The sequence below is a fragment of the Cedecea sp. P7760 genome, from assembly GCF_013386425.1.
GTDB classification, from domain to species: Bacteria; Pseudomonadota; Gammaproteobacteria; order Enterobacterales; family Enterobacteriaceae; genus Cedecea; species Cedecea selenatireducens.
In genome coordinates, this window is record NZ_JACARU010000046.1 from 37,644 (window position 1) to 84,785 (window position 47,142).

The window sequence follows — 47,142 nt, forward strand, 5'->3', positions numbered from 1 at the left end:
ATTCTCCCGAGACGTTCACCGGTGCGGGGGCTGCATATAAAACATGGCTGAAAGTGAACGGAAATTTAACCAGCCCTGCATAACCGAGGATATTTGTGACCAGCCCCCCGGAGAGAGGGACTGTAGCAGCACGATTACTCCGGCGTCCCGGCGTAAATATCAAACCGATGCCCTTTGGTCACCACCGCATTTTGCGTGGCGACTTCGGCCAACGGCGGAGCATAGTCCGGACGCTTCACCACCACCCTTTTCTTCGCCAGCGCTCTGGCCGGAGCCAGCAGCCCGTCCGCATCTTCATCCGGCCCCACCAGGGACTGGAAAACACGCATCTCTTTCTTCACCAGCGCGCTCTTTTGCTTATGCGGGAACATCGGGTCGAGGTAAACCACATCCGGACGCGGCGTGATATCGCTGAGCGCCGTCAGGCTCGAGGCGTGGATCAGCTGTAATCGCTCCTGCAGCCAGCCGCCGATTTCCGGGTCCTGATAGCCACGACGCAGGCCGTCATCAAGCAGCGCGGCAACAACCGGGTTGCGTTCCAGCATCCGCACGCGGCAGCCTACAGAGGCCAACACAAAAGCATCGCGCCCCAGCCCGGCTGTCGCATCTACAACGTCCGGCAGATAGCTGCCCTTCACGCCAACGGCCTTTGCCACCGCTTCGCCACGGCCGCCGCCAAACTTACGGCGATGCGCCATCGCGCCGGAGGCAAAATCAACGAAGATGCCGCCAAGCTTTGGTTCATCGCGCTTGCGCAGTTCAAGATGCTCAGGCGTGAGTACCAGCGCCATCAGGGCATCTTCATCATGCTCAAGCTGCCAGCGCTCGCTCAAAACAGATAAGGCGCCGGAGTCGGCGCCTGCTTCAGTCAGTAAACAGATTTTCACGTGGTGGATTAGCCCTGAATACCGTAGTGATCCAGCATCGCGTCCAGCTGCGGCTCGCGCCCGCGGAAGCGTTTGAACAGCTCCATCGGCTCTTCCGAACCGCCACGGGTCAGGATGTTGTCGAGGAACGACTGGCCGGTTTCACGGTTGAAAATACCTTCTTCTTCGAAGCGAGAGTAAGCGTCCGCCGCCAGCACGTCGGCCCACAGGTAGCTGTAATAGCCCGCCGCGTAGCCACCCGCGAAGATGTGGCTGAAGGCGTGCGGGAAGCGGCCCCAGCTCGGCCCCGGTACCACGGCAACCTGTTTCTTAATCTCGGCCAGCGTCTGCAGCACTTTCGCGCCCTGCTCCGGGTTGAATTCCGCATGCAGGCGGAAGTCGAACAGGCCGAACTCCAGCTGGCGCAGAATAAACAGCGCAGCCTGGTAGTTCTTCGCCGCCAGCATTTTTTCCAGCAGTTCCACAGGCAGAGATTCTCCCGTTTCATAGTGGCCGGAGATAAACGCCAGCGCTTCCGGCTCCCAGCACCAGTTTTCCATAAACTGGCTCGGCAGCTCGACCGCATCCCACGGCACGCCGTTGATGCCGGACACGCCCGCGGTTTCGATTTTGGTCAGCATATGGTGCAGGCCGTGGCCGAACTCATGGAACAGGGTGATCACTTCATCGTGAGTAAACAGCGCAGGTTTGCCGTTCACCGGGCGGTTGAAGTTACAGGTCAGGTAGGCCACCGGCTTTTGCAGCGAGCCGTCGGCACGGCGCATTTTGCCCACGCAGTCATCCATCCACGCCCCGCCACGTTTGTGCTCGCGAGCATAAAGATCGAGATAGAAGCTGCCGCGCAGTTCGCCCTGGTCGTCATACAGCTCGAAGAAGCGCACATCCGGGTGCCAGACGTCGATATCTTTACGCTCTTTGGCGGTAATGCCGTAGATGCGCTTCACAACCTCGAACAGGCCGTTTACCGCGCGCTCTTCCGGGAAGTACGGGCGCAGCTGCTCGTCGCTGATGCTGTAAAGGTGCTGTTTCTGTTTTTCGCTATACCAGGTGATGTCCCACGGCTCCAGCTCTTCCACGCCATAATGCTCTTTCGCATAGGCGCGCAGCTGAGCCAGCTCGGCTTCACCCTGTGGACGAGCGCGTTTTGCCAGGTCAGACAGGAACTCCAGCACCTGCTGCGGGTTTTCCGCCATTTTGGTGGCGAGGGATTTCTCCGCGTAGTTGCCAAAGCCCAACAGCTGAGCCAGTTCGTGGCGCAGCGCCAGAATCTCTTCCATCACCGGGGTGTTGTCCCACTTTCCGGCGTTCGGCCCCTGGTCAGAAGCACGCGTTGAATAGGCGCGATACATCTCTTCGCGCAGGGCGCGGTTGTCACAGTAGGTCAGCACCGGCAGATAGCTTGGAATATCCAGCGTCAGTAGCCAGCCGTCCTGCTCTTTGGCTTCTGCCTGAGCGCGGGCCGCAGCCAATGCGCTTTCCGGCATGCCTGCCAGCTCGGCTTCATCGGTAATCAGCTTGCTCCAGCCCATGGTGGCATCGAGCACGTTGTTGCTGTAGGTAGACCCCAGCTCGGACAGGCGAGCGGAGATCTCCCCGTAACGCTGCTGTTTGTCTTTTGGCAGGCCGATACCGGACAGCTCGAAGTCGCGCAGGGCGTTGTCCACCGCTTTCTTCTCGGCGACGCTCAGGCTGGCGTAGTTCGCGCCGTCACGCAGGTCGCGGTAAGCGTTGTACAGCCCTTCGTGCTGGCCAACCCAGGTGCTGTATTCGGACAGCAACGGCAATGTCTGCTCATAGGCTTCGCGCAGTTCCGGGCTGTTCTGCACCGAGTTCAGATGGCTGACCGGGGAGAACAGGCGGCCCAGACGATCGTCCACTTCCGCCAGCGGCTGAACCAGGTTCTGCCAGCTATAAGGCGCGCCCTGGGCGACCACGCTTTCCACCGCCGCACGGCAGTCGTCCAGCGCTTTGGTCACGGCCGGCACAACATGCTCAGGTTTGATGGCGGAAAACGGCGGCAGCTCAAAAGGAGTCAGTAATGGATTGGTCATAAGCGCGTTCCTGATTAAAAGGGAGAGAGAAGCGCTCAAGCGGCGCTTTGTGCATGAGATCTAGCATGGGGTTAAGTGTAGCGAATTTCAATCCCGGACGTTGCGCTTAGCTCGCCAGGAAAGGGGCAGCAGACGCCGCCCCGAAAGGTGAATCAGTGGGATTTCTGCGCCATGGCGTAGGCCGCAGGCAGGTTCAGGCGCTGCCAGAACTGCTGGTCCGCCGTCGTGCCGGACAGCGGGTAGCCCGCAGGTAACGCCGTTTTCACCATCAGATCGCGGCGCTGTGCGGCGGAAAGCTTAGGCAGCGCAGCTTCCAGCAGGACTTCCGCCCCTTGTGGCACCTTCAGAACCTGCTTCTCGCCCTTCTGCTGCGGCAGGTCGTAGGTCATGGTGAAGCGGTAAAGTTCTTTCATCGCTGGCGCACGATACGGATCGTCTTTCGCGGAAGATTTCGCACATTCAGCCAAAGTGGTGCCGCACTCTTTTTCCAGCGCGGTACGCAGCTGATCGCGAGCTTCGTTAAACAACGCGCGGTATTTCGGGTCGTTCAGGTAGTTAGCCACGTTACGCTGCGCCACCATGCGGGAACCCATCACGTCCAGCGGGTAATGCACGCCCAGCACAATGCGCGAGTAACCGTAGCGCGCGCCGCGTTCAACCAGGGCCTCAAAACGCTCCGGCACCATTTCGGCCATCAGCAACGCGTCGGTGTAACCCGTGTTGGTGTGGCCGCTCGGGAAGGAGCCGCCGTCTGCGGTGTACGGCTTGTTATCTTTCACCACCACATCGTCCGGCACGAGATGGATGGTGTTGCCCTGGATCAGGAACGGACGCGGGTTGTTGAAGTGCTTCTTCGCCGCGCTGGTGCTGACTTCAGAGGCTTTAATCAGCGCCGCGGCCTTGCTCAGCTCGCCTTTATCGTAGGCGGCCAGGAAGGCCTTGCCCAGGCGTGGCCCCATCGCGTCGCTCAGGAAATAGAGATAGTTAATGCCCTCTGCATCCGCCAGCGCCTGATGGCGGGAGGCCTGCACGGCGTTCAGGTTGATGCTGGTGACCGTTTCAAGGTTCGGCTTAATCACGGAGTCCGGCAGCTGGCTGAACGCGGAAAGCAGCTCGATGCCCGCTTTCTGGTTGGCTTTGGTCTGGAAGTCATAGCCGCTGGCCTTCAGCCACGCGGTATCCGCCAGCTTTTTGCTCTGTTTGGCTTTATCCAGCTGGTCGCGGGTCAGCTTATCCGCATCGCCTTTCAGGGCAGTGCGGAGCGCCGCCAGGGACTGCGTTTCAAGATCATCAAACGCCTGGCTGCTGTTCGCCGGAGTCACGGTATTGGCTATCGCCGCGGCCTGAGGGAGAGACACATCCTTCGCCAGCGCGGGCATAGCCACGGCCAGCGCTGCTGCCAGCATAGAAATACGGAGTTTCATTATTTTTCCTTTTATTCAAACGATTACCTTGCCTGGCTGCGACGCTATCCTGGGAATTTGACGCTTTTATGACACATTTATGTTTTGAAACGTTTTCGACCTGATTGAAACAGCCCCGCGCCCGGGCGGTAATCCGCCGCAATCTGCGGTAAACTGTGGGAAATTTGTTTTCTTATTTGCGGAACACCATCCCCCATGCTCAGCTATCGCCACAGCTTTCACGCCGGTAACCATGCCGACGTACTGAAACACACCGTTCAAAGCCTGATTATTGAATCGCTCAAAGAGAAGGAGAAACCGTTTCTCTATCTCGACACCCACGCAGGCGCCGGTCGTTACCAGCTAAGCAGCGAGCATGCGGAGCGTACAGGCGAGTATCTGGAAGGTATCGCCCGCATCTGGCAGCAGGACGATTTACCTGCCGAGCTGGAAGCCTACATTGGCGCGGTGAATCACCTGAACCGCAGCGGCAAACTGCGTTATTACCCAGGCTCTCCGCTGATTGCCCGCCACCTGCTGCGCGAGCAGGACAGCCTGCAGCTCACCGAACTGCATCCGTCTGATTTCCCGCTGCTGCGCTCTGAGTTCCAGAAAGACGATCGCGCCCGCGTTGAACGCGCCGACGGCTACCAGCAGCTGAAAGCGAAGCTGCCGCCGGTTTCCCGTCGCGGCCTGATCCTCATCGACCCACCGTATGAGATCAAAACCGACTATCAGGACGTGGTGAAAGGGATTGCTGAAGGCTACAAACGTTTTGCGACAGGCACCTATGCGCTGTGGTACCCGGTGGTGCTGCGCCAGCAAATCAAACGCATGGTCCGTGACCTGGAAGAGACCGGCATCCGCCGCATCCTGCAGATCGAGCTGGCGGTTCGTCCGGACAGCGACCAGCGCGGCATGACGGCGTCCGGCATGATTGTGATCAACCCGCCGTGGAAGCTGGAACAGCAGATGACCAACGTGCTGCCGTGGCTGCATAAAAAGCTGGTGCCAACGGGCACCGGCTCGACCACGTTGAGCTGGATTGTGCCTGAATAACGGCGGTTCCTTTTACAACAATCGGTAGAACCTTTACCCCGGCGCGCTACAATCGCGCCTTATTTTCGACTCAAAAGGGAAACATCATGACCAGACATTATGACTACCTCGCCATTGGCGGCGGCAGCGGCGGTATCGCCTCGATCAACCGTGCGGCAATGTATGGGCAGAAATGCGCACTGATTGAGGCGAAAGATCTGGGCGGCACCTGCGTCAATGTCGGCTGCGTGCCTAAAAAAGTGATGTGGCATGCGGCGCAAATCGCCGAAGCGATTCACAACTACGGCCCGGACTACGGCTTTGACACCACGCTGAACCATTTCGACTGGGACAAGCTGATCGCCAGCCGTACCGCCTATATCGACCGCATTCACAGCTCTTACGACAACGTATTGGGCAAGAATAAAGTCGACGTGATTCGCGGCTTTGCGAAGTTTGTGGATGCGCACACCGTGGAAGTTAACGGCGAAACCATCACCGCGGACCATATTCTGATCGCCACCGGCGGTCGTCCAAGCCACCCGAACATCCCCGGCGCAGAATACGGCATTGACTCCGACGGCTTCTTCGAGCTGCCGGGCCTGCCAAAACGCGTGGCGGTTGTCGGCGCGGGCTATATCGCGGTGGAAATCGCGGGCGTGATTAACGCGCTGGGCTCTGAAACGCACCTGTTCGTGCGCAAACACGCGCCGCTGCGCACCTTCGATCCGCTGATCGTTGAAACGCTGCTGGAAGTGATTGAAGCAGAAGGCCCAACCCTGCACACCAACGCGATTCCGAAAGCGGTAGTGAAAAACGCAGACGGTAGCCTGACGCTGGAGCTGGAAGATGGCCGCTCTGAAACCGTCGATACCCTGATTTGGGCAATTGGCCGTGAACCGGCTAACGACAACTTCAACCTGCAGGTAACCGGCGTCGAGCTGGACGAAAAAGGTTATATCAAGGTCGATAAGTTCCAGAACACCAACGTGGCTGGCATCTATGCGGTAGGTGATAACACCGGCGCGGTTGAGCTGACGCCTGTCGCGGTCGCCGCCGGCCGTCGCCTGTCCGAGCGCCTGTTTAACAACAAACCGGACGAGCACCTGGACTACAGCAACGTGCCAACCGTGGTGTTCAGCCACCCGCCAATCGGCACCGTGGGCCTGACCGAACCACAGGCGCGCGAGCAGTACGGCGATGACAACGTGAAGGTCTACAAATCCTCCTTCACCGCTATGTACACCGCCGTAACCTCTCACCGCCAGCCGTGCCGCATGAAGCTGGTCTGCGCGGGCCCGGACGAGAAAATTGTCGGGATTCACGGCATCGGCTTCGGCATGGACGAAATCCTGCAGGGCTTCGCCGTGGCGCTGAAAATGGGCGCGACAAAGAAAGACTTCGACAACACCGTGGCTATCCACCCGACCGCGGCGGAAGAGTTTGTCACCATGCGTTAATGCGGAAAAACTTCCGCTGCCCCATTTATTCGGGGCAATAACAATAAGGCCAGATTCTTTCTGGCCTTTTTTATATTCAAGATCAAGATATTAAATCCCAAATACTGCCAGCCTATTGCGCCCACCCGGAAGTTAAATTTCCTATTCGGAATATTCGCCCTGAAAATTCTCCCCTATTGTGAATGAAATAACTAATTATCAGTATTTCGCGATCCGGTTATGTAACTTAATTGATTATTTACTGATATAGCAAAGTATAAAATACCAAATCAATCAATCGCGACCACCCAAATCAATGGAATTTTATTCCAAAAAACAATCAAAACAAAAAATAAAATATCGATAAAGCGCAAGCAAAATCGCAAAACTTGAAGTTAGAAACTAAAAAACCGCAACATCAGACATTCCCCCTCAATAGACTACAAAAAATAATTACTATCAGTGCCGGGACGTAATTGGATATTGCGTCCTATAAAAATAAATAGGCACAAGGAGAATAGTAATGGCTTATAAAAAATTAATGGTTTCATCAATGGTTGGTCTTTTCATGGCATCGACTGGTGCAATGGCAGCCGATCAGGGACAGGGACAAATTCGTTTCATTGGTAGCATTATTGAGTCCCCATGCTCTATTGACCCGGATAAAACGACTCAGGAAGTTAACTTTGGCCAGGTTTCTGCATCTTATTTAAATAGCACAGATGCAAAATCGGGTCCTGAAGAAGTACTGATTGAGCTGAAAGACTGCACGCTTTCAGGAAATGGCGATGATGACTCTGTCAAAGTGACCTTTAGCGGCCAGCAGGTAACCGACGAAACCTACCTCAATGTTTCCGGCGTTGATGGCGTTGGCGTGACCATGGTTGACTGGCAGAACACTGATGTTAAATGGGGCGCTACACCGACTAACGCACATTCCATTACCCCAGGTAGCAATACGCTGAACTATAACGCATACCTGGCAAAACTGCCGGGTTCAGCAGCTGCAATCACGACTGGTGATTTTGTCGCTATTACCAACTTCACTTTAGCGTACGAGTAATAATAAGCATCCTCTGCAGATCTATATTGCAGGGGATGCTTTTTGAATAAATTCCTGATGAAAAATAATCATATCCTGGTCCTCTCTCTGGCACTTTTCTGCATTGATGCGCATGCCGTAGAGTTCAACACCGATCTGCTGAACGCCAACGATAAGAAAAACATTGATATTTCGATGTTTTCCAATGCTGGCTTTATTATGCCTGGCACTTATTCATTCGATATTTATTTAAATAAAACCATTCTTACCGAAAATGCAGTTATTAAATTTGTTGCTCTAAAAGATAATACCGAAGCCTGCCTTACCCGAGAACTTGTGGAAAAACTGGGGCTGCGAAAAGAATATAAAGATCGGGTCTTAAGCCATCAGTTTGACGGGTGTTACAACCTGGACGCGCTGGAAGGTGCCGTTGTTAAAGGCGATCTCTCTAAAGAATCACTCACCCTCGCCATCGCGCCTCAGATGCTTGAGTACCACGATGCAAACTGGCTGCCGCCTGCTTACTGGGACAATGGCCTGACCGGCATGATTCTGGATTACAACATGAATCTGAATACGGGGAAAAATCAGGGCAGGTCGCAATCTCAAACTGCCAGTACCAACGGTACTCTCGGCTTCAACGCCGGTGCCTGGCGCTTCAGGGGAGACTATCAGGGAAACTACAGCCATTTAACAGGCCATAAACGGAGCACCCGGCAGACTTTTGACTGGGATCGTTTTTATGCGTACCGGGCATTACCTGAGATTCAGTCAGCATTGATGCTGGGTGAAGATAATCTCACCTCAGATATTTTTGACTCCTGGCGCTACAGGGGCGTGTCGCTGGCCAGCGACCAGAAACAACTCCCGCCGGCTCTGCGTGGCTACGCGCCGGAGGTCAACGGCATCGCGCGCACCAATGCAACCGTAACCGTTAGCCAGCAAGGGCGCGTTATCTATGAAACGGTTGTCGCGGAAGGCCCTTTCACCATCCAGCAGCTTAGTACCTCCACGTCAGGCCTGCTGGATGTGGATATTAAAGAACAGGACGGTTCCACGCAGCATTACCAGGTCATGGCGTCGTCTCTGCCTTATCTGACCCGGCCCGGGCAGACGCAATACAAACTGGCATTAGGCAGGCCGGAAGACCGACATCGCCACACCAGCGGTGAGCTGTTTGTGACCTCAGAAATGTCTCGTGGCCTGTCGGGGGAGTGGTCCACCTACGCGGGAGCAATACTCTCAGGTGATTATAAAAGTGCGGCGCTGGGCGTAGCCCGAAGCTTAGGCATTGCAGGTGTTGTATCCGCTGATATCACGCACGCAGAGACAACCTTTAAAAATAGCAGTCACAAGGGTGAGTCATACCGACTTAAGTATTATAAAAACTTTGAACAGTTAAATAGCACGTTCACGGTTTCAGGGATCCAGTATTCGGACTCCGATTTCTTCAGCATGTCAGATTATATCAACAATAAAAATAACTGGGATGACAGCCGCCGGGATCGCAGCCAGTACAGCGTGAGCTTAACGAAAAACTTCAGCGAACAAAAAATGTCACTGAGCGCCAATTTCTTACACAAGACCTATTGGGCTGGAGGGAACAATGATAGCTACTCGTTAAACCTCAGCAAATATATTGATTTTCATGAATGGAAAAATATTACTTTCAGCCTGTCGGCCGTAAGAAACAATTATTACCGCAGCCAGGATGACATGGTGTACCTCAACCTGAGCATTCCTCTGGGTAATGGCACAGTCAGCTATAGCAACAGTATATCGAGAAACAATATTAACCAGCTCGCCGGGTGGTATCAGCAACTTCACAATGGCGATAGTTATCGCTTACAAACCGGTATCGACAAACCTAAGAATAACGGTGCCAAAGGCCTGGTAAATGGATTTTATTACCACAATGGCTCACTCGCGAATATGTCAGCCAACGTTAGCTGGAAAGAAGACAACTATACCTCCGCTGGCATGAATATTAACGGGGGAATCACCGCCACGACAAAAGGCGTCGCAATGCATCCCTCGGGTAACCGCGGCGCAACGCGTGTGATGATAGGCACCGATGGTATTGCCGATGTCCCGCTGGGGAGAAACCTGGTCACAAACGGCATGGGTATTGCCGTGCAGGCCGGTGTGAGCAGCTATTCACGGGTAAGAAGTGAGGTTGATGTCACCCGCTTGCCTGAGGATATAGAAGTCATTGGCTCTCCAGTGGCAGAGCAAGTTTTGACAAATGGCGCCATTGGCTTCAAGAGCATAAACGTGATTAAGGGGCTCAAGCTCGCCGCAACGCTGCGCCTGAGAGATGGCAGCCCCGTGCCCTTTGGCACCAGCGTGCTAAACAAAAACGGTGTCGAATTGGGCATTGTGGGTGACAACGGACTGACCTGGTTATCAGGCATCACTGCCAACCAGGCATTGACGGCCAAATGGAATGGCGCTACGCACTGCACCATTGTATTACCAGCCTATATCAATCCGCAAAATATGTTACTGCTTCCCTGCGAAGAATAAATAAGGCTAATGAATAGATAAATTTTATGATGAAAAAAATTAACCTGAACACATTTCTGTTGCTCTTTATTATTACCGTTATGAACTGCCCACAGGTCTATGCAGCAATTGCCGTTGATCGAAACAGGGTTATTTATCATGAAGGTGATAATAATATATCCATCCGCATCAGAAACGATAACCATACGCGCCCCTACCTGGCTAAAGCATGGGTAGCGGATAAACAAGATAACAACACTTCGGTGCCGCTTATTGCCACACCGATGCTACAGCGTGTTGAACCTGAAACGCACTCTTTTATTCGTATCAGCCCAACTGCGTTAGAAAAAACGCTGCCGAAAGACAGAGAAAGTTTGTACTACTTCAGCGTACTTGAAATCCCAACTGTCAGCTCGTCAGAAAATGTTATGCAACTGGCATTACAGACGAAAGTAAAGTTATTTTATCGTCCTACAGCGCTGGAGGATGATGAAATAAATTTTCATATGGATAAACTGAAAATACATAAAGTCGGCGTCAACCGCTACCAGTTGACGAATGCCTCTGCCTTTTATCTCAATATTATCAGTTTTAATGATAAGAACGGACAAAAAATAATTAAAGCGATAGCACTTCCCCCATTTAGCGAAGAGCTGGTTGATCTCAAAATAAACAATCCGGGAAAAATCACCATCGTTAATGATTTCGGTTCGAAGATGCCATTCAATTTACTATGCAACAGCAATGAATGCCAACCTGAGCTGAAAGAATAAGAGAGATACAAATGAAATTTGTATGCATATTTATTTTAATTATTTTAAATAGCGTTGTGTCTGATGCCGATGCGGCATTATCCCTTGATCGCACAAGGCTTATTATTAATGAAGAACAAAATGCGGTTTCGCTTCGCGTGACTAACAGAAGCGAATCAGACCCTTATCTTGCTCAGGGCTGGGTCGAGGACGCTGATGGCCAGCTGATTGACCAGTTTATGGTGGTGCCGCCGGTACAAAGAATCGATGCCGGTCAATACAGCATCTTCAGGCTCCAACAGTTGGCAAATGTGGTGAGGCTTCCCAATGACCGGGAAAGTGTTTTTTATTTCAACCTGCGGGAAATTCCGCAAAGAAGTCACAAAGAAAATGTGCTGACCCTGGCTATCCAGACAAGGATTAAGGTTTTTTGGCGCCCAAAATCGCTGAAAGTCACAAAAGCGGATGATACCGTGCCCGGCATGAAGGCGGTCACCCTGGTCAAGTCCGCCCGAGGTTATGAAATCAATAACCCCACGCCTTATTACCTGTCAATTACCGGGATGGCGCTGAAAGAGAAGGTAAAAATATCACCGTTCATGGTGCCACCTAAAGGAAGCTACACGTTAAAACACCAGGGTAGTGAGCCTGTGGAAAAAATATTACTAACCGCAATAAATGATTATGGCAGCCCAAGAACACTATCTTTTTCCTGCCGAAAAGATATATGCCAGATAGAAGATATCATTATACCAAAACGATAATCTGTATAAACGGAATTTATATGCGTAATAAATATTTGGCACTTATGGTGCTGCTTCCTTGCCTGCATGTTAGCTATGCCTTGTCCATTGATGCCGTTGAAGGAACGACAACAGAAGTTATTGTGACGGGTGAAATCCAGGAAGATCCACCTTGTGAAATAAACGGTGGTGATGAGAAAACCGTGTCATTTGGCAAAGTAAACCCCTCAAAAATCGAGGCTGGAGAATACCTGAAAAACGTTAATCTTGACGTTATTTGCGAACCGGATGTCATTTCCACCGGACGCACCTTCACGTTTACCCTGGGAGGAACCGTAGCAGATTTTGATACGGGAAATAAAACAATCATAAAGGTTAACAATGTTGATAATTTGGGTGTGAAATTATTTAAGGATGGAAATGAACTAGCTTTAGATCATGCAGAAAATTTCGATGCTACTTCTGGCGTTATTAATCTGGATGCGTTACTTGTAAAAAAGAAAGATGAAACAGTCAGCGCAGGTAATTTCTATGCAACGGCTGTAATCCAGATAGATATTCAATAAGGACTTCCATACTTACCCTGCCAATAGGAGGGCAGATCATGTCAATCATGATGGATGTTTTGACGACTAAAAATAACGACAGCATCTACAAAAAGATAATTGAATTCAGAATTCAACCGCTGGTTTCATTGCAAACAAACGAAATTGTCGCATGGGAAATCCTGAGCCGATTATCACCTGAACTTATTGATATAGAAAAATTTTTCAATGAAATAACACCCGCTCAAAGTCTCGCTATTTTCTTTAGTCAGTTTCATGCGGCCAAATCCAGATCGCTAAAAACCGGGCCTGCTCAATACTGGTTAAATTTACCGGTGGCGGTGATTGCTGACGAGTTTTCTATTGAGCAACTCAACACCTTAGCCCATGACGGGGGCTTTGTTATCGAGGTCCAGGATCCTGAAAATATTAAAAATCTGGATGTTTTATCCCGATTTAATTTTATCAAAGGGTTACGTCGCCTGAAAAAAACGGGATGGCCAGTTTACCTTGACGATGTTACGCCGGATTTAACCGCAGACATAGATTCTATTGGTTTGAAATTTAAGGGTATTAAAACATGTCGCACTGCTATGCCTGACACCAAAGCCGAGCTAAAGGCGTTTATAGGTTGGGTGTCTTCTTTGCGATCACATGGCTCAGTTATCGTTGCCGAAGGCATTGAAACCGAGGATATGCGCGAACTTGCTGTGCTTTCAGGCGCAGATTTAGGCCAGGGCTTTTTATGGCCAGAGAAAAGCATGGCCCTCAGTACAACGGGGATCCAACGCTATGCAGAACGTCTGGAGGAAGCAAGAAATCGACGAAAAGTTAACGGCATCAGAATTAGCATACCTGATAGAAATGAGGTTTGGGTACAGGGCATCCTGCTGCTGTTGACTGAAATTCTTCATAGCGAAGGCATGCTTCAAGACATTGTGCTGACCAATGAAGCGAATTCAGATCTCATATTCAGGGAGTCATGGTGCGGGTTGCCGCCGATAAACTGCGACCGCTATCGGCATGACCCCGTGTACCGACAGAAGGCGACGCAGCGCAGAATGATTTTGGTGTATCCCAATAAAAACCAGCTGGATAATCGCCTGCACTGCCCTGCTATTTCGGCCTATATCACGCTAGAAGATACGGTACAGGAGCTTTATGCCAGCCTGCGCCGGCTGGTCATTGGCGGCAAGAATGGACGCGCTAACAGAAACATCATGGACGGCTCAACGGGATGTTCAATAATATGTAAAAATCAGAAGCTTAATGATAAGGAGCTTTATGTCATCACCAAAGTCAGCGAAGGGATGAAGTACTCAGATATCGCCAAAATTTTGCAAATCGGCCCCAAAATGGTGAGCAGCTATAAGCGTTCAGCGATGTGCAAGCTGGGGTTACAGAATAATGTCGATTTGCTTTCCTATTTCAACTGGCGAGCGATGTGATCTCTGCCGGACCCCTCATGAAACTTCGTGAATCAACTGAATTGATATCAAAAAAACATTGTTAAACCTAAAAAAAATCGAAAATGGCAGTCATTTTCTCTGTTTTATTATTTTATTACGACTTTTAATGTCGCAAAAATATTCATTTTATTAATTCGCGAAATAACTGTGCGTACAATTATTTTCGCCCAGATTTCACTTTGTAAAACTTGCAGAGAAAATATTTCAGCAGTAACGTTATCCACATCGGATGACTTACATGACTGCCATTTAAATATAGCCTTCATGGAGAGAAAAATAGTCTATGTATAATTTATTCAGCCGAAACTTTTGCAGATTTTTTATTGGCATGGGTATGTCAGTTATTTTTTCCCTGGTACCAGACGTCAGTTACGCGTTCAAATGGCCAGTAGTACTGGATGTCAAAGTTGAACTTATCGGGCCAGAAGAAGCCGTTTATACGGGAAACTGGACAGTTATTGAGGTTGACGACAGCCTGGATACTGACACCAGACTAAAATATACAGGAATAATACATCGGCATAAATCGGATACCGGTGCTATTGAAGCTGGCACGATGGACTATCAGACCGAACTTAAAGTTAATAACGCTGATTGCCCAAACTCAATAGTTACGCTCAGCTGTATTGGCCAAAAATGGATTGAGAAAAACGGTGAGTCAGGGACTTATAAAGTCCACCATGACAGCGGCCCAAACGGTAATGAATGTGTCGCGATAGCCACCGTGAACCAGACTTTTGGTTCAGTATGGGACCAGAGGGTTTATCCATCAACCGGCGCCACTCAGTGTATTGGCACACCTCCGGTAAATAATTTTTGCGCACTGACACAAGATAAAATTGAATTTGCTTACGGCCCGCTGACGGTAAAAACGGCCGCAGGGAAAGAGTTAACAAAAAATATTAACGTCGAGTGTACCGATGACATCCCCTATGTTTTAAGGCTAAGGGGTAATGACAAAATACCGCTTGATAATGGAATGCACGCCGAATTGACGACGAATAATGGAGAACCTCTGGGTGAAACGTTATCGGGACAGCAGGGTGTCAATATTATTGAATTAACCAGTGAACTAAAGGGAACGCCCAATAGAACCGGTAGTTTTTATGGCTCGGGAGTCCTTTTTGTTACTTATCCCTAGGTAAGGAAAAAAGAAATGCCATATTTAGTTGGTCTCACAACAGAAAGTAAGTCCTGGTGTAATACCTGGTCAAATATTCCTTTCAACGTTTCTGCTCGGGTTGTCGATCAAGACACTTTAGCCCCAGCCCGCGAAGTGATAGTCCGTCTTGAGTCCACGGATAGTACCAGCACCTGGGTGGGTGGTACCTCGAACATCATTGAGCTTGAGACAAATTATGACGGCGAAATCTTTGCCGAACTGAAGTTTGGCAAGGCCCCTCCGCAGGGCGTCACCATTACTGCTACAAAAATTGAGACCGATCCTGCTGACCAAAAACCTGCTGTCCGTGAGATCCTGATGGTCGCTCCAACTTTACATAGCCATAGCTTCCCGATTGCCAGCGGTGCTAATAATACCATCACAGAAGCAGATGTCGCCGCAGGCGTTTACGCAGTACTCCCGCTGGATACTCCCGTTGCCGGAGACGTGGTTTCATTCCATTTCAGCGATAATCCTGTTATCAAGCATTCAGAGCACAACGAAGGTGACAAAAACCTGGCTGTATCGGTTCCCGATGATTTTATGACTACCGGCGCACATGACACAGGTTACTATATTACTGAATCATCGAATAATTCGACCTTCTCCCCGGTTATAACCGTCAATGTTAAACGCGACAGCGCTTCTTCGACGATCGTTGACCTACCGCCGGTCACGGTTCCCCGAGCGGACGCCAATGAAGGCATGATTAACATCGCGGTAGCGACTTTTGGCGTCGAAGTCTGCCTCAGTGGGACCTACAAGAATCTGGCTGTCCATAAAGCAGGTGTGACTAACTCCATCTGCAATATTTACTGGAAGTCCTACGTCGGGAAAAAAGAGATCCCGGAAGCCAGCAGCGTATTTTCCTTCCCAGTTAATGCGGAGGCAGATGAGAAGGACATCATTGTGCTGGATGATAGCTATGAAGGTGGCACCGACGCGCTGCGCAAACTCCTGTATGTGCTGGGTGAAGGTACAGTTAAGATCTCTTATGAAATGCTGATCGCCGATGGTGGCAAACTTCACGCCTCCGCCGAGCAAACCTACTACGTTGACGTTGTCGCTCCAGGCCGCAAATAAGTTTTAGCGCTCTGGGACCGGCAGGCAACCACTGCTGCCGGTCATCGGATTATCCGGGAGGAAAAAATGCGGATCAGCAGAGACTTGCGTGCACCCCTGGTGCCGCAAATGAACGACAACGGTATTATCGACAATAACGACCTGGGCAGCGGCAATATTTATGTGTTTATCCCGCCCTACAACAACATGGCCATTGGCGATCTTATTATTCTGGACTTTGGGAAACTGGTTTCTCTCACTGAAGTGGTCAGTGATGTAAATGTAGGCCAGAACATAGAATTTCATATCCCGGAAGCCAGCGTTCCTGATGGTATTTATACCGTAAGTTATACGGCAATCGACTTATCAAATAATCCAACCTCTTCGGCCAAAACGCTGGCCATTGTGAGCCGGGACGGCGCCAGAACGCTGGATAAACCGGTGTTTATTGACGCGGTTAACGACACTGTTTCTCTGGACAGCGTAAAGCTAAACCAGGGCACACGGATTCAGGTACCGCCTTATCAGGGCATTGAGGCGGGAGACCGGGTAGAGCTGAATTACCTGGTTTACGATACCGGAGATGAAATTATTCCGGAGGCTAGCGTCAGCGAAACTCATACTGTTGTCTCTGCTGACCTGACTACCGGCTTCCAAACGCTAATTCCTGAATCAAAGATTTTTTTGCCAGGCAGCACCAAAGCCATCGCCTTCTACAGAATCACCAGAAACTCCGACGGCACAAACGCCCTCTCTTTCGATGCAGAAGTCACGCTGAACGGCGTTGTAGAATTCCTGGAAAATCCACATTTCACTGACGCCCTTAACGGCTGGCTGACCCAATATGATGTCGCGGACGGTATTCGTATTTACATTAATGCCTATAGCAATATGGCCGCTGGCGATCTCATTACGTTAATATGGCGCGGATTTAATACCGAAAATGAAGCAGTCCCCGATGTGGATGGCCGCGTTGAATATCGGGTATCCTCTGCCGACATCACCCATGGCATCATCCATCTTACGCTTTCATCCTATGTTGCTGAGGCCATTAACTCAGGCAAAATCGAGATCTATTACCGGGTAAAAAGCACGAGCACCCCTTATCGGGTTTCACATGCCAAAATAGCGTTCATTAATATGTCCGCGGAGCGCACGCTGCCGGCCCCTACGTTCCCTCAGGCCAGTAATGGCACAATTAAGCTGGGTGACATTCATTCCGATAGCGGTATCGTCATCGAGATCGCTTATCCCTCGATAGCCATTGGTGACCGCGTTATCGTCGTTATGCGGGGTGAAGATAAACAAGGTGCGGAAGTCCCGGATAGCAACTCGCCTTATGAGCTTATTGTTGATAATACCGGAGCCCAAAATATCACCGTTTCTGCCGCCTATGCCGATGCCGTAGGGGCTGAAGGCACGCTGTATGCCACCTACATGGTAACAACCACGGCAGGATCCCAGTATTTATCCACTGCCGGAAGCGCGCTGCTGGCCGAAGGCATTACCACGGATTTCAAATTTAAGGGTACCCATGGCTCACCGGTTTATGATTACAACGCCATCAACGTGGCACCTTGCAACTACGGCTTTATTCAGGCCCCCGCGGGAGATGTAATTAACGTTAGCTGCCAGACCGGAGCCACCATTGTAGAAACCGGCAACGCTAATTATACATTTACTATGGATGCTGCCGGCATACATAGCTTCAGGGTCAGATCTGTTGTGCTTGGCGACGTCGCCGTCTCCATCAGCAACGAGAATGCGCCCGATGACGTCATTAACGGCAATTTAAATTACGAAAACTATCAACTCGGTAATGGCATTGTGAATGCTATTGCTAATACCACTGGCGCATTGCCAGACGGTATATCACCCTGCAGCATTTATATTTTTATTGAAGATAAAGCAGCACGAGCTATTTCTACGTTAAGGATAGCTGTTCCAGCCCCACTAAAGGTAAGCGGACATAATATTGGTGAAACAGTTGATATCTCCCTACACGCCGACGGCTCTGCCCAAATAGATATTCTTAGCAATACGGCAGTTTCAGCCGCGGGGGTCATTATTACCTCGCCACAAAGCACGGAGGTTAACCAGACGGTCAGTCTTTCATTTAGTAATTTTTAATTTAAATTATTCATGAATACGTTTATTCAGAGATAAGCGTGTACTGAATACGATCACCTATTGATATTAATCAGGAGCCAACGCATGGCCAATGATAAATTTGCCGTGGTGAATTTCACCTTAACCTCCACAACAGGTGCGGCTGCCAATGACATTGACACCAATGATATTACGGCAACGCTAATTGCTGATGGAGACCATCAATATGGTATTAGTATTTTATTTAGCGTAACAGAGCCGGGAGCATTATTTAGCAACAATGCTAAGGCCATAACGGCCACAACGGATGCCCTGGGAAAATGCACGGTGCAACTGCACAGCCAGGTTGCAGGCAAAATTAAAGTTTCGGGAACTTGTTCCGTAGAAGAGGAAATTCAAATGGCAGAAGTAGAAAGTGAATTTGGTACCCAGGTGGATACCATGGTACTCACCGCAACGGTTCAGTCTAATAACGCTCTGGCTGACGGTAAAACAGCAAACCGCATTGTTTATCATCTGGTGCAGGGCTCAGCACCTGTTCCCAATCAATTCCTTACTTTCTCGGTCATCAGTACTTCCGGTAATGCAAAATTATCCACTGCCTTTGGTGAAACAGACAGCAACGGCGGCTTTATTCTGGATGTGACGGATACGACTCCGGAATCGGCGCTGGTGACCGCGAAATCTGCAACCGACAGTTTTCCTTCCGTCGCTTCACAAGTCACTTTCGTTGAAGTTGACACGACATACGTGCTTGATTCGATGATCATGGTCAATGGTTCCCAGGCCGACGGTGTGAGCGAGAATAAAATTTTATTCATGCTCAAAGATTCGCTTGGAAGCCCGGTACCACAGAAGCTGCTGCAGTTTATCCCAAGCACCAACTTATCCCTGCGTGATTCCATCATTGAAACCGATGCTAACGGCAGCGTGACGCTCAGCTGCACCAGCCTGATCGAAGGCGTCTACAGCTTAACCGCTGTAGTTTACGATGAACACGTTGAGCACCGTGTGGCCAACATCACCTTTGTTAAGGCCGATCAACTGGATGCGTTAACCAGCGTAATACTGAAAAATAATGCCACCGCCGATGGGGAAGACGCCTGCGAGATTCAGTATCGCCTGACCAAAAAAACACAGGATGTTGTCGCCAATCAGGAAATTGATATCGAGCTCAATAGCGTGACCGCTTACGCCTCTGCCCGCACCTTAACCACGGATTACGCCGGTATTGCCACCGTGAAGATTTTTAATACCAAAGCAGAAGAAGTCGTGGTCAGCGCTTATACCAAAGATCAGAATATTAATACCCGAACTTCGGTGACCTTTGGCCCTGACGAGCCAGGTCAACCAAATAGCGTCACCTTCAGCGGTTACCACGGCAGCAGTAGTTACGGTATTCATGAACTGATACCTGCCGACAGCTACTACTTCACTCCTGGACGGATGTATCAGTTTATCCTTGTAACAACCGCGTCTCAGAACAGCTGTAGCAATCAATATATATTCAATGGCAGTAGCTGTATTTATTATTCAAATACCCAACCTACAATGGGGGCTGGGTTCTCTTCACCACACTATTTCAGCGGTGACAATACTTTCTATTGTGTTCGTGGAGGTACTACGGCTTACTTCCGAAATTATAATAATTATTCCGGCGGTCATAACTACAGCCTAACCATCAACGAGTGGGAAATTTAACCACGCTATCCACATGCCGGCTAGTCCGGCATGTATCTTGATTTTATTATTTGGAGATCGGGTAATGAGCGAAATTAACGTTCGTGCTACTAATTTTTATATTCATTCAAATGATGTCGCAACGGCTAATAATGTCGACACCAATACAATTACCGCCACGCTGCGCGATGACGCAACGCCAGTCCCTGGTATTTCTGTAAACTTTATTGTTACCGCTGAAGGCGCGACATTTTCAAACGGCAGACAAGATATTTCAGCCATCACGAATGAGGCCGGAATTTGTAACGTCGAGTTAAAAAGTGAAGTCGCGGGCCATATTCTGGTTAAAGCCGTTTGCTACCACGGTGATTTTATTTCCACCCAAATCGAAAGCGTGTTTGAAGAGGCTGTGGAAGGGCAGGAAACATTAACGGCAACCGTGCTGGGTGATAACACGGCCGCTGCTGATGGGCTGGATAAAATCGTCGTTGTCTATTCTCTGAAAAATGGCACCGCCCCGGTTGCCGGACAGTACATTTTTGTTAACGTCTCGGGCAGTGCAACGGCGGATCCAACCACCATCATGACCGATGACTTCGGCACTGCATCTATCAATATTACCAACGCATTTGCAGAGACGGTGATCGTTGAAGCAGAGGCGGTATTAATTGGCGTAAAAGCCAAACCGGTTGAACTCATCTTCGAAGCCGTTGTTTCTCCTTATACTATCATCGGCTCTATTGTGTCGAATAACGCCTCCGCCGATGGTACCAGCACCAATGCCGTGCTGTTTAAGGTCACGGACACCAAAACGGGCGCACCGGCAATGCATAAGGTACTAAACTGCATTGCAAGCCATAATCTTTCTCTGCCTGACGGCCAGTACCATGAGACAGATTTAAACGGTGAAGTCACCGTCTCCTGTACCGCCCTCGTGCCGGCGGGCGATTACAGTATCGAAGCACTGCTCTACCCAAACAGTGATACCAACTGTATTGTTGAAGGAATCTCTTTTGCAAAACCGGAATATATTAAGGATTTAATCGGTATTGTCGTCAGAGATAATGCCGAGGCCACTGAGGGGAAAGGTGATTATTGCCAGATTCAGTACAGCCTGACCAAAGCCAACTCTCTGGATGCCGCTGAAGGGCATAATATTTATATTAAAGTGAACAGCGGCAATGTCACTGTCTCGGAAAACAAACTGATCACAGATTCAAATGGGCTTGCCTCGTTAAAAATCTACAACTCCGTCGCTGAAAGCGTAACAGTAACAGCCACAACAGATATTGAGGATATCAGCGAGGAAACCGTCGTTAACTTCAGAAAACCTGTTTCGGTCACCTCTGGCACGATCACCAGTGACACTTTCTGCAGCCTTGATATGTTTACCAGCAGTCAGTATGACTTTATTACCGGCCACTCTTATCAATTTATGCTCAGCACCAAAGAAGCGGGCGATGTTAAAAAACAGATGTGCCAGGACGGTTATAACATCATCAAAACATCGCAGTCGTGCCAGATTATTTCTGACCCGCACTATGCGAAGTTTAATGACTTTAACTACGACGGTGCTATTGCAAAATGTACCCACGGCGGGGTTGATACCGCGACAAATGTTTACTATCAGATTGGGGATTATTCTTCACTGACCTACACCCTGATCATTATTGATTTAGGCGTTAATTAATTTTTCTCGAGAGCGAGGCCGCGGCTTAAAACCCGCCGTGGCCTTTTTAAAACTCATTATCGGTTCCCAATAGCGAAAATACAGGACTTTAAGATGGACGATATCATCATTCTTAAGTCGACCGTTCAGGACAACAATGCGGTCGCGGATGGCAAAAAAGAAAACACCATTATTTATCATTTGACGAGAAACGGTGTGCCTTACGCCGATGAGTATCTTAAATTCTCAGCGGTCAGTTCAGCGGGTCACGCGGCATTATCTTCAGCGTTTGGCCAGACGGATGCAGGCGGTAATTTTGTCCTGAATGTGACCAATACCGAGGCAGAGAAAGTAATGATCTCCGCCTCTCCGGCCATTGATGGCCTTTTTCAGGGCGCTGTTGACACCCTGGTATTCAGCAACGTCGAAGCTTCTTATCACTTAGAAAGTACTCTGATCGAAAACAACGCCGCCGCGGATGGCATCAGCCAAAACAAGGTATCCATTAAAGTTTTGGATTCACTCGGAAATCCGGTTCGGGAGAAATTGCTGCAGTTTTTGCCGAGCACGAATTTGACGCTGGCAGACAGATTTCTGTTAACGGATGCCGAAGGTAAGGCAGTGGTCAGCTGTACAGCCCGGTCTGAGGGTGATTTCTTTATCTCCGTCGAGATCTATGGTGAGAAAGACATGCTCATCGTCAACGGAATTTCATTTTCTAAAGCAGATGAGCTTAATGCCTTAACCAGCCATATCATCGGAGATAAGGTGGATGCTGATGGTAAAGCTTACTGCGAGATACTCTATATCCTGACGAAAAAGAGTGCTCATAATGTAAATGAAAAAAAAGAGATCTCGATTGTTTTGCAAAGCGTCACTGCCTACCCCTCCAGACGGACCCTGACTACCGATGATTCAGGTACCGCTACGTTATATGTTTACAACACTGTCGCAGAGCCTGTTATCGTCAGCGCATACACCGACGACGACAATATTGTTTCCAGAACAAAAGTGCATTTTGTAACAGCGGCTTAATTTTTCTAAGCCCCTAGAAATGAGGTAATGAAACATGCAATCCATCGGCTACACACCCATTCAGGAAAGAGCCAGTGTCGGCACTCATGAAATAAACTGCATCGATTTTTGCGTAAAAGAGGGCGATACGCCGGTGGGTGGGTTAACGCTGTCGTTCCTGTGCAATGGACACGCCAGACTATCGCATACAACACGGGTTACCGATGAACAGGGTATCGCAAGAGTTTATCTTGCAAGTGAGACCCAGGAGGATGTAAGCATTAAAGCGTTTTACTACGACCGGGGCGAACTCAACTTTCAGTATGCAATCGTTAATTTTTTTTAACCTCGTATGCCACATTGTAGCTTATCAATTATATTACTCTGGAATAATAGATTTCAGAGTTATTCTTTTACGGATTATACATCGTCTCTCGAAAGCTTACGCCAGCCAGATGCCGCTCCAGGCAGTAAAGTATTTACTTTCAATATTGATACGTTGCCGTTACTGACCTACACCCTCTTGCAAACGCCACCTTACGGAATAATCTGACTCTATTTTTCATGAATGTTAACTGCGTTTCTGATATGTACCAACAATCCTATAAAAGAGTTAATAAAACCGTTGGCACAACCGAATATTTTATCACCATAAATATGGATCTGATATAAAAACAGAAAATATTACGAAGTACTTATAATTATAATTTCACATATAGTATCTTGTGATAAAATCACCCTGTACTTTAAGACAGGTTCACTCAGATGGAAAGATTCCGTAGTACCGAAACGGACGAGCATATCAGTCGCCCTTGCTCTGTAAAACTGATGAAAGAAATTTATGACACAATTGTTAATAATGGCGAGGTCACGACAAGAGAGATCTCCAATAATTGCAATGTTTCAATATACATAGCCAGAAACTGGTTACTGAAGTTAGAAGAAAAAGGCATGATTCAGTGCTCAAAATCAAAAATGAAAAAATTTGTCTGGATGCAAAACAATCGCCGCACTTAACAAATAATTCATTTAAAAAAAGCATAAATCTATTACACAAATGATGTCTCACCGATCATTTGCGCTAGAGTATTGATAAATATCAATGGTAGTAATGAGACATGTCACTTACAGGTAATTCCTATTTAAATTTTACCGCGAACGCTAATGCCATCTTTTTTCGAAGCGAATCTATTGCCTGTGACGGTATATCTATTGCTATTTTGACCCATTCTTTTTGTCAACGCAGACAGTGCTTGTGCGGCGTACGGATGATGCCAATAAAAAAGCCGCCCAAGCGGCTTTTTACACGCGGTCATTATGACTAAACCAGCGGTTTACGCAGCAACCCTTCCAATACCTTCAGCGGTGACAGCTGCGGGTTTTGCATCGAATCCACCGGCAGCAAGAATGTCTGTTCCAGCATAAACTGCCCGCCCATTGCGGCGTGAGGCGTCTGGTCGGAGAAACAGATCCAGCTGCTGCCCGGCGGGAAGTCGATGGCGACCTGCGGCCCCTGCTTCTGATAATCCGCATCGGCCTTCATGGCGTCGTGCATTTGCAGCATCAGGTGGTCGTAATGGCTGCGGCGACTTTTGGTGATGCCAACGGCGTTTTGCAGCCAGCTGCTCACCGGGGAATAGCTTTTTAAACGCGGCAGGAAACGCTCGGCCAGCGTCGGGAACGCCTCGCCCACGCGCCAGCTACGGCTTTCTCCGGCCGGATTAATGTTGGTGAAGATACGCAGAATACGCTCGCCGTAGTTAGGGCGGGACGGGAAGGCGTCCACGTGCAGGCGGCTGTCATCCTTTCGCCAGGAGGTGTTCTGCGTCCACTGCTTAACCGGGTGCAGGCGCAGGCTATTGGTCGGCGTGTGCAGCACCTGCTGGTATTCCGGCAGAAGGCTGGCAATAAGCTGCTGACAGGATTCGTAATGGCGTTTAAGCAGCTCGCGAACCTCTGGCTCTTGCCCGGCAACCGCAACGCCGGTCAGCTTATCTTTCAGCGGCTGATAGCTGATGTTCTTACGTTTCGGATCAACCACAGCCGGGTTCAGCAGCGCCCTTTCCCGTTCGGTGAGCGTGAACGCCAGCTGCGGCAGAAAGATAACTTTGCCCTGCTCCAGGTCGCCAACAACAGATTCAGCTGCGCTATCCTCCCATTGAGAAAGCGGATGCGTCAGGGTCGCGGTATCAAGAGAGATGTTTAAATCTGACATATCAATGTCCTTGCCAATTATCCGGACAATGTATTTAACAGATGAATTTCCGGAACATTTTATTTTAGATAAACGAGTAGAATAACGCCGCCGGAAGACGGTGAATTCATACCTGAAAGGAAGTGAAGCCAGTATAGTAATAATGTAAATTAAAGGTTAAACAAAACCTAAACGCCGCATTGGGCGCCAAATTAAAACGCACAAAATCATAAAGTAACGGCCAGTGAATATTTCGCGCCTCTGACTGAATTTTGCAGCTATACCACGACGTTAAGTCACAAAATAATAATGGCCCGCTAAGCAAGCAGCCCGTTATTTCCATTCGCTGCGTAACAGCGCATAGGCATATACATCCCCCCATTCGCCTTTAAAGAAAATATTCTTGCGAAAGTGTGCTTCACGACGAAAACCCAGCTTCTCCAGCAGGCCAGCTGCGGTCTCGTTCCTGGCATCAACCGTCGCCAGCAGGCGATGGTTGTTGAGGGGGGTGAACAACGGTTCAATCACTGCAGGCAAAGATTCAAAAGCGAAGCCCTGCCGCTGATGGTGCTCATATTGTCAAAAAGAGAGTGAAATGAGTATGCTACGAACGGCCGGGCTTCCATCGCCAAATAATCATTAGCCCGCTTACATATTTAAACCGACCCAACCTGACTTAAGTTAAATTTTCTCAATAAATACATATGACTAGTTATGATATATCCTTGTAACAAAAAGCTACAATTTTAATTTTCTTTAAAATCAAACGATTCACCGCTCAAATATTCACCAGTAGAAAATAATCTTTCCCCTGTCAAGTAACAGCCCATAAAATACGTTTCGTTTTGCCTGGCAAGACAACCTAATAATAATTTTCAACAACATAATTTATCGCGCAACAATAACTCTTTACGGTCTTTAACCTGTCCGTACAGGTTTATTTTTTGCAACACCAAACCAATGTTATAGAAAACAGAACGATACATCATGCACAAGCAAAAATACCTGCCTGCGGCCGCCGCATTGCTGTTTAGCCCGGCGCTGCTCGCTTCAACCAGCTTTAATTTTTCACCCGACGCGGTAACCACCAATATTTCCACCGGTGTTCTAAACGGAGAATCTAAAGAGCTCGTTTATAATCAACACGATGGCAGTAAATTAAGTGAACTGAAATGGAAAATTAAAAATACACCTATTATTAAAGGCGGTATTAGCTGGGACGCTCAGCGCTATATCACTCTCAACGCAAACGGCTGGACAACCTTCGCCTCACGCGGCTCACACATGTCCGACTATGACTGGCAAACGCCAGGCCAAAGCCGCTGGAGCGATAAATCCACCCACCCCGACACCAGCCTGAATTACGCCAATCAGTTCGATCTTAACCTGACCGGCTGGCTGTTAAAGGAACCGGCTTATAACCTCGGCATCGTCACCGGCTACCAGGAAACCCGATACAGCTGGACCGCCAGAGGCGGCTCATACAATTATTTCAACGGCGCGCTTGTCGGTGAATTCCCTGCCGGGAAACCAGGGATTGGTTATAGCCAGAAATTCAGCGTGCCGTACGTTGGGCTGACCGGAAGTTATCGCTATCAGGACTTTGATTTAGCAGGGCAATTTAAATTCAGCCCGTGGGTGAATGCGCAAGATAATGACGAGCATTATATGCGTCAGCTGAGCTTTAGCGAAAAAGGCAATAATTCCAATTATTATGCCGCTACCGTTTCTGCCGGGTATTACGTTACGCCGAATACCCGACTCTATACGGAATTAACGTGGACGCGTTTTGCCGAAGCGAAGGCCTCGACAAAAACCCGTGATAATAAAACCGGGGAAACCTGGTCTCAGGGTGGCGATGCCGCTGGCCTGAGTAACGACAGCTATACCTACGGCGTCGGCATTCAGTATCGCTTCTAAAAGCCTTTTATTGTTGTTGTTCATTGAGGGTCTGCCTACGCGCAGACCCTTTTTCTTATCTGTGCTATAACACGGCGGCTTATTTTTCAGGGAGAAGACGATGCGACAAAGAGTGATTGCCTGCCCGATTATCCAGAATCAGGGCCAATATTTGCTGTGCAAAATGCCGCAAGATCGCGGTGTTTTTCCCGGCCAGTGGGCGCTTTCCGGCGGCGGCATTGAGCCGGGCGAAACCATGGCAGAAGGGCTGCGGCGTGAGATCCGAGAGGAGTTGGGCGAAGCGCTGATTATCTCGCACATCGAACCGTGGACCTTCCGCGATGACGTCCGGGTGAAAACCTACGCCGACGGCAGCAAAGAGCAGGTGTATATGATTTACCTGATGTTTGACTGCGTCAGCGAAAACCGCGAGATAACCATTAACGAAGAGTTTGAGCAGTATGCGTGGGTCAGCCCGCAGGATCTGGCTAACTATGACCTGAACGAAGCCACCGCCGCGACGTTCCGCGATAAAGGCCTGCTGTAATGCATTGGGCGGCCCGAAGGCTGCCCGGTACAACTAGCGCATCGCGTTGTAGATCGCCTGCTGAATTTTGGCGGTCTGCTCATCCACCGGCTCTGTCTCCAGCCCCTGAGCGGTCGCATCTTCAAAACGCTGCTTTTGCGCCGCCAGGCGCATCCGGGCGCGCTCAACTTCTTCCTTCTGGCGCTGTACTGCCGGGGCTGAACTGCAGAAGCTGGCGAGGAATTGCTTCCTCAGCGAAGTCAGCTTTTGCCCTTTCTTCATACCTAGCTCGGTGGAGCCAATTAGCCTGCGGCAGGGCCGGGCCTCATCCATTTGCGGCCGGTATTGCAGCAAAATAGTCAACACATCCCGGTAGTCCGCCGCCAGCGCCTGCTCGGCAAAATAAACTTTCCAGTTCATCCCGCCCTGCATGAAAAGCCGCACAATACGGGCGTCGTTGCGGTTAATCGCCGCACGCAGGTTATTTTCATCCCAGCTGATGCCCATGTTGGCCAGCATATCGCGCGGGCTGTTGTTTTCCGGGCGCTCTTTCTGCTGCACCGGCGTGCTCACAATCGGAGCCGTCACCGTCACTTCTGGCTTTGAAGACATATCGCTTAACAAGTAGAGACCAACCACCGCTACCGCCACAACGGCAATCCCTACCGATGCCCAAAGCGCGGTAGAGATAACGCTGGTTGTATCATGCTGCTTTTTGGCCGCGCGTGGGTCGAAACGCTCGATGGACTCTCTGATCTCTTCCGGGTCACCGCCCTGTGCCGAGTGGTTTTTACGCGCCTGCTCAAGATAGTTCTGTAGCGTGGCGTCATCAGCGTCTAACAAAGCGGAAGGATTAACTTTGGTGCGGCCTTCGCTAAAAGCTTTCTGTACCGGGCCGCTGATTTCACCGAAATAGCTATCCAGCAAAGCCACCTGCACGGTGGACAGCGGCTGCTTGTGCATCAGGTCATTGCGGATTTGCCTGGTGCCATCGAGGAAGATTTGCAGGGTTTTACGCTGGTCGATAAGAAAGCCCAGCTGCGGCGAGTTTTGGTAGATTTTCGCGTAGTGATGGGCGAACTCTTTCTTGTCCACCAGCATCAGCGCCAGCTCGCTAAACTTCATCCCGCTCAGCACGTCGCCCCGTTCGCCTCGCTTCAGCCAGCGGCGAACCTTATCGGCACCAAACTGGTTTTTGAGCTGATTCACCAGGTCAGCCTGGCTTTCCCACGCCTGGTTCACCAGCCCTTTTAGCATCAGTTCAATGGCGCGCATTTGCTGCTGGGCGCCTTTCTGCAGGCCGTCAACATCTGAGGATAACTCGGTGGAATAGCCCAGCAGCGGCTGCTTGAACCGCACATGCTCAAGATAGCTGGTGAAGCGCAGGGCGGCGAGCAGCTGGTTTTGGCTGACCTCCTGCCCGCTCTCATACTGCGGCACCAGCTGCTGCAAATGGCGCAGCAGCAGCGTAAATTGTGAAATCTCGGAGTCGTTAAGATTCAGCCGTTTCGCCACCGCGCCCCAGCTGCCAAGCGCCATACGAGCCTGCTCCAACTGCTGGAAAAACCACTGCGGATCTTTGCCTTCGGCGGCACGAATGTTCAGTAAGGGCAGGATCTGGAGCGAAGCCTGCCGAATAATCCCCAGACACGTCTCAAAGTGCTCCCGCATCTGCAATGTTGCGCTGCTCATGATAGTCCTTTGTCGATGTCCGGCCTTATGCTGCCGAACGCAGAAAAAACTGCTTTTTCCGCCCCAGGCGGCTATTTTTTTATGGTTATTAATGCCAAGGCCAAACTTCGCCATTACAGCCGAGTGTAAAACAGCTAAATAATAATCAATGGCGATAAAAGGAGCGATTTAGTCAGGCATTTTCAAATCTCACAGTCGACGATTTCACCCAACCTTTTGAGGGCAGCCTCGGTGACGGCGTTGCACGGCAAAGAATAGTTCAGCCGCAGGCAGTTACGGTATTTACCGGAGGCCGAAAACAGCGAGCCGATCGCAATATGGATTTTAGCCTCCTTCAATGCGCTGCTAAGCCGCACGGCATCGACCTCTTCCGGGAGTTCTATCCACATCAGGAAGCCCCCCTGAGGCCGGCTGACGCAAATACCGCAGGGGAAATATTGCCGCACGCGACAGGTAAAGACGTCCAGGTTGCGCTGATAGTGCTGGCGCATGCGTCTGAGATGGCGGTGATAGTGCCCGTTGCGAATAAACGCCGCTACCGCCTGCTGAGTGAAGGTGGCGCTGCTGCCTGTGCCGATGTATTTGGAGTGCAGCGTCCGGTCGAGGTAGCGCCCAGGCACTATCCAGCCCACGCGCAGCCCCGGTGCCAGCGTTTTTGAAAACGAGCTGCACAGCAGAACGCGGCCATCAACATCCAGGGATTTGATGGTCATCGGGCGCGGATACTCATAGGCCAGCTCGCCGTAAACATCATCTTCGATAATGGCGATATCAAAGCGCTGCGCAAGGTTCATCACCGCTTTCTTGCGCGCATCCGGCATGATGAATCCCAGAGGATTATTGCAGTTGGCCACCAAAATGACGGCTTTTATCGGCCATTGCTCTAACGCCAACTCCAGCGCCTCGAGGCTCATGCCTGTGACAGAATCGGTAGGGATTTCAACAACTTTAACGCCGTATCCGCGCAGCATTTGCATGGTGCCGTGAAACGACGGGGACTCGACCGCCACAATGTCCCCCGGCTCACACACCGCGCGAATCGCAATCGACAGGGCTTCATGGCAGCCGTTCGTCACCACGATGTCGTCGGCATTCACCACGCAGTTGCTGTCCAGCATCAGGCGGGCAATTTGCTCGCGCAGCGCTTTCACGCCGAACATGCCGTCGTAGCCCAGCAGTTCAGGCTCCTGATACTGCGCGAGCCGCCCCATCTCTCGCCAAAGCGGCTTGATTGTCGACTGGGTAAGGTCCGGCGAGCCGCTGCCAAAAGCGATCACTTCACAGTTCTGCCGGGAGTTCACTAATTCCAGCACCGCATCCCACTGCGTCACTTCGACCGGCCGCTGTACCGGACGCGTTAAACGCGGCACGGGAGGAACCGCTTTGCGCGGCGCAACAAAGTAGCCGGAACGCGGCTGGGGGGAAATCAGCTGCTGATCTTCCAGGACGTGATAAGCCTGCTGCACGGTACTGATACTGACGCCGTGCTCACTGCTCAGGCTACGAACCGAAGGCAAACGCTCCCCGCTTTGATAAAGCCCTTGCTCAATACGCCCGGCCAGAAGCGTGGCGAGATGTTGGTAACGCGTCATGCTGTATCCTCACCGGAAACCATACAGAAGGAAAAACCAATACAGAATGGCGCAATAAATGCCATTCAGCTCATGTTTTAGCCTTTCTGTATGTTAAAGAAAAGTGATTTTTGAATCTGTCTGCTTTTGCCCGCTCGCCGCATGATAACCCCAGAAAAACCGCGAGGAGTGATGCCATGGGCTTTGAAGAGAACCACCACCGTAGGCCGTTTTTTGGCCTGGTCATGCTTTACCAGTATTTTCGTCGTAGCCACCAGCGCCGTCGGACTTTACGCGCCCTGCGCGAACTCAGTCCTGAACAGCTCAGGGATATGGGGCTAACAAGAGATGACTTATCGCGCTGGGATTAACACATAAGCGGGGCCACAAACTGGCGCCGCTTTTTATTTACTGCTATCAAAGAGCATTCCCGGTAAAGACGAGTCAACACACTATGCAACTTCACACCCCTCGCCTGTCACTCAGCCAGCTTACCGAAGCCGACTGGCCGCTTTTTCGTTACCTGCAGCAGCAGCCGGAGGTAATGCGCTACGTCGACGAAAACCGCCCGGAGGAAGAGATCCGCCGCACCTTCGACGCTCGTCTCCCCGAATGGCAGCCGGGCAGCAGGCACTGGCTCTGCATGGTGATGCGGCATCTGAAAACCGGCGTGCCGATTGGCGTCACCGGTTTTATCCTGCGCGAGGACGATATAGCAGAAGTGGGCTTTTTACTCGACCCGTCGTTTCACGGGCAGGGCTACGGCTATGAATCACTGCTGGAGATTTGCGACTTTGCTTTTGCAGAGGCCGGTATCCGCAAGCTTGTTGCCACGGTCACCGCCGGAAATATTCCGTCAAAGAAAGTGCTGGAGAAAGTGGGGTTTCAGCAGGAAGGCACGCTGCGGGAAAACTACTGGCTGAATGAACGCTGGCAGGATGACTGGATTTTTGGCCTGTTGGCGCGAGAGTTCAGATAAAACACGGGCCGCTCGAGGCGGCCCATACTGCGTGATTCAGCGCTTAGTTGTAGATTTCAGCCACGCCGTACATTTTGTTATCACCACCGGCAGAGATGATGCGGATGGATTTCGCCCCGGCCTGCTCGGCTTTTTGCTGCAACTGGTGCTGCAGGCTGTCCAGGTTAGACGCGCCGCTGACCGATACGGTGCCCATTGTCTGGCTGGTAACTGACTGAGTTTCCGCTGCAAAACCGGAGAAGGAAGCGGCGAGAGTCATAACTACGGCAAAATATTTGATGCTTTTCATGATAATTACCTTTGCATTTTGTTTAGTTGGAAGGCTGACTGCCTTCGATGAAAGAAGAATAGCGCCGCACAACTTTTTTTGTTAGCGGAACAATTCGCTTATCTCTTTCAAAAAAACTGAATACAAAGTAACCATAATAAAAGCGACTCCGGCAAAGCCCGGAGCCGCAGGGCGATTACCAGCTCCAGCGCACGCCGACATTACCGGTAACTACCCGCTGGCGCTCGCCGCCGAGATTGGTCAGGTAGCCGGTCGTGGCGTACAGGCTGCCGTTCTGGCTAACCTGCGCCACCAGCCCCGCGCCGATTTGCCCGGCCGTTTGCCCAACGTTGTTGGCGATCGTCGTGCTGTCATCGAAAGCCGTTTCATCATCCTGCCCGAACGTACGCAGCACGTTGGCCCGCAGATAGGGCTTCCAGTTCACGCCGCTCGCCTCAAACGCCCACTGCAAACGGGCCCCAACCCGCCCCTGCCAGGTATTGCCGTTATTCCAGCTCACCTCAGAGACGCCATCATGCAGCGAATCCAGCGAGGTTCTCTGCCAGACCAGCTGCGCCTGAGGTTCAAGCGTCAGCCCTTCACCGAGGGTAACAGGCAGCCCCGTTTCAACGGAGCCGGTAACCGCATTACCGCTGGAAGAGGCGTTCACGCCGTTCACCGAATCCGTATTCAGCCGCAGCGCGCTGCCCATTAACACCGCGTCCGTATACCAGCCGGAAGCGGCAACCCGGGTCCAGTACGCCCCATAGTTATAGTTGTTCAACTGCAATTTCCCGACGCGCGAGCCCTGTTTCGCCAGCGCAAAACCATCGACGTCGCCGGTCGCTCTGGAGAAGCCGAACAGCACACCGGCATGATGAGTTGCGCCATTATCTTCGGTTGCGGTATACAAATCCTGGCCCAGCTGCAGCCCCCACAGCGTACCGTTGAACGAAGGATTAACGTCCCCGCTTTGATGAATATCCGCATGGCTTCCCCAGCTTCTGGCCCAGAAAGCCGGGGCTTTGTTATCGCCGTTTAGCAGGCTCTGTTCGCCCTGGCGGTCGTGGAAGGTGTCTATCTGCTGCAGGTTGAGCTGGCGGGCAACCGAGGGCGCTTCGGCGTACAGCGCGACTTCTGGTCGATAGACGTTCACCGTCTCATTGCCGTGCGAAGCATCCACGATGGACTGAGGCGTTTCTTCCGCCGGGGTGACCGACGTTGTCGAATCTGGCACCACGGAATTACGCAGATACCAGCTCCCGCCGCTGCCGTCAGAGACGCCGCCCCTGGCGAGATAGTAGGAATACGCCCCGGCGCTAACTGTGCCGCCCGAAAGCTTGAAGGCGTTTGCCGAGCTGGTCGCGCCGTTGGTGGTCTGCACCACCTGAATACCGTCTATGGCAGTTTGCGCCCCGGCCCCGCCAATATTAGTGACCTTCAGCGTACTGCTGCCGGAAGCGCTGCCGCCGCTCACGATCAGCTTGTCGGACGCGGCTCCGTCGCCCGCCAGCACCGTGTTCAGCGCAATCACGCCGTTTTGGCCGCTATAGTTACCGGCTACGGTCAGGCTGTTCCCCACGCCGCTGCCGCCCAGCTGCACAAATCCCGCGTTGGTCAGGTTACCGTTAATCTGGAAATTGCCCTGTGGACCAGCAGAAAGCGACGACAGAGCATTGGCCGCTCCCAGCGTTCCGCTGTTAGTCACGTCGCCATTTACCGTGCCGTAGCCGCCAAACGTGGCTCCGGCCGCAACGGTAGCGCCGCTGGCAAGGGAAGCCGAAGCGTGTGAGCTATCGCCGACGATAAGCGTCCCGCCATTGACGACCGTCCCCCCGGTGTAGCTGTTCACGCTGTTAAAAAGTAACGTCCCGGTCCCTGCTTTTTCTACCGCACCGCTCCCGCTTATCGTGCCCAGATACTCGCCCTGATTGTTTTGCAGGAAGCGCACCAGCCCGGTGTTGCTCACAGAAAGCGGCAGATTGGTTGAGTTTGCCTGCAGCGTCGCGCCGTTGCTTACCGAAGCCGTCACGGAAGCCGTACTGGTACCGAGCGTGCCGGTGAGATCCAGCGTTCCGCTTTGCACGAGGGCGGTGGTGAACGCACCGGTGCCAGCCCAGGTCCAGTCGCTGCCCGTCATCGTCAGCGTCTGGAAGTTGGTAAAGGCGCTAGAGGCCGTTCCCGTGCCTTCAAGCGTCACGCTGTTGTTACCCCGTCCGCCGTCAGAAAGACCAACAATCTGCGACCCTGTCTGCAGGATCAGCGAAATGCTGCCGTTGCCGCTGAGAATTGCCGTGCCGCTTCCGCCCTGAATCAGCCCGGCATTGGTAATGGTGATATTGCCGTTGGTGGAGCGAATACCGATCCCGTTATTGCTGATAATCTGCCCACCGGCCAGGTTATTGATCGTGGTGTTAAAGCTGCTGCCGAGCGTGTTCGCCACCACGCCATCCACGCTGCCGCTGGAGGACGCCGTGCCTTTGGCCTGAATCAGCCCGCTGTTATTTAGCGTGGCGTTGTTGCCCTGTAAAAACACCGTGGGCGCGTCCCGTCCGGAAGTGGTCAACGTCCCGCTGTTGTTCACCGTGCCGCTGCCCCCCAGCAGCGAAATCGCCCTGGCGTTATTCCCCGATGTGGAGATCGTCCCGGTATTCGTGATGGTATTTCCCGCCGCGCCAGGATTGCTCTGCCCCCAGGCGGCGGTCATGCCGTAAGAGTTGTTGCCGCTGGTGGTGATGGTGCCGTTGTTGATCAGCGTATTGTTATTGCCGTTGGCCGCCATGCCGTCGTTGTAGGCCCCGGTAGTAGTCAGCGTGCCCGCCGCGCCGTTAGTCAGCGTATTGTCGTTGTTCAAGCCAAGCAGCAACGCCCCACGGTTCGCTACGCCCGTACCGTTGCCGGTGAGGGTAAGCGCCCCGTCGTTGTTAATCACGCTGTTGCTGTCCACGGAGAATGGCGTCGCCTGGGTGGGCAGCGAGTAGCTGCCGGTGGCGGTTGAGTCGAGGTTAATCGTGACGTTGCTGCTGCCCGCAGTGGCTACAACGGGCGCCATGCCCGAGCCGCTGCAGGTCACGGTGTCCCCGGTGTTCGGCGTTTGCGACGAACAGGCGGCGGAGGCTGAAAAGGGAAGCACGCCGGTGAAACCGGCCAGACAGACGGGAACCAGAGTCAAAACCTTATTTTTCATACTTACTCTCACTGCAAGAAAGTTAAACCAAGGTTTAGCGTTCCCTGCGGCCTTGTCGCGATTCGGGCAAATTGTCCATTGGAAGATTTGGGGCAGGAGAAATCCTCACCCGGCACTTAACTATAGAGCCGGATGGAGATTTAAGAGGCTGATGAGGCAGGTTTTATCGGTTTATTTCACCGAAAAGAGAGCGCGGTCAGAATTCAGTGCGGGAGAAGCCGGTCATCTCGGTCAACTCCATTTCACGGCCCAGGGCGGTCATCGGGTGGACAATCACCAGGCCACGAACGGTTTTCTTGAGCTTGCCCATATCGGCCTGCTCTTTTTTGGTAATCGCACGCTTGTACGGCAGCGCCATCAGCTTCTGCGCTTCTTTGCTCAGCTTCTGGTTACGTACCGCCTGGAGGCGAGCGATTTCAATTTCCAGCTTCTGCCGCTCTTTTTCCAGCTCGGCATATTTTTCCGCTTCGTTGATCAGGTGCAAATCTGGCATTTCGTGGCGGATAGCGTCCAGACGATCGCTAAGGCGTTTAATTTCTGATTTTTCGATTTCTTTCATTTTGACTTACCGTGAATAAAGATGGCTTGCTGGCAAGGATACACGATCCTGAGGGACAGGGCGAAAGGCGGCTATTTTTGGAAGGCTTTTTTTAAGCTGATCCGGGAGATCAGCTCTGTCAGGGAAAGTACCATCGTGGACCGGACTATCTGCATGTAGCGCTGACGCTGCATCGCCAGCAGCTCCGGATCGCTGCCGTCAACGAAGGTCGGCGTCGGCGGCAGCGCCGTGACGCAGTGCAGCTCGCCGAACGGGCCAAGCATTTCGTCATCGGTGAAGCTGTACTCGTTGCCGTCATGGTTTAGCTCTTCGCGCAGCGCCATCAGCAGCTCGCAGTCTTCGTACTCAGCGCGGTTCAGCACGCCCAGCCCGTAGATAAGCTTCAGCCGTACCGAGAGGTCGCCCAGCGGCCCGTCGCCGTCCAGCAGCGGCTCTACCGCATATTTCACCGCGTAGTCGTCCTTGCGGAACACCTGTAGCACCAGGATATTTACCGCTTCGGTTAACAACTCGACGGCAGCAATCAGCAGGCTTCGTACGGTTTTGCCGGCATTCAGTCGCTCAAGCACGCGGTTTTCAAAGGCCTGGGTTTCTTCCATTTTTGCCTGCATCACTAAACATGTTTCAGGCGCGGCATCCACCGCGCCTGCATAGGGTTACGCTATGGCGTTATACGCCTTCACCGCCTCGGTCACGGCTTCGCTATTTGCATCCAGACCGGACACTTCCGCCAGCGCGGCCTGCGGGCCCTTATCAGCCAGCAGCTGCTTCAGCTCCTGAGCCTGCGGGTCCTGCTCGCTGTGGTAGTGCATTGCCGCCGCAATCCCTTTGATCAGGTTCACGTGCGGTAAGCCGTACTCAATGGTGCCGAGCAGCGGCTTGACGAGGCGATCGCCGGCGCTGAGTTTGCGCAGCGGCTGACGGCCAACGCGCTCCACGTCGTCCTTCAGGTAAGGGTTTTCGAAACGACCAAGGATTTTCTTGATGTACGCGGCGTGCTTGTCGGCTTCAAAGCCGTAGCGCTTAATCAGCACCGCGCCGCTCTCTTCCATCGCCCCTTTCACTACGGCGCGCACTTTCTCATCAAGAATCGCATCGCGGATAGTCTGGTGCCCGGCCAGCTGACCGAGGTACGCGGTTATAGCATGCCCGGTATTCAGCGTGAAGAGCTTGCGCTCGACAAACGCCATAAGATTATCAGTAAGTTCCATGCCAGGAATGTTCGGTAGCTCACCTTTGAACTGGGTTTTATCAACAATCCACTCGCTAAAGGTTTCCACGGTCACTTCCAGCGGGTCGTTGGTGGCAGACTCGGACGGTGGAACGATGCGGTCAACCGCAGAATCGACAAAGCCAACGTGCTGCTCAACCCACGCCCACGCCTCAGCGGACAGCGCTTTTTTCACGTGCTCTTTCAGCTGGCTGGTGCCGCGCACCATGTTTTCACAGGCGATAATGTTCAGCGGCGCGTCGTTGCCGTTGGCGCGACGCAGCTCCAGGCCTTTAGCAAGCGTTGGCGCGATGCGCTCCAGCACAACCGGGCCCACGGCGGTGGTGACCAGGTCTACCTGAGAGATGAGCGCGACCACGTCGTCGCCGATGCTGCTGACGGCATTCACGTTGGAGACGGTATCAATCTGCTGCTGCTCGCCCACTACGTGAACCTGGTAGCTGTGACGCGCGTTCAGCGCATCCAGAACCACCTGGTTTACGTCGGCAAAAGTCAGCTGCAGACCGGCGTCTGCCAGCAGTTTACCGATAAAGCCACGACCGATATTACCTGCACCAAAATGTAATGCTTTCATTGCGTTAACCTTCCTGATTATTTCACCCGTGAGGGCTGGGGTAAGGATACTGTATGCGAATCCCCTCACCCTAGCCCTCTCCCCAAGGGGGAGAGGGGATAATGCTTTGCACCTGTTGTTCCCCCTCGCCCCTCCGGGGAGAGGGTTGGGGAGAGGGGCAAACCCTTATTTCTTACCGGCCAGCAGATCCAGCACTTCCTGGACGCTGGTGGTGTGCGCCAGGCGCTCAATGACCGACTCATCATCCAGCGCGTTGGTCAGGCTGGTGATCACCTGGATGTGCTCGTTATTGCGGGCCGCAATACCGATAACCAGGCGGGCAATGTCTTCCGGCTCTTCGCCGAAGTGCACGCCTTCAGGGTACTGGCAGAACACCACGCCGGTTTTCAGCACGCGGTCTTTCGCTTCCACGGTACCGTGAGGAACCGCGATACCTTCGCCCAGGTAAGTTGGAGTCAGTTTTTCGCGCTCAAACATTGCGTCCACGTATTCCGGCTGCACGTAACCACCGTTCACCAGCTGCTCACCGGCAAAGCGAATCGCTTCTTCTTTGGTGCTGGCTTTCAGGCCGAGGAACACGTTACCCGCGCCCAGCTTGAAGACGCCTTCTTCGCTGGAAACAAAGCTGTCTTCCAGGCTGTGCATCACCTTCACTTCTTTGTCGCTCAGGTTCTGAGAGGCCAGCAGACGCTCAACCAGGTTGGCGTACAGGCTGCTGTCGAGGAAGTTGGTCAGGGAGATATGCTGCGCCTGTGGCACCTGGCGCATTGCACGCTCGGTCAGGTCGCGGTGGGTAATCACCAGGTCAACGTCGTCCGGCAGGCTATTGATAGCGCAGTTGGTCACGGAGATATTTTTCAGGCCAGCATCGCTCACTTTCTTACGCAGCACGCCTGCACCCATGGCGCTGGAGCCCATACCTGCGTCGCAGGCTACGATGATTTTACGCACGTGGCTCAGGTCGTTAGACAGACCAGCACCTACCGCCAGCGGCGCTGCGCCACCTTTGGATTCAGCCTTCATTTCCTGCATACGGCGAGCCGCAGCTTCGATGTCGTCTTCTTCTTTCACTTTGCTGGTTTTCAGCAGGATGGCGGAGACCACGAAGGAAACAACCATTGCCGCACAGATAGCCGCGATGTTAGCGAAGTACGCGCCTTTCGGGGTCATCGCCAGAACTGCCAGGATAGAACCCGGGGAAGCCGGAGACACCAGGCCGCCGTTCAGTACGGTCAGGGTGAACACGCCGGTCATACCGCCGAGGATAACGGCCAGGATCAGACGTGGGTTCATCAGCACATACGGGAAGTAAATTTCGTGGATACCGCCCAGGAAGTGGATGATAGCCGCGCCGCCCGCAGACTGCTTAGCGTTACCGCGACCGAAGAACATGTATGCCAGCAGGACGCCCATACCCGGACCCGGGTTCGCTTCAATCAGGAAGAAGATGGATTTGCCCAGCTCGTGGGACTGCTGAATCCCCAGCGGCGAGAAGATACCGTGGTTGATGGCGTTGTTCAGGAACAGGATTTTCGCCGGTTCTACGAAGATGGACGCCAGCGGCAGCATGTCATGCACAACCATGAAGTTAACGCCCGCCGCCAGAATTTTGGACAGGACTTCAACCGCAGGGCCAATACCCATGAACGCCAGAATCGCCAGGATCATCCCGATGATACCGGCAGAGAAGTTGTTCACCAGCATTTCAAAGCCGGATTTGATTTTACCGTCGACCCATTTGTCGAAGTGCTTGATTGCCCAGCCGCCCAGAGGCCCCGCAATCATTGCGCCGAGGAACATCGGCATGTCAGCCCCGACGATAACGCCCATAGTGGTGATAGCACCCACTACGCCGCCGCGGTCACCGCCAATCAGGCGACCACCGGTAAAGCCGATCAGCAGCGGCAGCAGGTAAGTGATCATCGGGCCTACCAGCTTCGCCAGCGTTTCGTTTGGCAACCATCCGGTAGGAATAAATAAGGCCGTGATAATACCCCAGGCGATAAACGCCCCGATATTTGGCATAACCATATTGCTGAGGAAACGACCAAAGCTTTGCACTTTGATCTTGATATCGGATGACATACACATACCCCTTGTTGGTGTTCCGCGCTGAAAAGCAGCCCGAGGTTTATTGTTAACGTAGCGGCAGGGTCGCCGGCCTTATGCAGTAAGTGACGCGAATCTGGCACTGAATCGTTAAGCTGTCCAGCCAGCGCCCTATTATGTGACTCAGATCACTAATAATCGGGGATCACCCAGCCACATTGAGTGATGGTGATCACATAATGGTTGTGTAAAAAAAGTACACCGAGGAATTTTTAACCCTGATTGACCTTTTAATGTGACTAACATCACATTTAGTTATGACGTCTTTGTTATTTATTTGTGATTTACATCACAAAGTATTTTGAGGGGGACTAATCCTAATGTGATCCAGTTAAAATCTGGGCGTTGACAACATAAGAAGGGCAATCACGGGATGAAAGTAAATTACAGCGAGGCGGCGGGTAAAAAGCGCGACGTTGAATGCCGCGCTTGTGTGAAGAATGAAAGGTTATTGAGCTAAGTCCGCGACAATGCCGCGCGCCTGAGCAAACAGCTGCTGGTAATGGGCATCGCTATCGCCAATCCCCTCTTCCACGCCGATGGTGTTATAGAGGAAATCGATTTTTGCATCCTGAACGCCCAGGTAGCCCATCGACCCGTCGATAAAATCGGTCATGTTCTTTTCCCAGCCGTACTTCACAAAACCTGCCTGCGAGCCGCCGACCAGCGCCACCCAGCGGATTTTCTTATTCCCCAGCGTGCCGCCCGGCCCGTAGCCCAGGCCGTAGTTCCACACGCGGTCCAGGTAGCCTTTCAGCATGGCCGGGAAGCTGTACCACCACACTGGGAACACCACGACCACGGTGTCTTTATCTGCTAACTCGCCAAACAGGCGGTGAACCTCCGGGGAATACTGCTTCTGCGGGTTGTTCCAGTCCGGCTCGTCGTCCACGCCAAGCGAGGGATTAAAGCCGCTGCGGTAAAGATCGAACGAAGAGACGTTAATGCCGCGTTCCGCCGCCTCGCCCTGAATTTCCTGTACCACCTGCGCGGTTAATGAGTCGCTGCGCGGATGGGCCCAAACGATATACATATTCTCTGATTTCATGGAGTTATCTCAGCCTGTTGGGAAGTAGCCACCACTTTACGGCCGCTGGATAATTCTGTAAAACGTAGTATTTGAGATGAGTTAATGAAGGATTTTCACTAATGGCGCTGAATTTTTCCGACTTCGCGACCTTTATCGCCGTGGCGCGACACAAAAGCTTTCGCGCCGCCGGCGACGAGCTGGGGCTTTCTCCGTCGGCGATCAGCCACGGCATCAAACAGCTCGAGCAGCGCCTGAAAATCCGGCTGTTCAACCGCACCACCCGCAGCGTGTCTCTCACCGAGGCTGGCGCTAACCTTTACGAGCGCCTGCGCCCGGCCTGTGACGAAATTCATACCATCCTCGACGAGGTGAACTCGTTTCGCGACACGCCGATGGGCACCCTCAAAATCAACAGCTCACGGCTGGCTGCACGCACGGTTTTAATGCCGCTGGTGGCCGGATTTATCCGCCGCTATCCCGACATCAAAGTGGAAGTCACCACCGACGACAGGCTGGTGGATATCGTGAAGCAGGAATATGACGCCGGTATCCGCCTGATAACCACGGTGGAAAAAGACATGATTGCCGTGCCGATTGGCCCGAAGGCAAAGATTTGCGTCGTCGCCACGCCGGAATATCTTGCGAGCTACCCGGCTCCGGCTCATCCCCGCGAGCTGGTCAATCACTGCAGCGTTATTTTCCGCTATCCAAGCGGCCGCCCCTACTACTGGGAGTTTTACGGGCCGGAAGGCAAACTGGAAGTGACGCCGTGCGGCAATATCGTCGTCGACGATCTCGACTCCGAGCTGGAAGCGGTGCTGTGCGGGGCGGGCATTGGCTACCTGTATCAGCAGCAGGTAGAAGAGCATCTCGCAAGCGGCAGGCTGGTTTCGATGCTGGAGGAGTGGCTGCCCGACCTTCCACCGTTCCAGTTCTATTACCCAGGCCGCCAGTACATGCCCAGCGCGCTACGCGCCTTTGTCGACTACATAAAAGGGGCGTAGACTTTTTCAGCAATGTTGGGTATCTGTTTCATACTTACCTCAAGTTGGCAAAAACGGATAATGTCATGAAACTGATCGGCAACTATACCAGCCCCTTTGTTCGAAAGATCTCGGTCATCCTGCTGGAAAAAGGCCTTAGCTTTGAGTTTATTAACGTCAACCCGTGGACAGGCGACAGCCCGGCCCCGCAGTACAACCCGCTCGGCAAAGTGCCGGCGCTTATCACCGATGAAGGCGAGCGCTGGTTTGATTCGTCGATCATCGCCCAATACCTCGAGCTGCTGAACATCGCGCCAGAGCTTATCCCGCACGACCAGAAAGCGGCGCTGCATGTACGCCAGCTTGAAGCATTATCCGACGGGATCATGGACGCGGCGTTAACTTCCGTGCGTGAAAAACTGCGCCCGGCGGAACAGCAGTCTGAAGAGGTGCTGATCCGCCAGCGCGAGAAGATTGGCCGCGCCCTCGATCTATTGGAAGAATACGCCGCCGACGGCACGCTGACCGCCGAGCCGCTTAATCTGGCCAATATTTCTGCCGCCTGCGCGGTGGGCTACCTCAATTTCCGCCGCGTCGCGCCGGGCTGGTGCGTCAATCGCCCGCACCTGGTCAAGCTGGTCGAACAGCTGTTCCTGCGCGAGAGCTTTGCGCGTACCGAACCACCCGCGGCATGATCTGCTGCCAGGACAGGGGACGTTGTCCCCTGTAATATTACTCACAAATTTCCTAATCCAGTCCCTGCCATGACGACAGCTCAAACACTTTTTAGCCATCTTCCGGCGACCGACCGCCTGCTGCGCGATGCCGCCTTTACCGCCCTCCTTGCCGAGTTCGGCCACACCCGCGTGGTGGCAACGCTGAGAATGCTGCAAAGCGAAGCGCGCGAGCACATTCGCACGGCGAGTAAGCTGCCGGACTGGAGCGAGGACTGGGCAAAGAAAACGCGTGACGTGCTCGAGGCCAGCCAGCGCAGCGCTCTGCTGCCGGTTTTCAACCTGACCGGCACCGTGTTGCACACCAATCTCGGGCGTGCGCTACAGGCCGAGGCGGCCATTGATGCAGTAAGCGAAGCCATGCGCTCCGCCGTAACGCTGGAATATTCACTGGACGACGCAGGACGCGGCCACCGCGATCGCGCCATCGCCGATCTGCTTTGCGAGCTGACCGGCGCGGAAGATGCCTGCATCGTCAACAACAATGCGGCAGCGGTGCTGCTAATGCTGGCGGCCTGCGCAGTCGGCGGCGAAGTAGTGGTTTCGCGCGGCGAACTGGTGGAAATTGGCGGCGCGTTTCGCATTCCCGACGTCATGCGCCAGGCAGGCTGCACGCTGGTTGAAGTCGGCACCACCAACCGCACGCACCTGAAAGACTACCGCGCAGCCGCGAGCGAAAACACCTCGCTGCTGATGAAGGTGCACACCAGCAATTACCACATCGAAGGCTTCACCAAAGCAGTTAGCGAGGCCGAGCTGGTTACGCTGGGCAACGAACTCAACCTGCCGGTCGTCACCGACCTGGGCAGCGGCTCGCTGGTAGATTTAAGCCTGTGGGGCCTGCCGCCGGAGCCGATGCCGCAGCAGCTGATTGCCGACGGCGTGAGCCTGGTGAGTTTCTCCGGCGACAAACTGCTCGGCGGCCCGCAGGCCGGGATCATCGTCGGCAAAAAGGCGCTTATTGAACGTATTCAGAGCCACCCGCTGAAGCGCGCGCTGCGCGCCGACAAAATGACGCTGGCGGCGCTGGAAGCCACGCTACGGCTGTATCAATACCCGGAAACGCTGGTGGAACGCCTGCCAACCCTGCGCCTGCTAACCCGCAGCGCCGAAGACATCCATCTGCAGGCCAGCCGCCTGCGGCCCGCATTTGAACAGCGTTTTGGCGAGCAGTTCGATGTGCGCGTTGAAGCGTGCCTGTCGCAAATCGGCAGCGGCTCTTTGCCCGTTGACCGCCTGCCTGGCGCGGCCCTGACCTTCACGCCGAAAAACGGACGTGGATCAACGCTTGCCTCACTGACGCAAACCCTGCGCGAGCTTGAAAGGCCGGTTATTGGCCGCATTGCCGATGGCCGACTGTGGCTGGATTTACGCTGCCTCGAAAACGAAGCGCTGCTGCTGGAGGGCATTACCCTGTGATTATTGCCACCGCCGGGCACGTTGACCACGGCAAAACGACCCTTCTCCAGGCGCTGACCGGCGTGAATGCTGACCGCCTGCCTGAAGAGAAAAAGCGCGGTATGACCATCGACCTCGGCTACGCCTACTGGCCGCAGCCGGATGGCCGTGTGATTGGCTTTATTGACGTGCCAGGGCACGAAAAATTTCTGGCCAACATGCTGGCGGGCGTCGGCGGCATAGATCATGCGCTGCTGGTCATCGCCTGCGACGACGGCGTGATGGCGCAAACCCGCGAGCATCTGGCGATTTTACAGCTGACGGGCAACCCGCAGGTAACCGTCGCGCTAACCAAAGCCGACCGGGTGAGCGACAGCCGCATTGCAGAAGTCCGCGATGAAGTCGCCGCTCTGCTGGGCGATACTTTGGCCGCAATCTTTGTGACCGCCGCCACCAGCGGTGAAGGCGTAGAAGCGCTACAGCAGCATCTTATCGGGCTAAGCGAACGTCCTCATGCCACCTCGCACCGCTTCCGCCTCGCCATCGACCGTGCTTTTACGGTTAAGGGCGCAGGCCTTGTGGTGACCGGCACGGCGCTGAGCGGCGAAGTTAACGTTGGCGATTCGCTCTGGCTGACCGGCGCGGATAAACCGATGCGCGTGCGCGGCCTTCACGCCCAAAACCAGCCGGTTTCCAGCGCGATGGCCGGGCAGCGCATTGCGCTGAACATCAGCGGTGACGCGGAAAAAAACGACATCAGCCGGGGCGACTGGCTGCTGAGCGAAAAACCTCTGCAGCCGATTGAGCGCGTTATCGTCGAACTGCAAACGCTGCAGCCGCTCCAGCAGTGGCAACCGCTGCATATTCACCATTCCGCACGTCACGTAACCGGGCGCGTTTCGCTGCTGGAAGGCAACCTTGCCGAACTGGTGCTGGATGTGCCGCTGTGGCTGGCGGACAACGACCGCCTGGTGCTGCGCGACATCAGCGCCCGCACCACGCTCGCCGGTGCCCGTGCCGTGCTGCTCAATGCCCCACGCCGCGGCAAGCGCCAACCCGCTTTCCTGAGCTGGCTGGCAGACCTGGCAAAAGGAGCCGATGACCCGCAGGCGCTGGAAGCACATCTGGCTCGCGGAGCCGTGCTGCTCAGCGAATTTTCCTGGGCACGCCAGCTAACAGCGGAAGGTCTTCAGGCTCTGCTCGATCAGCCGGGTTATCTGCAGGCGGGCAATGCGCTGCTAAGCCCGGATGTGGCCGCTCTATGGCAGCAAAAACTGCTCGACGTGCTGGCACGCTACCACCAGCAGCATGACGATCAGCCGGGGCCGGGCCGTGAACGCCTGCGCCGCATGGCGCTGCCCGCGGAAGACGAAGGCCTGGTTCTGTCGCTTATCGAAAGAATGCGCGCTGAAGGCCTGCTGATAAGCCGCCAGGGCTGGCTGCACCTGCCGGGACACGAGCCAGGTTTTTCTGCCACGCAGCAGGCGGTGTGGGACAAAGTAGACACGCTACTTGGCGACGAGCCCTGGTGGGTTCGCGACCTGGCTAAAGAAACCGGCGAGGAAGAACAGGCGATGCGTCAGCTGCTACGATCCGCCGCCCAGCAGGGGCTGGTCACCGCGATTCTGAAAGATCGTTATTACCGAAACGATCGCCTGCAGGCGTTTGCCGATCTGATCCGCGAGTTGGATCAAACTCACGGTGCCACCAACGCCGCCGACTTCCGCGACAGATTAGGCGTAGGCCGCAAGCTGGCGATTCAGATCCTGGAATATTTCGACAAAACCGGCTTTACCCGTCGGCGCGGCAACGACCACCTGCTGCGCGACAAGGCGCTGTTTACGCCTTCGCGCTAATCCCTCCTGCCGGAGAAGAGTTATTTCCCTCTTCTCCGGCGTTAATCCGTGAAGCACGTCGTAAAGCGGGCGGGAATCGGCGAAGAAACAGCCAGCCCGAACTACCCTTGTGGATGAACCATCACAAGGAGACGGCTATGACAAATAATCCTCCCGATACCCGTATTATCCCCGGCGAATATGGTTTCCCGCTAAAACTTAAACCCCGTTACGACAACTTTATCGGCGGCCAATGGGTTGCCCCGGTTGGCGGTCAGTACTATGAAAACCTCACCCCGGTGACCGGCCAGCCGCTGTGCGAAATCGCCAGCTCCGGCAAGGCCGACATCGACCTGGCGCTGGATGCCGCCCACGAAGCTAAAAAAGGCTGGGGGCAGATGTCCGTGCAGGAGCGCGCCACCATCCTGCTGAAAATTGCCGACCGCATGGAGCAAAACATCGAGCTGCTGGCTACGGCAGAAACCTGGGACAACGGCAAACCGATTCGCGAAACCAGCGCCGCCGACGTGCCGCTGGCCATCGACCACTTCCGCTACTTCGCCTCCTGTATTCGTGCCCAGGAGGGCGGCATCAGCGAGGTGGATAAAGACACCGTGGCCTACCATTTCCACGAGCCGCTCGGCGTGGTCGCACAGATCATTCCGTGGAACTTCCCGCTGCTGATGGCGAGCTGGAAAATGGCCCCGGCGCTCGCGGCGGGCAACTGCATCGTACTGAAGCCTGCGCGACTGACCCCGCTCTCCGTGCTGCTGCTGATGGAACTGGTTGGCGACCTGCTGCCGCCGGGCGTGGTTAACGTGGTGAACGGCGCGGGCGGCGAGATTGGCGAATACCTGGCAACCTCGAAACGCATCGCCAAAGTGGCGTTTACCGGCTCCACCGAGGTCGGGCAACAGATCATGCAGTACGCCACCCAGAACATTATCCCGGTCACCCTGGAGCTGGGCGGCAAATCTCCGAACATTTTCTTTGCCGACGTGATGGAAGAGGAAGACGCCTTCTTCGACAAGGCGCTGGAGGGCTTTGCGCTGTTCGCCTTCAACCAGGGCGAGGTCTGTACCTGCCCGAGCCGCGCGCTGGTGCAGGAGTCCATCTACGAACGTTTCATTGAGCGCGCGATCCGCCGCGTAGAAGCCATTCGCTCCGGCAACCCGCTGGACAGCCGCACCCAAATGGGCGCGCAGGTGTCGCAGGGGCAGATGGAAACCATCCTCAACTACATCGACATCGGCAAGAAAGAAGGCGCGGACGTGCTGACCGGCGGGCGTAGAAAAGCGCTGACGGGCGACCTGCAGGCGGGTTACTACCTCGAGCCGACCATTCTGTTTGGTAAAAACAACATGCGTGTATTCCAGGAGGAAATTTTCGGGCCGGTGCTCGCCGTCACCACGTTTAAAACCGTGGAGGAAGCGCTGGAGCTGGCGAACGATACCGAATACGGTCTGGGCGCGGGCGTCTGGAGCCGCAACGGCAGCCTGGCCTACAAAATGGGGCGCGGTATTCAGGCCGGGCGCGTGTGGACCAACTGTTACCACGCCTACCCGGCACACGCGGCGTTTGGGGGCTACAAACAGTCCGGGATCGGGCGCGAGACCCACAAGATGATGCTGGAGCATTATCAGCAGACCAAGTGCCTGCTGGTGAGCTATTCCGATAAGCCGCTGGGCCTGTTCTGAGGATTGCCCCTCACCCTGGCGGGGCTAAGCCTTAGTCACAAATACGTTCTATGAAGGATCGGCTAAGGTTCCGTTCACTTCCAGCCCTGGGTCGGAGAGAAAACGG

Annotated in this window: 38 protein-coding genes and 1 pseudogene; 25 read left to right on the forward strand and 14 right to left on the reverse strand. The window is 53.1% G+C overall.

All coding sequences use genetic code 11. The annotated features are described in order from the left end of the window. Positions 1–134 precede the first annotated feature (134 nt). The 3 genes from rsmJ to HX778_RS15770 form a co-directional block, all read right to left on the reverse strand. Entirely contained in the window at positions 135–887 is a 753-nt protein-coding gene (gene rsmJ, locus HX778_RS15760) for a 16S rRNA (guanine(1516)-N(2))-methyltransferase RsmJ (RefSeq protein ID WP_038477811.1), read from the reverse strand. An 8-nt stretch (positions 888–895) separates the two neighbouring features. Continuing rightward, positions 896–2,938: an oligopeptidase A gene (prlC, locus tag HX778_RS15765; RefSeq protein ID WP_176982484.1), complete on the reverse strand. Its 2,043-nt coding sequence runs from the start codon at positions 2,936–2,938 to the stop codon at positions 896–898. A gap of 152 nt (positions 2,939–3,090) precedes the next feature. Further along, positions 3,091–4,362 carry a phosphatase PAP2 family protein gene (locus HX778_RS15770; RefSeq protein WP_176982485.1) on the reverse strand — a complete coding sequence of 424 codons (1,272 nt, stop codon included), beginning with the start codon at positions 4,360–4,362 and terminating at the stop codon, positions 3,091–3,093. Between the two features lie 195 nt (positions 4,363–4,557). Between HX778_RS15770 and HX778_RS15775 the strand changes: the two genes are divergently transcribed. The 16 genes from HX778_RS15775 to HX778_RS15850 all read left to right on the forward strand — a co-directional run bounded on the left by HX778_RS15775 (position 4,558) and on the right by HX778_RS15850 (position 23,587). Then, entirely contained in the window at positions 4,558–5,400 is an 843-nt protein-coding gene (locus HX778_RS15775) for a 23S rRNA (adenine(2030)-N(6))-methyltransferase RlmJ (protein ID WP_176982486.1), read from the forward strand. Between the two features lie 86 nt (positions 5,401–5,486). Then, complete coding sequence (gene gorA / locus HX778_RS15780; RefSeq protein ID WP_038477798.1) at positions 5,487–6,839, forward strand: glutathione-disulfide reductase; 1,353 nt, start codon at positions 5,487–5,489, stop codon at positions 6,837–6,839. A 502-nt stretch (positions 6,840–7,341) separates the two neighbouring features. Beyond that, entirely contained in the window at positions 7,342–7,881 is a 540-nt protein-coding gene (locus HX778_RS15785) for a fimbrial protein (RefSeq protein WP_038477795.1), read from the forward strand. A 42-nt stretch (positions 7,882–7,923) separates the two neighbouring features. After that, the gene (locus HX778_RS15790) at positions 7,924–10,386 is read left to right on the forward strand and encodes a fimbria/pilus outer membrane usher protein (RefSeq protein ID WP_176982487.1); all 2,463 of its coding nucleotides are present in this window, start codon (positions 7,924–7,926) and stop codon (positions 10,384–10,386) included. A gap of 26 nt (positions 10,387–10,412) precedes the next feature. Beyond that, positions 10,413–11,138, forward strand: coding sequence for a molecular chaperone (locus tag HX778_RS15795; protein ID WP_038477792.1), 726 nt, complete (start codon positions 10,413–10,415; stop codon positions 11,136–11,138). An 11-nt stretch (positions 11,139–11,149) separates the two neighbouring features. Further along, on the forward strand, positions 11,150–11,881 hold the full coding sequence (locus HX778_RS15800; RefSeq protein ID WP_038477789.1) for a molecular chaperone: 732 nt from the start codon (positions 11,150–11,152) through the stop codon (positions 11,879–11,881). Positions 11,882–11,901: 20 nt separating this feature from the next. After that, the gene (locus tag HX778_RS15805; protein WP_038477786.1) at positions 11,902–12,426 is read left to right on the forward strand and encodes a fimbrial protein; all 525 of its coding nucleotides are present in this window, start codon (positions 11,902–11,904) and stop codon (positions 12,424–12,426) included. A gap of 38 nt (positions 12,427–12,464) precedes the next feature. Continuing rightward, complete coding sequence (locus HX778_RS15810; protein ID WP_176982488.1) at positions 12,465–13,853, forward strand: EAL domain-containing protein; 1,389 nt, start codon at positions 12,465–12,467, stop codon at positions 13,851–13,853. Positions 13,854–14,157: 304 nt separating this feature from the next. Further along, positions 14,158–15,015, forward strand: a complete 858-nt coding sequence (locus HX778_RS15815; RefSeq protein WP_052048998.1) for a hypothetical protein — start codon at positions 14,158–14,160, stop codon at positions 15,013–15,015. Between the two features lie 15 nt (positions 15,016–15,030). Next, a complete protein-coding gene (locus HX778_RS15820) occupies positions 15,031–16,119 on the forward strand; it encodes a hypothetical protein (protein WP_038477779.1) in 1,089 nt (362 codons plus the stop codon). 108 nt (positions 16,120–16,227) lie between these two features. Further along, positions 16,228–18,228, forward strand: a complete 2,001-nt coding sequence (locus tag HX778_RS15825) for a hypothetical protein (protein ID WP_176982489.1) — start codon at positions 16,228–16,230, stop codon at positions 18,226–18,228. An 84-nt stretch (positions 18,229–18,312) separates the two neighbouring features. Next, positions 18,313–19,908 carry an Ig-like domain-containing protein gene (locus HX778_RS15830; RefSeq protein WP_038477772.1) on the forward strand — a complete coding sequence of 532 codons (1,596 nt, stop codon included), beginning with the start codon at positions 18,313–18,315 and terminating at the stop codon, positions 19,906–19,908. A 64-nt stretch (positions 19,909–19,972) separates the two neighbouring features. Further along, positions 19,973–21,577 (forward strand): Ig-like domain-containing protein, encoded by a 1,605-nt coding sequence (locus HX778_RS15835; RefSeq protein WP_176982490.1) that lies wholly within the window; start codon positions 19,973–19,975, stop codon positions 21,575–21,577. Between the two features lie 93 nt (positions 21,578–21,670). Continuing rightward, positions 21,671–22,591, forward strand: a complete 921-nt coding sequence (locus HX778_RS15840) for an Ig-like domain-containing protein (RefSeq protein WP_038477765.1) — start codon at positions 21,671–21,673, stop codon at positions 22,589–22,591. A gap of 34 nt (positions 22,592–22,625) precedes the next feature. After that, a complete protein-coding gene (locus tag HX778_RS15845) occupies positions 22,626–22,916 on the forward strand; it encodes an Ig-like domain-containing protein (RefSeq protein WP_038477762.1) in 291 nt (96 codons plus the stop codon). A 419-nt stretch (positions 22,917–23,335) separates the two neighbouring features. Beyond that, positions 23,336–23,587 (forward strand): FaeA/PapI family transcriptional regulator, encoded by a 252-nt coding sequence (locus HX778_RS15850; protein ID WP_038477760.1) that lies wholly within the window; start codon positions 23,336–23,338, stop codon positions 23,585–23,587. Positions 23,588–23,891: 304 nt separating this feature from the next. On the opposite strand, the gene HX778_RS15855 is transcribed toward HX778_RS15850, so the two are convergent. Further along, positions 23,892–24,785 carry a Kdo hydroxylase family protein gene (locus tag HX778_RS15855; RefSeq protein WP_176982491.1) on the reverse strand — a complete coding sequence of 298 codons (894 nt, stop codon included), beginning with the start codon at positions 24,783–24,785 and terminating at the stop codon, positions 23,892–23,894. A 312-nt stretch (positions 24,786–25,097) separates the two neighbouring features. Then, positions 25,098–25,331 (reverse strand): annotated as a pseudogene (locus HX778_RS15860) (GNAT family N-acetyltransferase); the annotation flags it as partial. A 420-nt stretch (positions 25,332–25,751) separates the two neighbouring features. Between HX778_RS15860 and HX778_RS15865 the strand changes: the two are divergent. Both HX778_RS15865 and nudI read left to right on the forward strand, forming a co-directional pair. Continuing rightward, positions 25,752–26,684 carry an omptin family outer membrane protease gene (locus tag HX778_RS15865; RefSeq protein ID WP_038477756.1) on the forward strand — a complete coding sequence of 311 codons (933 nt, stop codon included), beginning with the start codon at positions 25,752–25,754 and terminating at the stop codon, positions 26,682–26,684. A gap of 100 nt (positions 26,685–26,784) precedes the next feature. Further along, complete coding sequence (gene nudI, locus HX778_RS15870; protein WP_038477753.1) at positions 26,785–27,210, forward strand: nucleoside triphosphatase NudI; 426 nt, start codon at positions 26,785–26,787, stop codon at positions 27,208–27,210. A 33-nt stretch (positions 27,211–27,243) separates the two neighbouring features. On the opposite strand, the gene HX778_RS15875 is transcribed toward nudI, so the two are convergent. Both HX778_RS15875 and HX778_RS15880 read right to left on the reverse strand, forming a co-directional pair. Then, complete coding sequence (locus HX778_RS15875) at positions 27,244–28,881, reverse strand: STY4199 family HEPN domain-containing protein (protein WP_176982492.1); 1,638 nt, start codon at positions 28,879–28,881, stop codon at positions 27,244–27,246. A gap of 182 nt (positions 28,882–29,063) precedes the next feature. Next, positions 29,064–30,473, reverse strand: a complete 1,410-nt coding sequence (locus HX778_RS15880; protein WP_176982493.1) for a PLP-dependent aminotransferase family protein — start codon at positions 30,471–30,473, stop codon at positions 29,064–29,066. A 176-nt stretch (positions 30,474–30,649) separates the two neighbouring features. On the opposite strand from HX778_RS15880, the gene HX778_RS15885 reads away from it, so the two are divergent. Then, positions 30,650–30,823, forward strand: coding sequence for a DUF1127 domain-containing protein (locus HX778_RS15885; RefSeq protein ID WP_071842962.1), 174 nt, complete (start codon positions 30,650–30,652; stop codon positions 30,821–30,823). An 83-nt stretch (positions 30,824–30,906) separates the two neighbouring features. Further along, positions 30,907–31,431, forward strand: a complete 525-nt coding sequence (locus HX778_RS15890; RefSeq protein WP_176982494.1) for a GNAT family N-acetyltransferase — start codon at positions 30,907–30,909, stop codon at positions 31,429–31,431. Between the two features lie 43 nt (positions 31,432–31,474). Here HX778_RS15890 and HX778_RS15895 read toward each other — a convergent pair whose 3' ends face one another. From HX778_RS15895 to HX778_RS15925, 7 genes are all read right to left on the reverse strand, one after another. Beyond that, complete coding sequence (locus tag HX778_RS15895) at positions 31,475–31,720, reverse strand: DUF1471 domain-containing protein (protein WP_176982495.1); 246 nt, start codon at positions 31,718–31,720, stop codon at positions 31,475–31,477. A 175-nt stretch (positions 31,721–31,895) separates the two neighbouring features. Continuing rightward, complete coding sequence (locus HX778_RS15900; protein ID WP_176982496.1) at positions 31,896–34,886, reverse strand: autotransporter outer membrane beta-barrel domain-containing protein; 2,991 nt, start codon at positions 34,884–34,886, stop codon at positions 31,896–31,898. 196 nt (positions 34,887–35,082) lie between these two features. Next, entirely contained in the window at positions 35,083–35,445 is a 363-nt protein-coding gene (locus HX778_RS15905; protein ID WP_038477738.1) for a YibL family ribosome-associated protein, read from the reverse strand. Positions 35,446–35,516: 71 nt separating this feature from the next. Further along, positions 35,517–36,056, reverse strand: a complete 540-nt coding sequence (gene mtlR / locus HX778_RS15910; RefSeq protein WP_008458691.1) for a mannitol operon repressor MtlR — start codon at positions 36,054–36,056, stop codon at positions 35,517–35,519. A 45-nt stretch (positions 36,057–36,101) separates the two neighbouring features. Then, complete coding sequence (mtlD, locus tag HX778_RS15915; RefSeq protein ID WP_176982497.1) at positions 36,102–37,250, reverse strand: mannitol-1-phosphate 5-dehydrogenase; 1,149 nt, start codon at positions 37,248–37,250, stop codon at positions 36,102–36,104. A 165-nt stretch (positions 37,251–37,415) separates the two neighbouring features. Further along, complete coding sequence (locus HX778_RS15920) at positions 37,416–39,335, reverse strand: PTS mannitol transporter subunit IICBA (RefSeq protein WP_038477727.1); 1,920 nt, start codon at positions 39,333–39,335, stop codon at positions 37,416–37,418. Between the two features lie 472 nt (positions 39,336–39,807). Further along, positions 39,808–40,407, reverse strand: coding sequence for an NAD(P)H oxidoreductase (locus HX778_RS15925; RefSeq protein WP_176982498.1), 600 nt, complete (start codon positions 40,405–40,407; stop codon positions 39,808–39,810). Positions 40,408–40,508: 101 nt separating this feature from the next. On the opposite strand from HX778_RS15925, the gene HX778_RS15930 reads away from it, so the two are divergent. From HX778_RS15930 to HX778_RS15950, 5 genes are all read left to right on the forward strand, one after another. Beyond that, on the forward strand, positions 40,509–41,393 hold the full coding sequence (locus HX778_RS15930) for a LysR family transcriptional regulator (protein WP_038477721.1): 885 nt from the start codon (positions 40,509–40,511) through the stop codon (positions 41,391–41,393). 65 nt (positions 41,394–41,458) lie between these two features. Further along, entirely contained in the window at positions 41,459–42,067 is a 609-nt protein-coding gene (locus HX778_RS15935; RefSeq protein WP_176982499.1) for a glutathione S-transferase, read from the forward strand. A gap of 69 nt (positions 42,068–42,136) precedes the next feature. Further along, a complete protein-coding gene (gene selA / locus HX778_RS15940; protein ID WP_176982500.1) occupies positions 42,137–43,525 on the forward strand; it encodes an L-seryl-tRNA(Sec) selenium transferase in 1,389 nt (462 codons plus the stop codon). Continuing rightward, a complete protein-coding gene (gene selB / locus HX778_RS15945) occupies positions 43,522–45,360 on the forward strand; it encodes a selenocysteine-specific translation elongation factor (protein WP_176982501.1) in 1,839 nt (612 codons plus the stop codon). The genes selA and selB overlap by 4 nt, the downstream gene beginning before the upstream one ends. A 137-nt stretch (positions 45,361–45,497) precedes the next feature. Then, positions 45,498–47,036: an aldehyde dehydrogenase family protein gene (locus HX778_RS15950; protein ID WP_061278600.1), complete on the forward strand. Its 1,539-nt coding sequence runs from the start codon at positions 45,498–45,500 to the stop codon at positions 47,034–47,036. The last annotated feature ends 106 nt before the right edge of the window (positions 47,037–47,142 follow it).

What these genes read in the sequence shown, in the direction of transcription:
- HX778_RS15890 (WP_176982494.1), top strand. Translation starts at nt 30,907, where the DNA reads ATGCAACTTCACACCCCTCGCCTGTCACTCAGCCAGCTTACCGAAGCC.
- HX778_RS15795 (WP_038477792.1), top strand. Translation starts at nt 10,413, where the DNA reads ATGATGAAAAAAATTAACCTGAACACATTTCTGTTGCTCTTTATTATT.
- HX778_RS15845 (WP_038477762.1), top strand. Translation starts at nt 22,626, where the DNA reads ATGCAATCCATCGGCTACACACCCATTCAGGAAAGAGCCAGTGTCGGC.
- nudI (WP_038477753.1), top strand. Translation starts at nt 26,785, where the DNA reads ATGCGACAAAGAGTGATTGCCTGCCCGATTATCCAGAATCAGGGCCAA.
- mtlR (WP_008458691.1), bottom strand. Translation starts at nt 36,056, where the DNA reads ATGCAGGCAAAAATGGAAGAAACCCAGGCCTTTGAAAACCGCGTGCTT.
- HX778_RS15805 (WP_038477786.1), top strand. Translation starts at nt 11,902, where the DNA reads ATGCGTAATAAATATTTGGCACTTATGGTGCTGCTTCCTTGCCTGCAT.
- HX778_RS15850 (WP_038477760.1), top strand. Translation starts at nt 23,336, where the DNA reads ATGGAAAGATTCCGTAGTACCGAAACGGACGAGCATATCAGTCGCCCT.
- HX778_RS15815 (WP_052048998.1), top strand. Translation starts at nt 14,158, where the DNA reads ATGTATAATTTATTCAGCCGAAACTTTTGCAGATTTTTTATTGGCATG.
- HX778_RS15775 (WP_176982486.1), top strand. Translation starts at nt 4,558, where the DNA reads ATGCTCAGCTATCGCCACAGCTTTCACGCCGGTAACCATGCCGACGTA.
- HX778_RS15785 (WP_038477795.1), top strand. Translation starts at nt 7,342, where the DNA reads ATGGCTTATAAAAAATTAATGGTTTCATCAATGGTTGGTCTTTTCATG.
- HX778_RS15895 (WP_176982495.1), bottom strand. Translation starts at nt 31,720, where the DNA reads ATGAAAAGCATCAAATATTTTGCCGTAGTTATGACTCTCGCCGCTTCC.
- gorA (WP_038477798.1), top strand. Translation starts at nt 5,487, where the DNA reads ATGACCAGACATTATGACTACCTCGCCATTGGCGGCGGCAGCGGCGGT.
- HX778_RS15840 (WP_038477765.1), top strand. Translation starts at nt 21,671, where the DNA reads ATGGACGATATCATCATTCTTAAGTCGACCGTTCAGGACAACAATGCG.
- HX778_RS15865 (WP_038477756.1), top strand. Translation starts at nt 25,752, where the DNA reads ATGCACAAGCAAAAATACCTGCCTGCGGCCGCCGCATTGCTGTTTAGC.
- HX778_RS15935 (WP_176982499.1), top strand. Translation starts at nt 41,459, where the DNA reads ATGAAACTGATCGGCAACTATACCAGCCCCTTTGTTCGAAAGATCTCG.
- HX778_RS15830 (WP_038477772.1), top strand. Translation starts at nt 18,313, where the DNA reads ATGGCCAATGATAAATTTGCCGTGGTGAATTTCACCTTAACCTCCACA.
- selA (WP_176982500.1), top strand. Translation starts at nt 42,137, where the DNA reads ATGACGACAGCTCAAACACTTTTTAGCCATCTTCCGGCGACCGACCGC.
- HX778_RS15930 (WP_038477721.1), top strand. Translation starts at nt 40,509, where the DNA reads ATGGCGCTGAATTTTTCCGACTTCGCGACCTTTATCGCCGTGGCGCGA.
- mtlD (WP_176982497.1), bottom strand. Translation starts at nt 37,250, where the DNA reads ATGAAAGCATTACATTTTGGTGCAGGTAATATCGGTCGTGGCTTTATC.
- HX778_RS15925 (WP_176982498.1), bottom strand. Translation starts at nt 40,407, where the DNA reads ATGAAATCAGAGAATATGTATATCGTTTGGGCCCATCCGCGCAGCGAC.
- HX778_RS15885 (WP_071842962.1), top strand. Translation starts at nt 30,650, where the DNA reads ATGGGCTTTGAAGAGAACCACCACCGTAGGCCGTTTTTTGGCCTGGTC.
- HX778_RS15800 (WP_038477789.1), top strand. Translation starts at nt 11,150, where the DNA reads ATGAAATTTGTATGCATATTTATTTTAATTATTTTAAATAGCGTTGTG.
- HX778_RS15835 (WP_176982490.1), top strand. Translation starts at nt 19,973, where the DNA reads ATGAGCGAAATTAACGTTCGTGCTACTAATTTTTATATTCATTCAAAT.
- HX778_RS15875 (WP_176982492.1), bottom strand. Translation starts at nt 28,881, where the DNA reads ATGAGCAGCGCAACATTGCAGATGCGGGAGCACTTTGAGACGTGTCTG.
- HX778_RS15770 (WP_176982485.1), bottom strand. Translation starts at nt 4,362, where the DNA reads ATGAAACTCCGTATTTCTATGCTGGCAGCAGCGCTGGCCGTGGCTATG.
- HX778_RS15810 (WP_176982488.1), top strand. Translation starts at nt 12,465, where the DNA reads ATGTCAATCATGATGGATGTTTTGACGACTAAAAATAACGACAGCATC.
- HX778_RS15825 (WP_176982489.1), top strand. Translation starts at nt 16,228, where the DNA reads ATGAACGACAACGGTATTATCGACAATAACGACCTGGGCAGCGGCAAT.
- HX778_RS15905 (WP_038477738.1), bottom strand. Translation starts at nt 35,445, where the DNA reads ATGAAAGAAATCGAAAAATCAGAAATTAAACGCCTTAGCGATCGTCTG.
- HX778_RS15880 (WP_176982493.1), bottom strand. Translation starts at nt 30,473, where the DNA reads ATGACGCGTTACCAACATCTCGCCACGCTTCTGGCCGGGCGTATTGAG.
- HX778_RS15820 (WP_038477779.1), top strand. Translation starts at nt 15,031, where the DNA reads ATGCCATATTTAGTTGGTCTCACAACAGAAAGTAAGTCCTGGTGTAAT.
- prlC (WP_176982484.1), bottom strand. Translation starts at nt 2,938, where the DNA reads ATGACCAATCCATTACTGACTCCTTTTGAGCTGCCGCCGTTTTCCGCC.
- HX778_RS15920 (WP_038477727.1), bottom strand. Translation starts at nt 39,335, where the DNA reads ATGTCATCCGATATCAAGATCAAAGTGCAAAGCTTTGGTCGTTTCCTC.
- HX778_RS15900 (WP_176982496.1), bottom strand. Translation starts at nt 34,886, where the DNA reads ATGAAAAATAAGGTTTTGACTCTGGTTCCCGTCTGTCTGGCCGGTTTC.
- HX778_RS15950 (WP_061278600.1), top strand. Translation starts at nt 45,498, where the DNA reads ATGACAAATAATCCTCCCGATACCCGTATTATCCCCGGCGAATATGGT.
- HX778_RS15855 (WP_176982491.1), bottom strand. Translation starts at nt 24,785, where the DNA reads ATGTCAGATTTAAACATCTCTCTTGATACCGCGACCCTGACGCATCCG.